Origin of the sequence: Sphingomonas sp. BLCC-B65 (genome assembly GCF_028550675.1) — a bacterium.
Taxonomy (GTDB): Bacteria; Actinomycetota; Actinomycetes; order Actinomycetales; family Microbacteriaceae; genus Microbacterium.
Genome location: NZ_JAQQGL010000002.1, coordinates 172,719 through 228,452, shown reverse-complemented (window position 1 = coordinate 228,452; position 55,734 = coordinate 172,719). Strand labels below are relative to the sequence as shown.

Annotated in this window: 56 protein-coding genes and 1 tRNA gene (2 of these 57 running past the window's edge); 27 read left to right on the top strand and 30 right to left on the bottom strand. The window is 71.2% G+C overall.

The window, feature by feature from the left end; all coding sequences use genetic code 11:
- On the bottom strand, positions 1–342 hold the 5' portion of the coding sequence (locus tag PP359_RS14435; RefSeq protein WP_135950080.1) for a flavin-containing monooxygenase. The gene continues 1,050 nt to the left of window position 1, outside the view; 342 of the gene's 1,392 nt are visible here — the first part of the coding sequence; the start codon lies at positions 340–342; its stop codon lies beyond the left edge, outside the window.
- 161 nt (positions 343–503) lie between these two features.
- Complete coding sequence (locus PP359_RS14430; protein ID WP_499250915.1) at positions 504–1,547, bottom strand: AraC family transcriptional regulator ligand-binding domain-containing protein; 1,044 nt, start codon at positions 1,545–1,547, stop codon at positions 504–506.
- A 152-nt stretch (positions 1,548–1,699) separates the two neighbouring features.
- On the opposite strand from PP359_RS14430, the gene PP359_RS14425 reads away from it, so the two are divergent.
- From PP359_RS14425 to PP359_RS14415, 3 genes are all read left to right on the top strand, one after another.
- A complete protein-coding gene (locus tag PP359_RS14425) occupies positions 1,700–2,782 on the top strand; it encodes an alpha/beta hydrolase (RefSeq protein WP_499250914.1) in 1,083 nt (360 codons plus the stop codon).
- Positions 2,783–2,834: 52 nt separating this feature from the next.
- Positions 2,835–3,116 (top strand): hypothetical protein, encoded by a 282-nt coding sequence (locus PP359_RS14420; protein ID WP_295775834.1) that lies wholly within the window; start codon positions 2,835–2,837, stop codon positions 3,114–3,116.
- 81 nt (positions 3,117–3,197) lie between these two features.
- Positions 3,198–3,929: a YidC/Oxa1 family membrane protein insertase gene (locus tag PP359_RS14415; protein WP_499250913.1), complete on the top strand. Its 732-nt coding sequence runs from the start codon at positions 3,198–3,200 to the stop codon at positions 3,927–3,929.
- On the opposite strand, the gene PP359_RS14410 is transcribed toward PP359_RS14415, so the two are convergent.
- The 9 genes from PP359_RS14410 to PP359_RS14370 form a co-directional block, all read right to left on the bottom strand.
- Positions 3,924–5,465 (bottom strand): MFS transporter, encoded by a 1,542-nt coding sequence (locus PP359_RS14410; protein WP_499250912.1) that lies wholly within the window; start codon positions 5,463–5,465, stop codon positions 3,924–3,926. The two genes, PP359_RS14415 and PP359_RS14410, sit on opposite strands and share 6 nt — an antisense overlap.
- 38 nt (positions 5,466–5,503) lie before the next feature.
- The gene (locus PP359_RS14405; RefSeq protein WP_036318055.1) at positions 5,504–7,255 is read right to left on the bottom strand and encodes an amidohydrolase; all 1,752 of its coding nucleotides are present in this window, start codon (positions 7,253–7,255) and stop codon (positions 5,504–5,506) included.
- Positions 7,256–7,293: 38 nt separating this feature from the next.
- Positions 7,294–8,883: a carboxylesterase/lipase family protein gene (locus tag PP359_RS14400; RefSeq protein ID WP_499250911.1), complete on the bottom strand. Its 1,590-nt coding sequence runs from the start codon at positions 8,881–8,883 to the stop codon at positions 7,294–7,296.
- A gap of 46 nt (positions 8,884–8,929) precedes the next feature.
- The gene (locus PP359_RS14395; RefSeq protein WP_499250910.1) at positions 8,930–9,604 is read right to left on the bottom strand and encodes a GAP family protein; all 675 of its coding nucleotides are present in this window, start codon (positions 9,602–9,604) and stop codon (positions 8,930–8,932) included.
- A 57-nt stretch (positions 9,605–9,661) separates the two neighbouring features.
- On the bottom strand, positions 9,662–11,404 hold the full coding sequence (locus PP359_RS14390) for a sensor histidine kinase (RefSeq protein WP_499250909.1): 1,743 nt from the start codon (positions 11,402–11,404) through the stop codon (positions 9,662–9,664).
- Between the two features lie 10 nt (positions 11,405–11,414).
- Positions 11,415–12,065, bottom strand: a complete 651-nt coding sequence (locus tag PP359_RS14385; RefSeq protein WP_499250908.1) for a response regulator — start codon at positions 12,063–12,065, stop codon at positions 11,415–11,417.
- A 73-nt stretch (positions 12,066–12,138) separates the two neighbouring features.
- Positions 12,139–12,489, bottom strand: coding sequence for a histone-like nucleoid-structuring protein Lsr2 (locus PP359_RS14380; RefSeq protein WP_036318047.1), 351 nt, complete (start codon positions 12,487–12,489; stop codon positions 12,139–12,141).
- A 29-nt stretch (positions 12,490–12,518) separates the two neighbouring features.
- Positions 12,519–13,367, bottom strand: a complete 849-nt coding sequence (locus PP359_RS14375) for a LuxR C-terminal-related transcriptional regulator (protein WP_112931056.1) — start codon at positions 13,365–13,367, stop codon at positions 12,519–12,521.
- 123 nt (positions 13,368–13,490) lie between these two features.
- On the bottom strand, positions 13,491–14,039 hold the full coding sequence (locus PP359_RS14370; protein WP_112931057.1) for a methylated-DNA--[protein]-cysteine S-methyltransferase: 549 nt from the start codon (positions 14,037–14,039) through the stop codon (positions 13,491–13,493).
- Between the two features lie 209 nt (positions 14,040–14,248).
- Between PP359_RS14370 and PP359_RS14365 the strand changes: the two genes are divergently transcribed.
- Together PP359_RS14365 and PP359_RS14360 are read left to right on the top strand one after the other, a co-directional pair.
- Complete coding sequence (locus PP359_RS14365) at positions 14,249–17,941, top strand: hypothetical protein (protein ID WP_499250907.1); 3,693 nt, start codon at positions 14,249–14,251, stop codon at positions 17,939–17,941.
- 5 nt (positions 17,942–17,946) lie between these two features.
- Positions 17,947–18,138, top strand: coding sequence for a hypothetical protein (locus tag PP359_RS14360; RefSeq protein ID WP_112931059.1), 192 nt, complete (start codon positions 17,947–17,949; stop codon positions 18,136–18,138).
- A gap of 59 nt (positions 18,139–18,197) precedes the next feature.
- Here PP359_RS14360 and mscL read toward each other — a convergent pair whose 3' ends face one another.
- The 3 genes from mscL to PP359_RS14345 are packed head-to-tail and all read right to left on the bottom strand — an operon-like array spanning position 18,198 to position 19,529.
- Entirely contained in the window at positions 18,198–18,647 is a 450-nt protein-coding gene (gene mscL, locus PP359_RS14355) for a large conductance mechanosensitive channel protein MscL (RefSeq protein ID WP_499250906.1), read from the bottom strand.
- On the bottom strand, positions 18,644–18,913 hold the full coding sequence (locus PP359_RS14350) for an FmdB family zinc ribbon protein (RefSeq protein WP_039412030.1): 270 nt from the start codon (positions 18,911–18,913) through the stop codon (positions 18,644–18,646). Before PP359_RS14350 ends, mscL begins: the two co-directional genes overlap by 4 nt.
- 19 nt (positions 18,914–18,932) lie before the next feature.
- The gene (locus PP359_RS14345) at positions 18,933–19,529 is read right to left on the bottom strand and encodes a 5-formyltetrahydrofolate cyclo-ligase (RefSeq protein ID WP_016464579.1); all 597 of its coding nucleotides are present in this window, start codon (positions 19,527–19,529) and stop codon (positions 18,933–18,935) included.
- Between the two features lie 81 nt (positions 19,530–19,610).
- Between PP359_RS14345 and galU the strand changes: the two genes are divergently transcribed.
- The 3 genes from galU (at position 19,611) to PP359_RS14330 (ending at position 22,182) form a co-directional block, all read left to right on the top strand.
- Positions 19,611–20,489 (top strand): UTP--glucose-1-phosphate uridylyltransferase GalU, encoded by an 879-nt coding sequence (gene galU / locus PP359_RS14340; protein WP_036316299.1) that lies wholly within the window; start codon positions 19,611–19,613, stop codon positions 20,487–20,489.
- Between the two features lie 34 nt (positions 20,490–20,523).
- Entirely contained in the window at positions 20,524–21,153 is a 630-nt protein-coding gene (locus tag PP359_RS14335) for a GNAT family N-acetyltransferase (protein WP_499250905.1), read from the top strand.
- A gap of 108 nt (positions 21,154–21,261) precedes the next feature.
- A complete protein-coding gene (locus PP359_RS14330) occupies positions 21,262–22,182 on the top strand; it encodes a hypothetical protein (protein ID WP_499250904.1) in 921 nt (306 codons plus the stop codon).
- Between the two features lie 28 nt (positions 22,183–22,210).
- On the opposite strand, the gene PP359_RS14325 is transcribed toward PP359_RS14330, so the two are convergent.
- Entirely contained in the window at positions 22,211–23,410 is a 1,200-nt protein-coding gene (locus PP359_RS14325) for an amidohydrolase family protein (protein ID WP_499250903.1), read from the bottom strand.
- A 60-nt stretch (positions 23,411–23,470) separates the two neighbouring features.
- Here PP359_RS14325 and PP359_RS14320 point away from each other — a divergent pair.
- Positions 23,471–23,546 (top strand) — tRNA-Ala (locus tag PP359_RS14320).
- A 59-nt stretch (positions 23,547–23,605) separates the two neighbouring features.
- Here PP359_RS14320 and PP359_RS14315 read toward each other — a convergent pair.
- A complete protein-coding gene (locus PP359_RS14315) occupies positions 23,606–23,749 on the bottom strand; it encodes a hypothetical protein (protein WP_499250902.1) in 144 nt (47 codons plus the stop codon).
- Positions 23,750–23,830: 81 nt separating this feature from the next.
- On the opposite strand from PP359_RS14315, the gene PP359_RS14310 reads away from it, so the two are divergent.
- The 8 genes from PP359_RS14310 (at position 23,831) to PP359_RS14275 (ending at position 30,816) form a co-directional block, all read left to right on the top strand.
- Positions 23,831–24,973 (top strand): ABC transporter substrate-binding protein, encoded by a 1,143-nt coding sequence (locus tag PP359_RS14310; protein WP_499250901.1) that lies wholly within the window; start codon positions 23,831–23,833, stop codon positions 24,971–24,973.
- Positions 24,974–25,064: 91 nt separating this feature from the next.
- Positions 25,065–25,895, top strand: a complete 831-nt coding sequence (locus tag PP359_RS14305; protein WP_499250900.1) for an ABC transporter permease — start codon at positions 25,065–25,067, stop codon at positions 25,893–25,895.
- Positions 25,892–26,722 (top strand): ABC transporter permease, encoded by an 831-nt coding sequence (locus PP359_RS14300; protein WP_499250899.1) that lies wholly within the window; start codon positions 25,892–25,894, stop codon positions 26,720–26,722. Before PP359_RS14305 ends, PP359_RS14300 begins: the two co-directional genes overlap by 4 nt.
- Positions 26,719–27,531, top strand: a complete 813-nt coding sequence (locus PP359_RS14295) for an ABC transporter ATP-binding protein (protein WP_499250898.1) — start codon at positions 26,719–26,721, stop codon at positions 27,529–27,531. The genes PP359_RS14300 and PP359_RS14295 overlap by 4 nt, the downstream gene beginning before the upstream one ends.
- A gap of 66 nt (positions 27,532–27,597) precedes the next feature.
- Entirely contained in the window at positions 27,598–28,200 is a 603-nt protein-coding gene (gene folE / locus PP359_RS14290; RefSeq protein ID WP_499250897.1) for a GTP cyclohydrolase I, read from the top strand.
- Positions 28,197–29,003: a creatininase family protein gene (locus PP359_RS14285; protein WP_499250896.1), complete on the top strand. Its 807-nt coding sequence runs from the start codon at positions 28,197–28,199 to the stop codon at positions 29,001–29,003. The genes folE and PP359_RS14285 overlap by 4 nt, the downstream gene beginning before the upstream one ends.
- A gap of 89 nt (positions 29,004–29,092) precedes the next feature.
- Positions 29,093–30,133: a LacI family DNA-binding transcriptional regulator gene (locus PP359_RS14280; RefSeq protein ID WP_162722393.1), complete on the top strand. Its 1,041-nt coding sequence runs from the start codon at positions 29,093–29,095 to the stop codon at positions 30,131–30,133.
- Positions 30,134–30,249: 116 nt separating this feature from the next.
- Positions 30,250–30,816 (top strand): NADPH-dependent FMN reductase, encoded by a 567-nt coding sequence (locus tag PP359_RS14275; protein ID WP_036321432.1) that lies wholly within the window; start codon positions 30,250–30,252, stop codon positions 30,814–30,816.
- Between the two features lie 78 nt (positions 30,817–30,894).
- On the opposite strand, the gene PP359_RS14270 is transcribed toward PP359_RS14275, so the two are convergent.
- Together PP359_RS14270 and PP359_RS14265 are read right to left on the bottom strand one after the other, a co-directional pair.
- Positions 30,895–31,251, bottom strand: coding sequence for a UBP-type zinc finger domain-containing protein (locus tag PP359_RS14270; protein ID WP_112931080.1), 357 nt, complete (start codon positions 31,249–31,251; stop codon positions 30,895–30,897).
- Between the two features lie 40 nt (positions 31,252–31,291).
- Positions 31,292–32,008 (bottom strand): alpha/beta fold hydrolase, encoded by a 717-nt coding sequence (locus PP359_RS14265; protein ID WP_295775890.1) that lies wholly within the window; start codon positions 32,006–32,008, stop codon positions 31,292–31,294.
- A gap of 199 nt (positions 32,009–32,207) precedes the next feature.
- Between PP359_RS14265 and PP359_RS14260 the strand changes: the two genes are divergently transcribed.
- On the top strand, positions 32,208–33,173 hold the full coding sequence (locus PP359_RS14260; RefSeq protein ID WP_036321465.1) for a GlxA family transcriptional regulator: 966 nt from the start codon (positions 32,208–32,210) through the stop codon (positions 33,171–33,173).
- A gap of 9 nt (positions 33,174–33,182) precedes the next feature.
- Here PP359_RS14260 and PP359_RS14255 read toward each other — a convergent pair whose 3' ends face one another.
- Positions 33,183–34,100 carry a helix-turn-helix domain-containing protein gene (locus tag PP359_RS14255; RefSeq protein ID WP_378792298.1) on the bottom strand — a complete coding sequence of 306 codons (918 nt, stop codon included), beginning with the start codon at positions 34,098–34,100 and terminating at the stop codon, positions 33,183–33,185.
- Between the two features lie 141 nt (positions 34,101–34,241).
- On the opposite strand from PP359_RS14255, the gene PP359_RS14250 reads away from it, so the two are divergent.
- From PP359_RS14250 to PP359_RS14235, 4 genes are all read left to right on the top strand, one after another.
- A complete protein-coding gene (locus PP359_RS14250) occupies positions 34,242–34,823 on the top strand; it encodes a TetR/AcrR family transcriptional regulator (protein WP_051039661.1) in 582 nt (193 codons plus the stop codon).
- Positions 34,824–34,889: 66 nt separating this feature from the next.
- Positions 34,890–35,483, top strand: coding sequence for a sulfite oxidase-like oxidoreductase (locus PP359_RS14245; protein WP_036321443.1), 594 nt, complete (start codon positions 34,890–34,892; stop codon positions 35,481–35,483).
- Positions 35,480–36,205, top strand: coding sequence for an FAD-binding oxidoreductase (locus PP359_RS14240; protein ID WP_112931084.1), 726 nt, complete (start codon positions 35,480–35,482; stop codon positions 36,203–36,205). The genes PP359_RS14245 and PP359_RS14240 overlap by 4 nt, the downstream gene beginning before the upstream one ends.
- Positions 36,202–36,510 carry a DUF6510 family protein gene (locus PP359_RS14235; RefSeq protein WP_036290207.1) on the top strand — a complete coding sequence of 103 codons (309 nt, stop codon included), beginning with the start codon at positions 36,202–36,204 and terminating at the stop codon, positions 36,508–36,510. Before PP359_RS14240 ends, PP359_RS14235 begins: the two co-directional genes overlap by 4 nt.
- On the opposite strand, the gene PP359_RS14230 is transcribed toward PP359_RS14235, so the two are convergent.
- The 4 genes from PP359_RS14230 to PP359_RS14215 all read right to left on the bottom strand — a co-directional run bounded on the left by PP359_RS14230 (position 36,507) and on the right by PP359_RS14215 (position 42,442).
- Positions 36,507–37,535, bottom strand: a complete 1,029-nt coding sequence (locus PP359_RS14230) for a helix-turn-helix domain-containing protein (RefSeq protein ID WP_378792301.1) — start codon at positions 37,533–37,535, stop codon at positions 36,507–36,509. The genes PP359_RS14235 and PP359_RS14230 overlap by 4 nt on opposite strands.
- Positions 37,536–37,640: 105 nt before the next feature.
- Positions 37,641–39,230 carry an AMP-binding protein gene (locus PP359_RS14225; protein WP_499250895.1) on the bottom strand — a complete coding sequence of 530 codons (1,590 nt, stop codon included), beginning with the start codon at positions 39,228–39,230 and terminating at the stop codon, positions 37,641–37,643.
- A 138-nt stretch (positions 39,231–39,368) separates the two neighbouring features.
- A complete protein-coding gene (locus PP359_RS14220) occupies positions 39,369–40,451 on the bottom strand; it encodes a Glu/Leu/Phe/Val dehydrogenase family protein (RefSeq protein WP_499250894.1) in 1,083 nt (360 codons plus the stop codon).
- Between the two features lie 68 nt (positions 40,452–40,519).
- Entirely contained in the window at positions 40,520–42,442 is a 1,923-nt protein-coding gene (locus tag PP359_RS14215) for a heavy metal translocating P-type ATPase (RefSeq protein WP_499250893.1), read from the bottom strand.
- Between the two features lie 105 nt (positions 42,443–42,547).
- Here PP359_RS14215 and PP359_RS14210 point away from each other — a divergent pair, with 105 nt between their 5' ends.
- The gene (locus PP359_RS14210) at positions 42,548–43,024 is read left to right on the top strand and encodes a YbaK/EbsC family protein (protein WP_005052264.1); all 477 of its coding nucleotides are present in this window, start codon (positions 42,548–42,550) and stop codon (positions 43,022–43,024) included.
- Positions 43,025–43,030: 6 nt separating this feature from the next.
- Here the strand turns inward: PP359_RS14210 and PP359_RS14205 are convergent, their stop codons facing one another.
- The 4 genes from PP359_RS14205 to PP359_RS14190 are packed head-to-tail and all read right to left on the bottom strand — an operon-like array spanning position 43,031 to position 48,244.
- Positions 43,031–44,929 (bottom strand): glycogen debranching N-terminal domain-containing protein, encoded by a 1,899-nt coding sequence (locus PP359_RS14205; protein WP_499250892.1) that lies wholly within the window; start codon positions 44,927–44,929, stop codon positions 43,031–43,033.
- A complete protein-coding gene (locus PP359_RS14200; protein ID WP_499250891.1) occupies positions 44,926–45,831 on the bottom strand; it encodes a carbohydrate ABC transporter permease in 906 nt (301 codons plus the stop codon). Before PP359_RS14200 ends, PP359_RS14205 begins: the two co-directional genes overlap by 4 nt.
- Positions 45,828–46,982: a carbohydrate ABC transporter permease gene (locus PP359_RS14195; protein WP_135949680.1), complete on the bottom strand. Its 1,155-nt coding sequence runs from the start codon at positions 46,980–46,982 to the stop codon at positions 45,828–45,830. Before PP359_RS14195 ends, PP359_RS14200 begins: the two co-directional genes overlap by 4 nt.
- A gap of 2 nt (positions 46,983–46,984) precedes the next feature.
- Positions 46,985–48,244, bottom strand: a complete 1,260-nt coding sequence (locus tag PP359_RS14190) for a sugar ABC transporter substrate-binding protein (RefSeq protein ID WP_005052274.1) — start codon at positions 48,242–48,244, stop codon at positions 46,985–46,987.
- Between the two features lie 117 nt (positions 48,245–48,361).
- On the opposite strand from PP359_RS14190, the gene PP359_RS14185 reads away from it, so the two are divergent.
- Positions 48,362–49,456 (top strand): LacI family DNA-binding transcriptional regulator, encoded by a 1,095-nt coding sequence (locus tag PP359_RS14185; protein ID WP_294942722.1) that lies wholly within the window; start codon positions 48,362–48,364, stop codon positions 49,454–49,456.
- Here PP359_RS14185 and PP359_RS14180 read toward each other — a convergent pair.
- Positions 49,447–50,238 (bottom strand): IclR family transcriptional regulator, encoded by a 792-nt coding sequence (locus tag PP359_RS14180; protein WP_499250890.1) that lies wholly within the window; start codon positions 50,236–50,238, stop codon positions 49,447–49,449. The genes PP359_RS14185 and PP359_RS14180 overlap by 10 nt on opposite strands.
- Positions 50,239–50,296: 58 nt before the next feature.
- Here PP359_RS14180 and hutH point away from each other — a divergent pair, with 58 nt between their 5' ends.
- The 3 genes from hutH to hutI are packed head-to-tail and all read left to right on the top strand — an operon-like array spanning position 50,297 to position 54,786.
- The gene (gene hutH, locus PP359_RS14175; RefSeq protein ID WP_499250889.1) at positions 50,297–51,868 is read left to right on the top strand and encodes a histidine ammonia-lyase; all 1,572 of its coding nucleotides are present in this window, start codon (positions 50,297–50,299) and stop codon (positions 51,866–51,868) included.
- 15 nt (positions 51,869–51,883) lie between these two features.
- Positions 51,884–53,608 (top strand): urocanate hydratase, encoded by a 1,725-nt coding sequence (gene hutU, locus PP359_RS14170; RefSeq protein WP_112931096.1) that lies wholly within the window; start codon positions 51,884–51,886, stop codon positions 53,606–53,608.
- Positions 53,605–54,786 (top strand): imidazolonepropionase, encoded by a 1,182-nt coding sequence (hutI, locus tag PP359_RS14165; protein ID WP_499250888.1) that lies wholly within the window; start codon positions 53,605–53,607, stop codon positions 54,784–54,786. The genes hutU and hutI overlap by 4 nt, the downstream gene beginning before the upstream one ends.
- 119 nt (positions 54,787–54,905) lie before the next feature.
- Here the strand turns inward: hutI and PP359_RS14160 are convergent, their stop codons facing one another.
- Positions 54,906–55,373, bottom strand: a complete 468-nt coding sequence (locus PP359_RS14160) for a SixA phosphatase family protein (protein ID WP_036318268.1) — start codon at positions 55,371–55,373, stop codon at positions 54,906–54,908.
- Positions 55,370–55,734, bottom strand: the 3' end of a protein-coding gene (locus PP359_RS14155; protein ID WP_499250887.1) for an arginase family protein. The gene runs 550 nt beyond the window's last position; 365 of the gene's 915 nt are visible here — the last part of the coding sequence; its start codon lies beyond the right edge, outside the window; it ends in the stop codon at positions 55,370–55,372. The genes PP359_RS14160 and PP359_RS14155 overlap by 4 nt, the downstream gene beginning before the upstream one ends.

Sequence of the window (55,734 nt, the reverse complement as noted above, 5' to 3'; positions counted from 1 at the left end):
GGCGTCGAAGCGGATGCGGGGCGTGAGCCCGTAGGCGTCGGCGAACGATCGCAGGTAGGCGAGGATCTGCGCGTGACCCGGGTAGTCGGGGTAGTCCTCGGGCATGGGGAAGCCGGAGAAGCCCGACACGGTGCGGCTGGAGATGAAGTGCGCCGACTCGTACATCGGGGTGCCCGGGTTCTCGATGTCCCACAGCCCTCCCGCCTGCGAGTGGCGTTCGAGGTGCGTGTAGTCGATGCCCTTCTCGCTGAGTGCGCGAGCGACGGCGAGTCCGGCGGGGCCGGCGCCGATGATGCAGACCGTGGAGTCGACGGGGCGGGCAGCGGTGGGCGACGTGTTCATCAGCGCTCCTTCGTGCGGGTGAGGTGATCACGGTACGGCGCAGCGCACGGCGGACAGCGGACGCGCGGCATCCAGGAATCGGACATGATCGGCCACACAAGGTGACCTGATCCATCCCCCCTGATCCGATCGCCGGATGATCCGGTCGACGGATGAGCCGGTCAGTAGGCGATCGGCGGGCGTCGCGCCTCGGCGTGCAGCGCCGCGGGGGAGGCGCCGAACCACCGCAGGGCGCTGCGCCGCAGCGAGCGGTCGTCGCCGTAGCCGAGCCGGAACGCGATCTCGGCCGTCGTCAGCGCGGGGGAGGCGAACAGCTCGGCGGCGAGGCGCTTTCGCACGTCGTCGAGCACGCCGGAGTAGCTCGCTCCCACCTCGATCAGCCGTCGCCGGAGCGTCCGCTCGCTGGTCGCGAGTGCACGCGCGTGCGCCGCGAGCGGGAGCACGTCGGGCAGGGCGTCTTCGATCTGCGTCGCGAGCACGGCGACGAGTTCTTGGCGCTCGATGATGCTCTCGGTCTGCGTCTCCAGCAGTGCGACCGTCTCGCGGTGCGTCCAGGCGTCGGCGCTCGGAAGCGCGGCGTGCGCCGCGGCCAGGGGGACATGCCAGGCGTTGCGAGCCGCGGCGAACCGCACGGCGCCGCCGAAGTAGTCGCGGTACACCGCCGGCTCGGCTTCGGCCGCGTGTGCCAGTTCGACCAGCTGAGGCGCCGCGAGACCGGCGACGTCGCGAGCCATCCTCGTGATGTTCGCAAACCCCTCTTCGACGAGGAACGTGCCCACCGTCGAGGCCTGTTCCTGCAGTGCGGCGGTCACCACCAGTCCGCCGGCCTCCTCCGCTGAACTCCAGCGCACCATCGAGCCCGCCAGGTTCTGGAACCGCAGTCCGACCCGCACGGCGTCGCGCAAGGTCGCGCTCGACATCATCGCGAGACCGAGCAGCCCCGAGGCGGTGATCGGCTGGCGGCGGCCCACCTCGAGCCCGAGCGCCGGCACGGGCAGCAGCAGGAGCGCCTGCTCGATGATCACGCGCCCCTGCCGGTACGACACCCGCAGAGCGGGAGAGTCGATCGCAGCCCGCGTGAGGGATGCCGCGCGCAGGGCGCGCTCGAGGGAGACGCCGCGCTCATCGGCCACCTGCAGCAGGTAGCGGATGATGTTCGGGGTGATGACCGCCGAAGACGGCGTCACGGCGCGTCGCTCGGACATGTGCGCCATTGTATTTGGCCGATGATGTCCGCGCGGTGGCGGAGACGGACCGTGACAAAGCCCCCGCGGTCGCTATCGTCGAGCGCATCCCGTCCCGACGGGTGCACCGCTCGCCCGCGAATCGTCGACGCCGCCGACCCCGAGGAGCCACCATGCCCGACACTCCTGCCCCCTCCGAACGCGTGATGCGTGCGGTCATCCGCACCCTCGGTGCGCTGCCCGAACCGATCCAACGGGTCATCGCCGGTCGGCCCGTCGTCGTGGACGGCCAGCGCCTGTACACCGAAGTGCAGATGGCGCTGCGGCTGCTCAACGCGCTGCCCGGCTCCGACTTCTCCGACCTGCCGTTGGATCGCGCGCGGGCCCAGATCGATGCCGAAGCCCGTATCTTCGGCGGCTCGCTTCCTGTCGCGAGCGTCGAGGACATCGAGATCCCCACGCGTGCGGGGGCCGTGCCGGCGCGCCGCTATCAGAACCTGCCTGAGGCCGACGGCACCGTCGTCTACTTCCACGGCGGTGGGTGGGTGGTCGGCAGCCTCGATTCGGCCGACTCGGTGTGCCGTTTCATCGCCGCCACCAGTGGCCTGGAGGTCATCTCGGTCGACTACCGCCTCGCGCCCGAGCACCCGTTCCCCGCCGGCGTCGAGGACGCCATCGACAGCTATCGCTGGGTGCGCGAGCACCGGCCCGGGCGCCGGATCGCGGTCGCGGGTGACAGCGCCGGCGGCAATCTGAGCGCGGTGGTGAGCCTTGCCACCGTGGGAGACGCGGCGGGCGCCCCCGACTTCCAGCTGCTGTTCTTTCCGGTCACGGATCTGTCCGGCAAGCACCGCTCCTACCGGCTGTTCTCCGACGGCTACTTCCTCACCGAGAAGCAGATGGATTGGTACCGCGGGCACTACCTGCCGACGCCCGCGCATGCGCTCGAGCCGTTCGCTTCGCCGCTGCGGGCCGAGGCGTCCGCGCTCACGAAGCTGCCGCCCGCGCACGTCGCCGTCTCGGGCTTCGACGTGCTGCGCGACGAGGGCATCGCCTACGCCGAAAGACTGAGGGATGCCGGGGTGCCGACGACGCTGCAGGTCGTCGAGGGGCACATCCACGCGTTCGTCAATGCCACCGGCGTGGGCCGGCTGAGCTCGCGCGCGCTCGCCGAGTCGATCGGCGTGCTCGTCCGCGGACTCGGCGGACGCGCCGGCGTCACCGACGCGGACGCGTCCGCACCGTCGGAGCGATGAGGTCCTTCCGCTAGCCTGGGGGTCCGACCGCGGCTGAGACGGAGGACCGCCGATGATCGACGCGTTCGTCCTCGTGCTGCGCGCGATCGGCGTCGTGCCTGCGGGAGCCTCACCGCTCACCTCGCTGGCGGTCGTCGCCGCGGGCATCGCGGCTGCTGCCGCTGTGGTCATGGTCATGGCCGCGGTGTCGGCGACCACGCGCGAGCGCGCTTCCTACGATCGCATCCGGCCGGCGCGCAGCGACATGCGGCGTGCCCCCGTGGCCCAGAGCGATCCCGACGCTCCCGGTCACATCCTCCGCAGAGGTCCGAGCGCGGCTCTCCCGGCCGCGTAGTCACCCCGTCCGGACGCCACTCACGGCATCCCTTCGCGGCCGAACAGCTCACCCTGATCGCCTCGTCGGAATGGACAACTCGTGGACCTCTTCACCCTGCCGCCCCTGGCGGCTCTGCTCGACCTCTCGGCACGCGGGCTCATGGCCCTCACCGCCCTTCTCGCCCCCGTCGCCGGCCCGGCGGCCGCCGCCGCGGCCGTCGTGCTCGTCACCCTCCTCGTGCGGACGGCGCTCGTCCCGGCCGGTGTCGCCCAGGCGAAAGCCGATCAGGCGCGCTCGCGCCTGGCGCCGCGGCTGCGCGCCCTGCAGCAGCGGTGGCGCGCGCACCCCGAGCGGCTGCAGCGCGAGACCCTCGCGCTCTACCGCGCCGAAGGCGTCTCGCCGGCGGCCGGGTGTCTTCCGCTTCTGATTCAGGCGCCGATCGTCGGGCTCGTGTACGCCGTCTTCCTGCACGGATCGATCGCCGGGCACGCGAACCCGCTGCTGGCCGAACACCTCTTCGGTGTGTCGCTGGGTCAGAGCGCCGTCGCCGCGGTGTCGAGCGGCGTCGGTCCGGCGGCCGCTGCGGTGTTCGGTGTCATCGTGCTGCTCATCGCGTTCGTCGGTGAACTCACGCGGCGTCTGCTGCGACCGACAGCCGCGGCGACGCTGCCGGCATGGCAGCGCACGCTGACCGCGTCGGCGCCGTTCCTCACTGCCGTCGCGGCCCTGTTCGTTCCCCTCGCGGCAGCGGTCTACCTGCTGACGACCGTCACCTGGACCCTCGGCCAGCGACTCGTGCTGCGACGGCTGTACCCGCCGCAGGCGTCATGACGGTTCGCCACCGCTACCGGAGGTCGGCACGGCCCGCGACGCGCGAGCGATCAGGACCGAGCCGACGATGCTCGCCGCCAGCGCGACGACAGCCATGCCGACCATCAGTGCGCCAAACCCGTCGCGGTAGGCGGCCACCGCGGCATCGAACACCTGCGCGTCGGGGCGCGTGCCGTCCTTCGCGTAGGTGCCCACGCCGACAAGAGCGGTGTGCACCGCGGCATCCGTCAGTCCCGCCGCCGACAGGCGGGCGGTGATCCCCGAGATCGTGAGCTGGGTGATCACGGCGGTCGACAGCGCGGTACCGAGCGAGGAGAAGAGCTGCCCGAAGGTCGTGCGCGAACTGGTCACCGGTCCGTAGAAGTCGGCCGGAGCCTCACTGAGCACGAGCGTGCCGTACGGAAGCGCCGCGGCGGTGATACCGAAGGCGATGAGGATGCCGGCGGGTACGAACGCCAGCGGCGTGGAGGCGTCTCGGGCGAGGAAGGCCGCCCCGAAGCCCGCGGCGGAGAGGATGCCGCCGACCAGCAGGGAGGTCTGCGGGCTCATGCCGCGGGTCATCAGGCGCCCCAGCACGATCGCCCCGACGATCGAGGCGAGCGACACCGGCAGCTGCCACACCGCGACGCTGCTGGGGGTCAGAGCCAGCACGTACTGCCACAGGTTCGACAGCTGCAAGAAGGCGACGGCGCCGCCGGCGTTGAAGACGAAGCCTGCGCAGAGCGCCGCGAGGAAAAGGGGTCGGCGAAAGAGCGCGACCGGGAAGAACGGGTTCGCGACCCGCGTCTGCGACCAGACGAACACGCCGAGAAGCACGACGCCGAGCGCCATGGCTCCCCACGTCAGCGGGCTGGTCAGCGACGAGGCGAGCTGCGAGACGCCGAACAGGAACACGACCATGCCGGTGATGAGCGCAACCTGTCCGCCCACGTCGCGCTTCTCGGTGACGGTGGGGGCGACCGACGGCAGAAGCAAGAGGACGGCGGGGATGCACAGTGCCGACAGCACGGGAACGAGCACGAACGCGAGGCGCCAGTCGACTCCGGCGAGCAGGCCCCCCGAGAAGGTGAACACCACTCCGGCCGCGCCCGAGCAGGCGGCGAACGTCGCGACGGCCGCAGGGAGCCGGCCCGGCGCGGCCAGCACCTGGATGTAGGCGAACGCGGCGGCGTACACCGCGCCCAGGCCGACGCCCGTCACCGCCTGGCCGAGGATGTAGACGAGCGCCATCGGCGCGGCGGCCACGATCAGCTGGCCGACGAGACCTGTCACGAGGGCGGCGACGAGCATGCGGCGGCGGCCGATCCGGTCGGCGAGCAGGCCTGTGGTGATGACCGAGGCGGCGATCGCGAGGGTTTGCATGGATGCCGCGAGCGCCTGATCGCCGCCGACCATGTCGAGGCCGCGGCTCGCGCCCACGAGTGCGGTGGCGGCGATGTTCGGGGCGGAGCCCTGAACTGCGGCGAGCACGCCGAGCAGGGGGATCGCGAGGGTGTGCGCGGAGCGCACGACGGACGTCGGTGGTGTCGTTGTCATGGGGGGCTTTCGAGTGAGAGAGACGTGCGGAGAATCGTTCAGGCGGTGAAGGCGGGGACGCCGTCGATGTAGGTGGCGTTCACGGCGATGCGATCCCAGCTCTCGGGATCGCTCGTCCACGGGTCGGCGTCGACGACCGCGAAGTCGGCGCGGCGTCCGGCCGTGAGCGTGCCGCGATCGTCGGCGTGGATCTGCCAGGCGGCATCCGCGGTGATCGCCGCCAGGGCCTCGGCCGCGCTGACGCGCTCGTCCGGCGCGAGCACCGTGCCGTCGGCCTCCAGACGGCGCAGCACCGCGGTGCGGGCGCTGCGCAACGGCTGCACCGTCGTCACGTTGTAGTCGGAGTGCAGACTGGGGCGCAGCCCCGCGCGGAGGGCCGACGCGACGCGGTCCAGTCGCGCGGCGCGCGCGGGGCCGAGGATCGTGTCGCGGAACGCCGCACCCCAGTAGTAGACGTGGTCCATCAGGAAGCTCGGCGACACTCCCACCGCGGCCATCCGCGCAAGCTGGTCGTCGGTGGTCACCGAGGCGTGCTCGAAGCGGTGCCGGAGAGCGTCGCGCCCCGGCAGCAGCTCTTCGGCGGCCTGGAGGGCGAACTCGACCGCCGCGTCGCCGTTCGTGTGGATCATCAGCTGCCAGCCGTCGTCGAGACCGGCGCGCATCACTTCGCGCAGACTCTCCGGTGTCCAGTTCGCGTGGCCCCCCGAGGTCTCGCCGAGATACGGCTGCAGGAAGTATCCGGAACGACCCTGGTTCGAGCCGTCCGCCACGATCTTCCACGCGTCGGCGCGCACCATCGCATCTCCGCTGAACGGCGTGACGCCGGCCGCCTTCCACGCCTGGGCTACCTCGGCGGGCGTCGCGCACCCCGCCAGGGAGGAGAACTGCGCCGTCGACACTCGCACCGGCAAGCGTTCGGACCCGTTGAGCTGGTGCAGCATCGCGATCTCGCTCACGCCGGCCAGCGTGCCGGTCATCGCTTCGCGCATCGAGGTCACGCCGGCACCGGCGAACTCGTTCAACACGTGACGGATGCCGCGGCCCACCTCCGCCGCTGTCGGACGCGGCAGGTGCGCGAGCAGCATCGTCACCGCGGGCGACTCGCCGACCACGCCGGTGAGTCTGCCGTCGCGCTTCTCCAGCGTGCCCCCGCTCGGCTGCGGTGTGGCGTCGGTGATGCCGGCGGCATCCAGGGCCGCGCTGTTGGCGTAGGCGAAGTGCATCGACGCATTCAGCACGACCACGGGACGGTCGGTCGCGACCCGGTCGAGGATGTCGCGGGTGAGGGCCGGCTCACCGGGGTACAGGCTCGGGTCGAACAGCTTCGCCAGCACGTACTGACCGGCGGGTGTCGCGTGCGCAGCCGTCTTCAGGACGGCGATGACGTCGTCGAAGCGCGGACAGGTGGCGTGCGAGACGTCGGCCCACTCGAGTGTGAGCAGCGACACCCAGATGTGCGCGTGCGGCTCGATGAGACCGGGGATCACCACGCCGTCGGGGGACAGGATCTTCGTCGCCGGGCCGGTCAGCCCGTCCAGCTCCGCCGCCGATCCCAGTGCGACGATGCGGCCGTCGCGCACCGCCATCGCCTCCGCGCTCGGAGCCGCGGGGTCGCCGGTCGCGATCCGGCCGACGACCAGGAGGTCCGCTGTGGCGGTCGGGGCGCTCCGCTCGCCCGATTCTGCGGGCGCGCCGTAGTGCGCGGGGCTGACGGTGGCGCCGGCCGCGGCGATGGCGGGCGCGAGGCGGTCGCGGCTGAGGTGAGTCGCGGCGCTGCAGGTGTCGGACATGAGGAGCTCCTTCGAAGGCGTGTGGCGGCCGCGCGGGTTCAGTGGAAGTCGAGGACCTGATCGCCCCACGCGGCGCGCAGAGCCGCATCCAGGTCATCGACGACGGTGTCGTGGCGCTCGATGACCAGCGTCGCGCGGCCGTCGGCGGGATCGTAGGCCGGCCAGTACGGAGCGCCGGCGACGCCGTCGGCGTCGGGTGTGCGCCCGTGGGCGAACGCGGCCCACCGCTCCTGCATGCGGGCGGAGATCACCTCGCCGGCGCGCTTGCCGCCGAGGCGGAACGTGGGGTCCTTGGGGCCGCTCGCGAAGACGCCCCAGAGGTAGGCCAGCTCGCTGCCGTGCGTCGCGCCGAGACCGATCAATCGCAGGAAAGGTGTCGCGTGATCGAAGCGGTACAGCCACACCGGGGCCGCCGCGGCGTGCCCCTCGGCGATCCACACGGTGGGCATGCGGAAGCCGATGTCGCGGGCGACCCCGAGCCCCACCGCGTTCTTGCGCACGTTCTCGTACGCCGTCTGCACCTGGGCGACCGAGGGCAGCTCGACGGTGGGGTTATCGGCGGCCATGTCGGAGAACATCGCCATGATGCGCTCCTCGGTGATCGGGATGAGCGGCGACTTCATGAACTTGAACAGCGACGCCTCATCCTTGTTGGTGCCGATCATGAGGGGAACCGGCAGTCCGCGACCCTCGTGCAGCACCGTGGCCGGTGCCTCCGGCAGCAGGTCGCCGTCGACGATCGGCGCGAACGCCAGCGTGCCGGGCGCCTCGTCGGGCACCTGGGCGTACACCGTCATCCCGGCCGTCACGAGCTCGTCGGCGGATGCCGCGCGCAGCGCCACGGCGGTCGATGCGGCATCCGTCTGGTCGATGCCGAGCTCGCGCACGAAGCGCTCCGCGACGTCGCGCGCCCGATCGATGCCGTACATGCTCGACGCGGGGGAGGACTGTGCGATCGCGCGGTGGAAGAGCCCCTCGGCCGACGGGGTCGCCAGCAGCGTCGTGACCAGGCCGCCGCCGGCGGACTCGCCGAACACGGTCACGCGGTCGGGGTCGCCGCCGAACGCGGCGATGTTCTCCTGCACCCAACGCAGGGCGAGCAGCACGTCCTTCAGCGCCAGGTTGCGATCGAAGCCGCCGTCGGGCAGAAGACCCGACAGATCGAGGAAGCCGAAAGCGGCCAGGCGATAGTTGATGGTCACCACGACCACGTCGCCCCGCGTGACCAGCGAGGTCGCATCGTACGTGCGCTGGCTGGACGCCCCGAAGGTGTACGCGCCGCCGTGCAGCCACACCATCACCGGTCGTGCGCCCGCCGCGGCGTCGGCGTCGGGTGCCCAGACGTTGAGCATCAGGCAGTCCTCGTCGAGCACGGCGTCGTCGCCCAGGGCGATGGCGGGCGTGCGCACCTGGGGACAGGCCGGCCCGAACGCGGTGGCGTCGACCTCTCCGGTCGCGGCGGCTGCCGGCACCGGGTCGCGCCAGCGGCGCTCGCCGACCGGGGCTTCGGCGTAGCGGATGCCGCGCCACGAACGGACGTCGTTGCGGACGGCGCCGCGGAAGGTGCCCGCCGGGGCGGTGACGATGCAGGGGGTCAGGGTGTCAGGGGTCTGGGTGGTGTTCGACATGTGAGGTCCTTTCGGAACGAGAGGCGGAGAAGGCGAAGTGGGGCGCTCAGGCGGCCAGGCGATGGATGACCTGTGCAAGCTCGTTCGCCGCGAGGATCGCGAACAGTACCGTCATCATGGCGGCGTTGTGCGTGATCAGCTGCGATTTCAGCGCCTGCAGGGCGGAGTGCACGCGGGCCGTGCCGGTCAGCTGGACGAGGGCCGGAATCACGAGCAGCAGTGAACCGGCCAGCGCGATGGCAACGCACAGCCCGACGGCGGCGAGCGGCGCGAGGTGCGCTTCGCCGATGAGCGCGCCGGCCTTGAGCTCGAGGGGGATGTTCTTGGTGTTGGTCGCCGCCATCACGAGTCCGAGGCCGGCTGCGGAGAGCGGGGTGACGCCGTCGATCGCCGCGAGCCACTTCGGTGCCGTCGCGGGCGTGCCGTCCTTCGGACGCGACATCCAGCTGACGACGGCGAACACCGTGAAGCCGAGGGCGAGGACGATCGCCAGGATCAGTGAGACCGTCTGCGCTGCGGGGCCGCTCGATGCCGACGCGCGCGCCGCGCCGAGCGCGCCCAGCCCCGTGGCGGCGAACGCGACGAGCGTGTAGACCGCGGTGTAGGCGGGAGCGCACGAGCGTCCACGCGGGGCGAGCACGATGGCCACGATCGCCACGATGGGCAGCGGGGACAGCAGCATGCCCACCGCGAGGGGAAAAAGGTTGTGCAGGTCGTTCACGTCGGTTCCGTTTCATCGCTGTCCCCGGGCCGGGTGTCCGGGGGTGCGATGACGACGTTATGACGGGGGTGCGGCCTGCTTTTCGGGATGTTCGGCTGACACGACAGCAGCGCCGGTCGGCAGCGCGAAGCTCGCCTCGAGCACCGTGTCGCGACCGTCCGCACGCAGCCGCGCGCCGAGGTCGCGCACGTGCGATGCCGGCCGCAACTCGGCATCCGGCGTCGTTCGTCCTCGCGATCGTACGCGTGCGCGCAGTCGGCTGCCCGCGCCCGTCGCGACGATATCGACGGCCACGTCCGCGCGCTTCTCGTCGCTGTGCTTGACGGCGTTCAGCAGCCCCTCGGCGATGACGTCGTACACATCGCGGGCGAGCCGGGGATGCGCATCGAGCGCGTCCAGCGCCCGCGGGTCGAGCGTCGTACGCAGCGCGATCACCCGCCCCCATGTCGCCAGCAGCGCCCGTAACGCCGCGGCATCGGCGCCGGGGTCGGCATCGGTATAGGTCGAAGCCAGACGATGTACGAGAGCGATCAAGTCGTCGCGCAGCGCGGCGGACTCGGCGGCGGACGGCTGCGGGTGGGTGAGTGCGAACTGCACGCACGCTCCCTGCCCGTCGCGGTGCAGCAGTTCGGCCGTGCGACGCAGGCCCTCCCTGACGGGGCCGATGCCCTCGCGGGACGCGCGCTGGGCGCGGGTGATCGTGCCCGAGAGTCGTCGCTGTTCTCGTCGCAGTCTCTGCACGGCGCCGGCGCACAGGCCGGCCGCGAGGGCGAAGGCGACGTAGTCGACGGCGGGCAGAAGCGTGATGAGACCGCGATGTCCGGAGATCGTCGTCAGCGCCGACAACGCCACTCCGCCGATCGCCGCGCCCAGGAGATAGACCGTGGCGGCGCGGCGGGCGCTGCGCGCGAACGCTCGGCGGCGCGCGACATGGTCGACAAGGCCGGTCACGGCGACGACGGCGACGAGGCCCGCGATCAGTGCGCCGGGGCCTGTCGTCCGCAGCGCGTAGGGAAGTGTGCAGGCGATGTAGACGATCGCGACCGCACCGCGTGGCGGGAGACGGAAGGGGGGCAGCGTCAGGGAGTGGCGGCGGGTCGGGATGTCAGCGGTGGTGGCAGTCCCCTGCGGCGCCGCGCTCGTCGGCGCATCATCGGCCATCCGCTGCAGGCGGTGGCTCCACGTGCGGAAGTCCTCCGCACCGAGCGCGCGCACGCCGCCCGGCCCCGCCGCGGGATCCCATCGTTCGATCGCTCGGCCGAGAGCGGATGCCGCGGCATCCACTTCGCGGCGCGCATACCGGTCGATGACGACGGCGCGGTCGGGTGCGGCGGCCAACTCTGCCGCCACCTCGCGCAGCAGCGCGTTGGTGCGACGGAGTGTGTGCACGGCGTTCTCGAGCACGGCGATCATCGCGAGGACGACCGGCCAGACGACGACATTCGTCGCGATACGAAACGGCAGTTGCGCCGCCGCAGGAACCGGCAGCGACCACAGCGCGGCCCATCCGTCCTGCACGAGCGGACGCAGTGCAGCGCACGCGACGACGCCGACGACCACCACCACGGCTCGCACGAGCGGGGCGGTCAGACGCCGCTCGAGCAGCGCGAGGGCCCCGAGTGCGAGGACGAAGCATGCCGTCGTGGCGAGCGTTGCCGGAACCAGCGCCGCGACATCCACGCCCGCGCCCACGGGCGCCATGATGGTCATCGACAGGGCGAACGTCGCCGCGAGCGACCACGGGCTCAGAAACCGGCCGTCGGCCACGACACGGCCGATCGACGCGGAGAACCGTCTCACGCGCGAACCCTCACCGGGCGGGGCCGAACGCGGCGAGGTACATCGCCGCAGCGGCGACACGGGGGCTGACGGTCGGGTCGCCCGTGAGGTCCAAACGGTCGAACAGGCGGCTGATCGAGCGTTCCACGGCGCGCACGCCGGACGCGGTCTCTTCCGCGATGCGCTCGTTCGACCAGCCGCGGGCGACCATCGCCAGGATCTCGAGCTGATGGCGCGTCAGGGCTCCGAGCCCGTCGCGTGCGCCGGGTGCGGGCGGCGTCGTCGCCGCCGGGGCCCGGCGCGTCGACAGTGCCTGCTCCAGCGCCGACACGAGGCCGTCCGCGGAGTCGAGGTCCTGCTTGGAGACGAAGACCGCGTGGGCGATGCCCATCGCCGTCGCGCCGGCCGCTGCGCGCGGATAACTGCTCAGGAAGACGATCGCCAGATGCGGGGCGAGCTCGGACAGCATGGCGGCCAGCTCGGCGCCGGAGGGGCGACTGCCGAGGTCGATGTCGGTGAGGAGCGCGTCGGGGTCGAACTCGGTGAACAGGCGCGTCGCCGTCGCCGCGTCCCCCGCGGCGGCCGTCTCGAACCCGTGACGCTCGAGCAGCTCGCACACGAGCATGCGCAGCGCGGCCTGGTCTTCGACCACCAGCACGCGACGGGTCCAGTCCGAGGCCACGAGATCACCCTAGCGCTCGCGCGGCTGGCGCCGTGATGGCGCCGACGAGCGTCGGCGTGGGTGCCGCGGGCCGTCAGTGCGCGGCGTCGTAGGCCTCGAGGACCGAGGCGGGGACGCGTCCGCGCTCCGACACCGTGAAACCGTTCTTGGCGGCCCACTCGCGGATGGGACCGTAATCGCGCTGCTGAGAGCGGCGCTGTCCGCGGGCGCCGGCGCGGCGCGGCGCGGCCGCGCGCGACGAGACGCTGCGCGCCGCGGCGACGTAGGGCGCCAGCGCGTCGCGAAGCGCGGCGGCGTTGTCGGTCGTGAGGTCGATCTCATACGCGGTGCCGTCCAGCGAGAACAGGACGGTCTCACCGTCACCGACTTCGAGAACGGTGCCGTCCAGGTCATCGACGAGCTGGTGAACGATTTTGCGGGCCATGGGCAGAGCCTACTGATACCGACGGCTGATCAGGGGAGCAATCCCGCGCGTCGCGCCCGTGTCACCGCGGCGTGGCGCGTGCCCGTGTCGAGTTTGGCCATCGCCGACTGCAGATACGACTTGACGGTGCCCTCCCGCAAGCCGAGTGCGACAGCGATCTCGGCGTTGGTCTGGCCCAGTGCCGCGCACGCGAGCACATCGATCTCACGCGGCGACAGCTTCACGTCGAGCGTCTCCGTGCTCGCACCGTCGTCGCGGGTCAGATCGGCGAGGCGCTGTTCGATCTCGGCGAGACGGCGCCGGATGGCGGCATCGGGAACGTCGGCGGCGATGCGACGCAACTGTGCGTACGTGTCGCGCAGGTGCTCGCGCAGCACGGGGTCGACACCGGGCGTGGATGCCGGGGCGACGGCGAGCCGGCGCTGCACCTCTTCTCTGACCCGCAACTCCGTCGCCAGATCGCTCGCGACCTGGAGCGCCATGCGCGCGGTGGCCTCCCCGAAAGGTGACGGCGACCAGGAACCGCAGTAGAGCACGCCGCGTGCGCGCCCGGCGACGAGCACGGGCACAGCGAACAGCGTCGAGATCCCCTCGCCGAGGATCGCGCGATCGTAATCGTGGGTGATGTTGCGCGAGGACCGGTAGTCGAGAGCGAGTCGCGGGCGCCGCTCGACGAGGGCGCGTCCGCCGAGCCCACGGCTGGCGTGCACGACCAGCCCCGACAGGTGGGGCGTGCGGTTTCCGACGATCGAGGTGACCTCGACCGCGTTCGCTCTCTCGAAACCGCCGAAGGCGACGGGAAGGCCTGTCCGCGTGGCCAGATCCTCGACGGCATGGGCCAGCAGATCACTGTCAGTGAGCGGGGTCGGCGTCGCCATCTCGCCTCCCTGACATCGAGGGCGACGACCGCGTCACCCGTGGGCTCGAGAATATCACCGGCCGCTGTCACCGGCTCCGTCGGGCTCCCACTCGGCGCTGTGGGAGCCCGCGCCGCGACCGGCCTACACGGCGGCGGACCGAGGGAAGCCGTCGCGGACGACGCGGGCTTCGAGATCGAGGAGAAACCGTTTGCGTTCGGGGTGTCCGCCGTACTCGCCGATGGACCCATCGGCGCGCACGACGCGATGCGCCGGGATCACGATCGAGATGGGGGTGCGGGCGCACGCCGATCCCGCCGCGCGGTGGGCTCCCGGGGAGCCGGCGAGGATGGCCAGCTCGCCGTACGACGCCGTCTCGCCGTAGGGGATCTCGTCCATCGCCTCGAGCGCGCGGCGCGCGAAACCATCGACTCCGCGCAGGTCGAGATCGAGAGTGAAGCGTCGACGCGTGCCCGCGAAGTATTCGTCGAGCTGGGCGGCCACGTCGGCGGTGGCCACGGCATCCGGCACGATGGCGCCGTTGCGGCGAGCGCTGATCGCTTCGAGGTGGCGGTCGGCCGCGGTCAGCGACACGTCCAGCACGTCGAGGGCGACGAGGCCCCCATCGGCGACGACGATGAGGGCCTCGCCGATCGGTGTCGGGTGCACCGAGTATGCGGCGGTCGAGGTCATGACTCCATGATGCTCGCGCCGGTCGACATCGTCGCCGCGCGATCCCGTTCTGTGGAGGGGAGAGGCTCCGCCCTGGGTGGGGAGGAGGCTCGACGCGATGTCTCACCCGTCACACCAGCCCCAAAACCGCGAAAACCCGCCGCGCTAAACGGGAACGCCGCGATCGGGACTTTAGGGTGTCGAGTGTGTGGAGAGCAGACGATGGCGCCGTGCGAGGCGTGGACGACGCCGACCACGGTCACGCGGTGAGCCCGGCGGACCTCGACCTGTCCGAGCCGGGTGTCGTCGTGACCCACGTCGCCGCCGGCGAGCGTGCGCGCCTGCGCGAGGAGTCGGGGTGGCTCGGCGGCAGGTCCACACTGCTGCACTACACCGACGCCGGCGACGCAGGCATCGACATCACGAAAGCCCACCCCGGCAGCCTGCCCCAGTTCATCACCGGGCGCTCGACGCTGCTGTCCAACCTCTTCCGCGACGAGGTCGCCCTGCGCACGGCACGGTTGGCGGCCGAGCGCATCGCCGCGAAGGACGTCGAGATGCGCACGACGCGCGGCCTCGACACGGTGCATCTGGCGGTCGGCATCGCCGGCTGGCGCATCGGCGGTGTCGCCTACGCCGCCCCGGTGCTGCTGCGCCCGCTCGCCATTCGCCGTCACCATTCCGATTTCGACCTCAAACTGCACGGCACCTTCACGATCAATCCCGAGCTCGTCGTCGCTGCCCGCACTCACTTCGGTCTCGTGATCGACGGACGCGCGCTCGCCGAGCTCGCCTACGACGGCGGCGTCTTCAAGCCGCAGCCGGTCATCGACCACCTGCGGGCGCTCACCGCGCACGTCGACACCTTCACGGTGCAGCCGCGACTGGTCGTGTCGACGTTCGCCGATGCCGCCTCGCCGATGAGCCGCGATGCGGAGAGCCTCGACCACCCGATCCTCAACGCTCTCGCTGGCCATGAATCCGACCGTGAGGACCTGTCGATCGTCCGGGCGGTGGCTGCGCCCGTCAGCTCCGACGAGCGCCCGCCCGCCGCCGACCGGCTTCTGCTCGATGCGGATGCCGAGCAGGAGGCGGTGCTCGCGCGCATCGCCGCCGGACAGTCCCTCGCCGTGCACACGCTGCCGGGCACCGGCGGCACGCAGACCGTGATCAACGCGGTCGGCGAGCTCGTGCGCGCCGGCAAGCGGGTCCTGGTCGTCAGCGCGCGCCGCTCCACCCTCGAAGGCGTCCGCCACCGCCTCGCCGGCATCGGACTGCCCGGACTCGCCGTCTCACCGCGCCACCTGCACCGCGATCTCATCCGCGCGATCACGCGCAACGAGAAGGCGGAGCAGCCCAAGGTGGCCGACGTCGACGACGCTCTGGTGCGCCTGCGCACCGTGCTGCGTGACTATCGCGATTCGCTCACCCAGCGGCATCCGCGCGTCGAGGTCTCCCCGCTCGAAGCGCTCCGCACGCTGGCCACGATCGCATCGATGACGCCGCAGCCGTCCGCGGCGACCCGATTCGACATCGCCACGCTGCAGTCACTCGGTACCCGCCGTGCCGAGGCGGCGCAGGCCCTGGCAACGGCGGCCCGGCTCGGTGAGTTCCGCTTCGGCCCCGACGATTCGCCGTGGTACGGCGTCGCCTTCGCCTCTACTCAAGAGGCCCGCGACACGCACGCGCTCGCCGGTCGGCTGCACCGCACCGAGGTGCCCGCGATGCTCGAGCGCGGTTACGAGCTCATCGCGCAGACGCGCATGCGTCCGTTCTCGACCCTCGCCGAACTCGGTGCCTACGTTCAGCTGCTGCAGGGCATTCGCGCCTCGCTCGACCGCTTCAGCACCACCGTCTTCGAGCGTCCGCTGGCAGAGCTGATCCAGGCGCACGCCCCGCGCCGTGACGCCCCCGCGATGACATCGCCGCAGCGCCGCCGCCTGAAGAACCTGTCGCGCGAATACGTGCGCCCGGGGATGCACATCACCGACATGCACGAGTCGCTGCTGCGGGTGCAGCAGCAGCGTGCGCAGTGGCAGCAGCTGGTCGATCCGGGCGTCATGCCCGAGATCCCCCTGGGCCTGGACGACGTCGCCACGGCGTGGCAGCGTGTGGCCGCCGACCTGGGGGCGCTCGACCGGGCACTGGGGCGAACCGAACCGCTCGCGTCCCTGCCGATTCCGTACCTGCTGCGCACTCTCGCCGGGTTGGCGGCGACCTCCGACGTCTTCGACAACCTGGTCGAACGTGCCACCCTGCGCGGCGAGCTGGCCGACATGGGACTGGAAGAGCTGCTCACCGAGCTGTCCGTCCGCCACGTCCCCGAAGAGCACGTCGCCGCTGAGTTCGAGTTCGCCTGGTGGCAGTCCGCTCTCGAAGCGATGCTGCGCTCGGACCGGGCGCTGCTGGGTGCGAACACTTCGGTCGTCGACCGGCTCGAACGCGATTACCGACTGGTCGACGAGGCGCACGCGGCCTCGGCGGGGCCGCTGCTGGCCGCGGAACTGGCGACGACGTGGAAGATCGCCGTCGTCGACGAGGCCGGCGAAGCTGCGACCCTGAAGCAGCTGCTGCGCAGCGGCGGAGCGTCTGCGACGGAGCTGGTCGCGGCCGCGCCGAAGCTCGTGCGCACGCTGGCCCCCGTGTGGCTCGCGTCGCCCTATGAAGTGCCCTCGATTCCCGAGTCGCCGCTGTTCGACGTGGTCATCGTCGCGGATGCCGCGGCGCTGTGCCTTGCCGAGGCGGCGCCCGCGCTGCGACGTGCGCGACAGGTGGTCGCCTTCGGCGACCCGGTGACGCAGCGGCCCACGCCGTTCCGCGTGGGCGCCGGCCATGCGACGGCGGAGGACGAGCCCGATGTGCCCTTCGACGGTGTCAGCGTGTTCGAGCGGCTCACCGAACTCGTTCCGGTCGAGACGCTGACCCGCAGCTATCGCGCGGGCGGTGAGGACCTCGCCGAGCTCGTCAACGGCGCGTTCTACGAAGGTCGACTCGTCTCTTACCCCTGGGCCGGCTCTTACCTCGGGCGCGGGAGCCTCAGCGTCGACTACGTCGAAGGCGGCACCGGCGCACCCGATCCGATCACCGGCGCCGTCGAGAGTCCGGATGCCGAGGTCGCCCGCGTCGTCACTCTCGTGGTCGAGCACGCGGTCAACCGTCCCACCGAGACCCTCATGGTCGTCACGGCATCCGTGCGACACGCCGAGCGCGTGCGCGCCGCCGTCGCCGCCGCGTTCGCGGGCCGATCCGACGTCGCCGAGTTCGTCGGCCGCGACACGGCCGAGCCGTTCGCGGTGCTCGGACTCGAGGAATCGGTGGCGGAGAGTCGCGACCGGGTCGTCTTCTCCCTCGGATTCGGGCTGACCAAGCACGGCCGGGTGCTGAGCGACTTCGGCGATCTGTCGGGTCCCGACGGAGAACGCCTCCTCACGGTCGGCATGACCCGCGCACGTCGCTCGATGGTCATCGTCTCGTCGATCCGTCCCTCGGCCTTCGACGAGGGACGCCTGGAGTCCGGTGCGGCGACGCTCATGTCGATCCTCGGCGGCATCGCCGCCCGCGCCCGTGAGTCCCGGCTCGAAGACCTCGCCGATCCGCTCACGCTGGCCCTCGCCGGTCACCTGCGGGCACTCGGCATCGCCGTGGACGTCAACTACCGGGGCATCCTTCCCCTGGTCGCGCAGCACCGCGGCAAGGCGGTCGTCGTGGAGAGCGACGCCGACAGCATGGGGGAGACCCTGCGTGAGAGCCTGCGACTGCGCCCCCAGGTGCTGCGCCGTCTCGGATGGCACTACGTGCGCGTGCACGCCTTCGACCTGTACAGCGACCCGTCCGGGGTCGCGGGACGGATCGCGGCCATCCTCGGCGCCTCGCCCGAGACGCCACGCGCCGACACCGTGACCGAACCGCTCGATCTGCGCTGATCCCCGTGGCAGACGAGAGCCGCCAGCGCGTCGAGCGCGTGCGCGGATCGCGCCGCGCGCGACTGACTCCCGCGCCGGGCACCGACCCCGCGCCCGAGGTCCCCGTCATCCGTGACGATGCCCCGCCCCTCACCGGGGACGGGGCATCGGGGCCGAACGATGACCGCCTGCGGCGGGACGTGCCGCCGCACTACTAGGGGCGTTTCGACTCGCTGCGCTCGCTCAACGACCGGAAGAGCGACGACGCGAAACGCGCTCAGCGCGGGGCGGAGTTCTTCTCCAGCAGGTCGCGGATCTGGATGAGCAGCTCCTGCTCGGTCGGCAGCTTCTCCTCTTTGTCTTCGGGGACGCCGGCCTTGGCGGCCTGACGCTCCTTCCACGCGTTCATCGGGAACACGAACACGAAGTAGACCACGATCGCCACCGCGAGGAAGCTGATGAGCGCGCTGACCAGGTCGCCGATCGGGAAGGTGACCGTTCCGCCCCAGACCGCGGGAACCGGGATGCCGGGAACACCGTTGTCGCCCGGCTTCCAGAACACCTCGATGAGCGGGGTGATGATGGACGCCACGATCGCGTTCACGACGGCGGTGAACGCGGCACCGATCACGACAGCGACCGCGAGGTCGATGACGTTGCCGCGCATGATGAAGTCTTTGAAGCCCTTGATCACGGTTCCTCCGATTCTCCGGCGTGCGCCGGTCACGACCCCGACGAAGCGGGCGAGGACTTCGCCTCGGACTTCGATGATGTCGAAGTCGATGCGCCGGCGCCAGCGCCCCCGCCGGAGGTGGACGAACGCGAGTCGGTGCGGTAGAAGCCGGAACCGTTGAAGGTGACCCCGACGGATCCGTACTGTTTGCGCAGCGCACCGCCGCACTCGGGACACTGCGTCAATGCGGCATCCGAGAAGGACTGCACGGCATCGAAGCGGTGTCCGCACTGCGTGCAGGCATAGGCGTAGGTGGGCATGGTCTCCTCCGGGAAGGGCTCAGCGTTGCGGCGACGCGAGGTCGACGGTGCGGGTGGGGGTCACGACACCGGTGACCGGCTGGTCGTGGAGGTCGCGGGGAACCTCGTCCAGCAGTTCGGTGTCGAAGACGACGGCATAGACGGGCGGGCAGTGCTGCATCGAACCGAGGGTCTTGTCGAAGTAGCCCCGTCCCCATCCCAGGCGCATGCCGGAACGGTCGACGGCAGCGGCGGGGATCACGAGCAGATCGACATCGTTGACGGCCAGCGGACTCAGCACCTCGCCGACCGGTTCGGGCATGCCGAACAGGCCCTCCGCAATGTCGGCGCCGGGCTCGGCGACCACCCAGTCCAGCAGTCCGTCGGCGCGGGTGATCGGCAGCAGCACCCGGATGCCGCGCGCGACGGCGTCGGCGACGAACTCGTGCGTGCCCGGCTCGGTCGGAGCAGAGAGGAAGCAGGAGATCGAGCGTGCGCCGGTGCGGGCGATCAGCGCGTCGAGCTGAGTCTTGACGCCGGCGGCGTCGGCGGAGCGCATCGCTTCGGAACGCTGCTGACGGCGCTCGCGGAGGTCGGCGCGCAGTGCGCGTTTCGCATCGTCGATGCCGTCGGTCATGGTCCGATTGTAGGCGGCGCACCGACATGCACGACCGCGACGGTCACGGGCGCGGTGGTGCGCGCCGGTAGGGTGTGGGTCATGTCAGCTCCTGCGATCAAGGCCGTCATTCCCGCTGCGGGTCTCGGCACGAGGTTCCTTCCCGCCACCAAGGCGATGCCGAAGGAGATGCTGCCCGTCGTCGACAAGCCGGCCATCCAGTACGTCGTCGAAGAGGCGGTGGCGGCCGGTATCGATGACGTGCTGATCATCCTGGGCCGCAACAAGAACAACATCTCGAACCACTTCGACTCCGTGCCCGAGCTCGAGTCGAACCTGCTCACCAAGGGTGCGCACGACAAGCTTCTCAGTGTGCAGCGCTCGACGGAGCTCGCCGATATCCACTTCGTCCGCCAGGGCGAGCCGAAGGGTCTCGGCCACGCCGTGCTGCGCGCCCGTCACCACGTCGGAGACGCGACCTTCGCGGTCATGCTCGGCGATGACCTGATCGACGAGCGCGACGAGCTGCTGTCGAAGATGCTGGCGGAGAACGCGGCGTCCGGCCTCACGGTCATCGCCCTCATGGAGGTCGACCCCGACCACATCCACCTGTACGGGGCCGCCGCCGTCGAGCCCACCGACGATCCCGATGTGGTCCGCGTCACGGGCCTCGTCGAGAAGCCGAAGAAGGAGGATGCCCCCTCCAACTACGCCGTCATCGGTCGGTACGTCCTCACACCGGGCGTGTTCGACATCCTCGAGCGCACCGAGCCGGGCAAGGGCGGCGAGATCCAGCTCACCGACGCCCTCCAGGAGCTGGCCGTCACCGACGGCGTGTTGGGCGTCGTGTTCCGCGGTCGCCGCTACGACACCGGCGATAGGGTGGACTACATCAAGGCCATCGTGCAGCTGGCCGCCGACCGCGACGATCTCGGTCCGGAGCTGCGGCCCTGGTTGAAGGACTTTGCGGAGAAGCTCTGACGCTGATCCTGAGCGGCCGAGGTGAGGGGTGCCGATGGAGTTGACGGCTCCCCGTGAGCACGGTCCGATCGCGATCCGACTCATCAAGCAGCGCGATGCGCGCGTGCTGCAGTCGGAGTTGATGAGCAACCGTTCGTGGCTGCGGCCGTGGGAGGCGACCAGCCCCGACGGTCCCGTCTCGTTCGATATGCGCCTCGGCATCCGTCGCCTGCTGCAGCAGTACCGCGACGGTGGCGGCATGCCTTTCGTGATGGAGTACGACGGCGAGCTCGCCGGACAGCTGAACGTCTGGGGAATCGCCCGCGGGTCGCTGTCGTCGGCGACGATCGGGTACTGGGTGAGCGAGCGGTTCGCCGGCCGGGGCATCACGCCGACCGCGGTCGGCCTGGCGACCGACGTGTGCTTCCGTGAGCTCGGGCTGCACCGCATGGAGATCTGCATCCGTCCGGAGAATCGGGCGAGTCTGCGGGTCGTCGAGAAGCTGGGCTTCCGTTACGAGGGGCTGCGGCGGCGATTCATCCATATCGCGGGCGATTGGCGCGACCACTACGCGTTCGCGCTGGTGCGCGAGGAGGTTCCCGAAGGCGTGCTGCAGCGGTGGTTGCAGGGTCGCGCGCCCGAGAGCGCGGCGACCGTGCCGCTCACCGACCGCCCCGCCGGCTGACCCGTCGCAGCGCGGCAGGAGGCCGCGAAACCTTCAGGTTCGACATGAAGGTCAGACACGCGGTCGGATGTCGCCCGATCGCGTCGCCTCGGCCCTACCGTGGGGGACATGGGTGGACAGGTTCTCGGCGGCGGCGTGGTCGTCCTCGTTGCCGTGGCGCTGTGGATGATCTACCTTCTGCCGTCGTGGCACGGCCGACACCAGTTCAATGCCGCTGAGCGCAACGCGGTGCGGTTGAATCAGGCGCTGCGTGTACTCGCCGAGACCAGTGAGACCCCGCAGGAAGTGCGGCTCGAGCTCAACGCGCGCACGGCGATGGCCCAGCAGCGACTGGCCCGTCAGGCCCAGACAGAGCGCGAGCAGGCCGAGCTCGCCCGCGTACGCGCCGAGCTCGAAGTCACCAAACTGCAGGCGCGCGCCGAGGCCGCGGCCGCCCGCGAGGCCGCCGCGCGTGCGGCCGCTCGCGAGCGCGCGCGTCCCGAGATCCGTCGTGCCCAGGCTCGTCGGCGGGCACGCCTCGTCGTCACTCTCGTCGCCGTCGCCGCTCTCGCGCTGGGCGCGTGGGGCGGCGTCCAGCTGGCCACGACCGGCGCGCAGCTGATGCTCTGGCTGGCCGGGGTGCTGTTCGTGAGCTGCGCCCTGCTGCTGCAGCGGATGTCGCGCGTGCAGCGTCGCGTGGTCGTCCGCGAGGCGGTCGCGCCGATCGAACGCGTCGCAGCCGACGTGCAGGACGTGGCTCTGGAAGCCGAGCGCAGCTCGTGGGTGCCGCGAGCGCTTCCGCGGCCGCTCACCGTGTCGGCCGGCTCACGTGCCGCCGCGGTGCTCGACGAGGCGGACGCCCGCGAAGCGCTGCGTCGCGGCGCCGTCGAGGAAGCGATGCGCGCGCGTGCCGAGCGTCAGCGTCCCGTCACGCTGCAGCCGCGGCCTGCGGCCCACGACGACGAGCTCGTCGGCGGAGCGGCCGCGGGCGACGCCGCCATCGAGGCTCATGTGCGCCGCCTGCTGGAACGCCGCGCCTCCGGTCAGTAGCACCGGCTGATGACACCGACCGGTCGGCTCAGCCGACCAGGAGGCGTCCGCGGCCGATGACGACCTCGCGTCGCGGCGTGCGAACGAGGGCGTCCATGGCGTTCTCGGCATCCACGAGCACGATGTCGGCGCGGTCTCCTGCCTGCAGTCGATTCGTCGCCAGGCCGGCGAAGCGGGCGGAGGCGCCCGTCGCGATCTCGACGACACGGAGGAGGTCGTCGTCGCGCACGATGCTCGATGCGCGCGCGTACTGCCAGGCGATACCGAGCAGGTCTCCGGTGCCGTAGGGGCTCCACAGGTCGCGGATGCCGTCGGTGCCGAACCCGAAGGCGACACCGGCCGCATCGAGCTCGTGCAACGGGAGCTGGGGGAGTCGGAGCGGCGCGACGGTGGTCATCGTGACGCCGAGTGCGGCCATCCGCGCGAGGAGGTCGCGGCGTCGGATGCCGTCGAGCTGAGCGACCGCGAAGCCGTGTGCCACGTTGACGCGGCCGTGCAGACCCAACCGCTCGACGCGCTCGAGGATGAGCTCGATCTGAAAAGCCCCCAGCTCGGCGGGGTCGTGCAGGTGGATGTCGACGCCGACGCTATGGTCGGCCGACAGTGCGAGCAGGGCGTCGATCTGCCCGACGGGATCGCGATCGATCGTGGCGGGGTCGAGCCCGCCGATGTGCTCGACGCCTTCGCGCGCGGCGCGGTCGAGGAGGGCGAGCACGCCGGGGCGGCGCAGCACACCGTCTTGCGGGAAGGCCACGATCTCGACGGCCAGGGCACCGTCGTAGCCGGCGACGGCCTCACGCACGGCCTCGATGCCGCGCAGTTCGAGCCCCAGATCGACGTCGACGTGCGTGCGGATCGCGGTGGTGCCGTGGGTCACGAACTGCTCGAGGACGTTGCCGGTGATCTCTGCCGACGGTATCCCGATCTCGTCGCGGTGGGCCCGCTCGTGACGGATGCGGCCCTCGGTCGTCCCCTCACCGCCGTAGGACTGCCATGGCAGTCCCCACCACGACTTGTCGATATGCGCGTGCGCGTTGACGAGACCGGGCAGGGCGAGCAGTCCGCGTCCATTGACGACGTTCCCGGCGGTGTCCACGGCGGTGTCGTCGGACGTCGGCGTGACCGCGCCGATCATCCCGCCGGCGATACGGAGATCGACCGCGTCGCTCGGGTGCGACCACAGCCGGACGTTGCGAACGACATCGATGTCAGCAGGGGTGGGGCTCATGCCTCCATCCTGCCGGTGCAAGCGGGGTCCGAGACGCGTGATAATGTTGAGGACATACAAGGGCCTATGGCGCAGTTGGTAGCGCGCCTCGTTCGCATCGAGGAGGTCAGGAGTTCGAATCTCCTTAGGTCCACCACAGACGGCGTCTCTCCTGCAGGAGAGGCGCCGTTCCTCGTTGGCGGTCGCGTGCGGCTCTCAGAAGTCGAACCCCGCCGCGCCGGTGGTCAGGATCCGGATGCCCTCGCCGATGACGCGGATCAGAATGAAGATTCCGGTGCCGGCGGCGATGAGGCCGACTGCTCCCACCCACCTGGGGCCGGACTGGCTGAACAGTAACACCCGTGAAACACCTCGACGCGATTCACGAAATGTAAAAGCTTTACGTTTGGGGTGTCCCGCGAACGAGATGGAGGTCTCACAGTGACGCACCCGACTCCGCGCGCCGCATCCGATACGGCGCACAGCTCCTCCCGCTCCACACGCTCCGCCCGCTTCACCCGTCGTACTCGCCTCACCACCGCCCTGGCAGCCGCGGTCACCGCAGCCGCCCTGCTCTCCGGCTGCGCGAGCACGCCGGCGGCATCCACCAGCTCCGCCGGAACCGCCGACTTCGGCACCGGCGGGGTCGCCCTCAGCTGGATCAAGAACTACGAGTTCGCCGGCTACTACTACGCCGACAAGAACGGCGACTACACCAAGAACGGCTTCTCGTCGGTCGACATCATCGCCGGCGGCGGCACCACGAACCCGTGGGACACCGTGCTGGCCGGCAACGCCACCATCGGGCTCGCCTCCGACCTCACCGGCATCACCGGCGCCATCCAGGGGGGTGCGCCGCTGAAGATCATCGGCGCCCAGTTCGTGAAGAGCCCGGTCGGTTTCGTGTCGCTCAAAGCCAACCCCATCGCCTCGGTCGCCGACCTCAAGGGCAAGAAGATCGGCGTCGACGCGGGTGGCAAGCTCGCGGTCGAGGCGGTGCTGGCGGCCAACAAGCTGCCCGCCGACACGGTGACCTTCGTCTCGGTTCCCAACGGCATCGATCCGCTCATGAAGGGGGATGTCGACGCCCTCGTCGGCTTCCTGACGAACTACCCGATCGCGGTGAAGCAGGCCGGCGGCGACGTCGTCACCCTCAGCTTCAGCGACGCCGGCTACGCCCAGTTCGGCGACGCCATCGTCGTGAGCGATGACATGCTCACCAACCACCGCGACGAGGTCAAGGCGATGATGAAGTCCGTCATCGAAGGCTGGAATGCCGCCCTCGCCGCCGGTCCTCAGGGCATCGCCGACATCGCGATGGAGTACGGCGGAAAGGACAACGACCTCGACGCCACACTCCAGCTGTCCAGTGCGACCGTGCTGCCGAGCTTCATGCTGACCAGCGACACCGTCAAGAACGGCATCTTCACGCTGACACCCGATCTGGTGACGCAGGCCGTCACCTCTCTCGGCGCCGCCGGCATCACCGCCGACGCGTCGCAGTTCGACACGTCGCTGCTGAGCGAGCTGTACGCCGAGAACCCGGATCTCATCCCGGGCTTCAGCGTTCCTGCCGCCCCGTAGCGGTGACACCGACGGATGCCGGGGCGACCCGAACGCGCCCCGGCATCCGTCACTCAGTCCTTCCCCTTCCCTTCTCGCGACAGGAGATGACATGACCGCTCCGTCCCTCCGACTCGCGCGGCCCTCCCGCCCCGCCGCGACGGCCGCACTCACCGTTGTCGTCGCGATCGTCGTGGTCGTCGCGGCCTGGCAACTCGTCGCGGTCGCGTTCTTCACGCGCGAGAACGGCACGCCTGGCGCGATCCCGCCACCGGGCGCCGTACTGGCACGCGTCGCGCAGAACCTCACGGATGCCGGGTACTGGTCGGGCTTGGCCGCGACCGCCGGCGCCGCTCTGAGCGGATACGCGATCGCCGTCGTCATCGCGCTGGTGCTCGGCGCGGCCGTCATCCTCGTTCCCGCCCTCGAGGCCTTCGCGACCCAGCTCGGCATCATCGCGGCATGCATCCCCGTCGCCGCCGTGAGCCCGATCGTCGTGATCATGTCGCCGTCGGGGTCCCGAGCCGTCAGCATCGTACTGGCGGTGCTCGCCGTGATCTTCCCCATGATCATCGGCGTGCTGCTCGGTCTTCGCGCCGCCAGCCCCGCCCAGCTCGACCTCGTCCACGTCTACGGAGGCACCGAGCTCACGGCGATACGGCGGGTACGACTGATCAGCGCGCTGCCGGCGCTGCTGACCGCGCTGAAGATCGGCGCGCCGGCCGCCTTCCTGGGGGCGATGACCGGTGAGTTCTTCGCCGTCGGCGTCGACGCCGGCATGGGGCGCCTGCTGATCTCCCAGCAGTACGTCGGCGACTACGCCGGGATGTGGGCCATCGCCGTCCTCGCGGCCTGCGTGTCGGCCCTCGGGTACGCCCTGCTCGCCGCCGTCGCCGCGGTGATCGCGCCGTGGACCCGCCACCTCGGGGGAGGAGCACGATGACCCGCCTGCGCCCGGTGGCGGCATCCGTGCTCACCACCCTCGCCACGCTCGTCGTCCTGCTCGTCGCGTGGCAGCTCACCGTGTCGCTCAGCCATGTCAGCCCGTATCTGACCAAGACGCCCCTCGACGTCGTGGACTACCTTTTCGTCGACGGTCGCTTCAAGCCCGTCGAGGCCGCTGATCGTCGCGCCGCACTCGTCCCGATGATCGGCGTGACGCTGATGCACGCGGGCGTCGGTCTTGTCTGCGGCGTCACGCTCGCCCTCGCCGGCTCGATCGCGATGTCGCTCTCGCGCGGCCTTCGCACCACGTTCCTGCCGATCGCGCTCGTGCTGCAGACCGTGCCGCTCATCGCCATGGCCCCGGTCATCTACGCCGTCTTCGGGGCGGGAATCGTCACGGCGGCGGTCATCGCCGCCATCGTCACCTTCTTCCCGCTGCTGATGAACGTCACGACCGGCCTCGCGTCGGCCTCGCCCGAGACGGTCGATCTCGTGCGCGCCTACGGCGGCGGCCGGCTCACCCTGCTGTGGCGGGTGCAGGTGCCGAGCGCGCTGCCCTTCCTGTTCGCCGGGCTCAAGATCGCCGCGCCGGCGACGATCTCGGCCGCGACCCTCTACGAGTTCCTGTTCTCGTTCGAGGGACTCGGCGCGAACCTCCTCACCAGCAAGTCCTACTCCGACTACGGACTGCTCTGGACCCTCGTCGTCGTGACGATCGCCCTCGCGCTCGCCGCCTACGCCCTCGTCGCCCTCGCGGAGCGGCTCGTGCTGTCGGGCCGCTTCCCCCCGCCGTCCGCCGTCATTCGTCGAGGAGCACCGTCATGATCAGAACGTCGTCCGTACGTCCCGCTCCGGCCGGACCCGCCGAAACGCTGCCCGCCGACTCCGGCGTGCACCTGCGAGGACTGACCCGCGAGTTCACCACCCGGACGGGAGTGGTCGCCGCCGTCTCCGACGTCGACCTCGACACGGCCCGCGGCTCGTTCCTGTCGTTGCTCGGCCCGAGCGGCTGCGGCAAGTCGACCATCCTGCGCATCCTCGCCGACCTCGACACCCCCACCGCCGGCGCGGCGCACATCAACGGGATGACGCCGGCCGCGCTGCGCCAGGCGAAGCAGGTGGGAATCGCTTTCCAAGATCACGCTCTGCTGCCCTGGCGCAGTGTCGAGACCAACGTGCGCTTTCCCTTCGACGTCGCCGGCGTCGACGTCGATCGCGCCTGGATCGCGGAGCTGCTCGCGATGGTCGGTCTCACGGAGTTCGCCCGAGCCAAGCCGTGGCAGCTCTCCGGCGGCATGCGCCAGCGCGTCGCCATCGCCCGGGCCCTCGCCCTCCGCCCCAGCGTGCTCTTCCTCGACGAACCCTTCGGCGCCCTCGACGACATGACCCGTCAGCGCCTCAACCTCGAGCTCCAGCGCCTGTGGAGCGAGCAGGGCGCCACGGCGGTCATGGTGACCCACGGCATCCATGAGGCCGTGCTGCTCTCCGACTACATCGCCGTCATGAGTCCTCGCCCCGGAACGATCAAGGAGGTCATCCACGTGGACCTTCCGCGTCCGCGCACGATCGACATGATGGCGACCCCCGAGTTCCACCACTACGTCGACCGGGCCACCGCCCTTCTGTTCCACTGACCGGTGTTGCACTGATCGGTGCCCGCCGCATCCACCCTCCCCGCCGCAGCGAAAGTAGGCAGTTCCATGGCTCTCACCCCCGTCGCCGCCACCGGCGCCCCCGCCGATCTCGACGCCGCCGAGCGCGCGTATCGCGCGTTCATGATCGCCCTCGGCCTCGACGCCGATCATCCCACCATCGTCGACACGCCGCGCCGTGTGGCGCAGGCCGGTCTCGATCTGTTCAGCGGTCTGCACGGCGACCCGATCCGCGCCCTCGGTGGTGGGGAGCCGATCGAAGGCGTCTACCCGGGGCCGGTCGTCGTGCGCGACATCCCGTACTCGTCGGTGTGCGAACACCACATGCTCCCGTTCAAGGGCGTCGTGTCGGTCGCCTACCTGCCGGACCGGATGCTCGCGGGCATCGGCGACTTCGACGCCATGATCCGCGTGCTGGCGGCGCGCCCGCAGATGCAGGAGAGGCTGGCGGACCAGATCGCGCAGACCGTCGTCGACACGATCGGTGCGCGCGGCGTGCTGGTCGTGCTGTCGGCCGAGCAGGCGTGCATGTGGGCACGAGGCGAGCGGACGGTGGGCTCCGAGGCCTACTCGGTGTCGAGTCGCGGCGTCTACGACGACGACGCGGTGCAGCGGGCCGAGGCTCGCAGCCTGATCGGCCTGCACGGATGAGCAGCCCGACCTGGGTCGACGTCGCCGCCCTCGCCGCGGCGGGCGGCATCGCCGTGCAGCCCATCGGCGCGACCGAGCAGCACGGGCCGCACCTGCCGCTGAGCACCGACGCCGTCATCGCGACGGCGCTCGCCGACACCGCCCGGGACGTGCTCGCGGCGCGCGCCGCGGCGGGGATCGCCGGCGTACCGCCTCTGTGGATGCTGCCGCCGCTGGCGTACGGCACGTCTCCCGAGCACGCCTCGTTCGCGGGCACCGTGAGCCTGTCGTCCACGACCCTGCGCGCGATCTGCCTCGACGTGGCGCGGTCGGTCGCGGCGGCGGGGGTGCGCACGCTCGTGTTCGTCAACGCGCACGGCGGAAACCCGGAACTGCTCCACGTCGTCGCGCGCGAGATCCGCGACCAGACCGGCGTCCTGGTCGTCGTCGTGCACGGGCCGGCGCTGCCGTTGCCGCCGGAGCTGACGGGGGCCGTGCCCCGCCCCGACGTCGACGTGCACGCCGGCTTCTACGAGACCAGCGTGCTGCTCGCCGTCGATCCCGCGTCCGTGCGCCTGCCGCTGGCCGCGCCCGACGGGGTGCCCCGCACCGACGAGCTCGCTGCGGGCGCCCTGACGCCGCTGGTCGGTCCGTTCGCGGCGATCTCGCTGCCCTGGCGCACGGAGGACGTCTCGGCATCCGGCACCATCGGCGACCCGACGGGAGCCAACGCCGAGTGGGGACGGGCCGCCCTCCGGGCGCAGGCCGACGCGCTCGCCGATGTGCTGAGGGAGATCGGCCGGCTGCGGTCGGAATTCTCATGACGGGGCGAGACAGGACCGACTCCGGCCTCCTCTACACTCGTGACGGGTCGCGCGCCGACGCGGCCGACGCACGCGCGGGAGGTCGGGCGATGGAACGCAGCACGCCGACGGACGGCCCTGCGCGCACGCCGACCCTCCAAGAGGTGGCCACGGCGGCCGGCGTCTCGCTCGCGACAGCATCCAACGCCCTCAGCGGACGCCGCGGCGTCAGTGTCGCGCTGCGCGAGCGTGTGCTCGAAGCCGCCGCCGGACTCGGCTACTCCCGCGGCGGAGGTGCCCGCTCGCGCCCCCGCACCGATCGGGTCACCGTCGGCATCGTGCTGCCGGACGTGCGCAATCCCGCCTACGCCGAGCTGGCCCACGCGTTCGAGCAGGAGGGTACCGCGCGCGACTGGTCGATCGTGCTGGCCTCGTCGGGGTACGAGCCCGACCAGGAACTGGACGTCCTCGAAACGCTCGTGCAGACCGCCGACGGCATCATCGTCTCGCCCTCGCGTCCGCCGCGGTCGGGACTGCACCGCCTCGCCGCCTCGCCCGTGCCGATCGTCACCTGCGACGAGCCGGCCGACTCGCTGCTGATCGCCGGCTCGGTGCGCTCCGACAACTTCGGCGGCGGTCGTGCGGCGGCGCACCACCTCGTGGATGCCGGGGGCACACGCTTCGGCCTCGTGGGCGGCCACGGCTACCTGCCCTCGACGCAGGAGCGCCGCGACGGCTTCCTCGCCGGGCTCGCAGATCGCGGGGTTCCCGCATCCGCCGTGACGATCGCGGGGTCGCTCTACGGCATGGACGGGGGACAAGCGGGTATGGCCGAGCTCCTGGAGGAGGCACCGGACGTCGACGCCGTCTTCGCCCTGAGCGACATGCAGGCGATCGGTGCGCTCTTCGAGGCGCAGCAGGCGGGCCGCTCGATCCCCGGCGATCTGCTGCTGTGCGGATACGACGGCATCGGGTGGACGCAGCGCCTGTCGCCCACCATCACCACCATCCGCCAGGACTGGCCGGGCATCGCGGCGCGCGCTCTGGAGCTGCTGGACGAAGCCATGAACGGCGCCGGCCCGGCCGGCTACGGGTCTGCGCGGGTTCTCGCGGTCAGCCTCGTCGAGGGCGAGTCGACGCGCCGATCCTGAGCGCGGCCGCCCTGCCGGTGATCGGCGCGGCCGCTCGATCGCGTCGAGCGTGCACCCGCGGCCGCCGGAGTGCGTAAGATGTATGCAACTGAATCCAACTTGGAGGCATCACCCGCATGACCACGTACAACGTCGGCATCATCATCGGCAGCATCTCGTCGACCTCGATCAACCGTCGCCTCGCGAACGCTCTGGTTCGCCTTGCGCCGCAGGCCGACCTCACCCTCACCGAGCTGCCCATCGCCGCTCTGCCGTTCTACTCCGCCGACAACGACGGTGCGATCCCCGCCGAGGCCGCCGCGTTCAAGTCCTCGATCGAGTCGTCGGACGCCGTCATCATCGTGACCCCCGAGTACAACCGCTCAGTGCCCGGCGTGCTGAAGAACGCGCTCGACACGGCGAGCCGTCCGTGGGGACAGAACAGCTTCGCCGGCAAGCCGTCGGCCGTCATCGGCGCCTCCATCGGCGCGATCGGCACCGCGGTCGCCCAGCAGCACCTGCGCTCGATCCTGTCGTTCCTCGCCTCGCCCGAGCTGTCGCAGCCCGAGGCGTACATCCACCTGCGCGACGGTCTCATCACCGATGACGGCGAGGTCACCGACGAGTCGACCGCCGAGTTCCTCGTCTCGTGGCTGAAGGCCGTGCACACCCACGTCGCGAAGTCGCTCAGCTCCGCCGAGTGATCATCGCCGCTCGCTGAAGGGGTGCCCGCCGTCCGGCGGGCACCCCTTCGTCTGCAACCGGCAACCAGAGGCGGCGCGTCAGGCACCGTCCCGCGTGCGCATGAGCTGCAGCTCCCAATCGGCGGGCAGGCGATCGGCGGGGCCGGGCACCGGCTGATCCAGCGGGTGGCTCGTCGGGGGCGCGAGCGAGGGACCGATCACCGCCGTCTGTGCGCCGTAATCCCACCACCAGCTCTCGCCCGGCTCGTAGCTCTGCACGTAGCGGTGGCCGGAGTCCGCCGCGTGCGCCGATGCGTGGCGATGCGGCGACGAGTCGCAGCAGCCCACGTGACCACACGCGGCGCAGCGGCGCAGATGCAGCCACCATCCGCCGACCGCCTCGCAGTCGGCGCAGCCGTCGCCGCTGGGTGCGGCACTCACATCGATCTGCGGCATCCGTCGACCCCCTCCACGCGGGCGAGCCCGACCACTCTTCTCAGCCGATCTCGGCGATCGCGTCGGTGATCACTCGCGCCACCTCGACGGGGTGGGTCTGCATCACGAGATGCGGTGCATCCAGTTCCACGACCTTCCGCAGTCCCGCGCGCTGGTATCCGAAGCGCTCGACGTCGGGGTTGATGGTGCGATCCGCCGCCGACACGATTCCCCAGGCCGGCTTCGTCTTCCATGCCGCCGCCGGCGCACCCTCGCCGAACGCCAGCGCCGCCAGGGGCCGCTGCGAGGCGGCGAGCACCTGTGCGTGCGCCAGGGCGACGCCGTGGGCGAACACCTCCGGGAAGGCATCCACCTCGACCGTCACGTCCGTGCCCGGCTCGCCGCCGTCGACGGGGAACGGCGTGTACACCAGGTGCTGGGCGAGGTCGGAGTCGGGAAAGCCGCCCTGCAGCTCTCCGAGGCTCTCACCCTCCGTGAGTGCGTATCCGGAGACGTAGACCAGTCCGACGACGTTCTCGGCCATGCCCGCGACCGTGATGACCGCCCCGCCATACGAATGACCGGCCAGCAGCACGGGGCCGTCGATCTGCTCGACGACGGAGCGGATGTAGGCGGAGTCGCCGATGAGACTGCGATTGGGGACGGCGGGAACGCGGACGCGCATTCCCTGATCGAGCAGGGCGCGGGTGACGGGGGCCCAGCTGGCCGCGTCGGCGAATGCGCCGTGGATGAGGACGATGGTCGGTGTCTCGGTCATGGCCGGCTCCCTCTCTGCGCGGGGCGTCGACCCGATGCCGATCCGCTCCCGCCCGGCCACCGTAGGCAGCCGTGGCCGCAGCGAGGCAGGGCCGACTGTCGAAAAGGCGGCTCGACATCTGTCGAGCGCCTGCGCGGGCGTGTCGGCGCCGGGCGGGGGACAATGGCACGTGCCGCGTCGCGGCGAGAAGGGAGACACCGTGCCCGCTGCACGTCGTCGCATCGGTTTCCTGCTCTTCGACGGCGTGAAGGCGCTCGATGTGATCGGTCCGGCGGAGGTGTTCGCCGAGGCCAATCTGACCGCCGACACGTACGATCTCGTCTTCCTCTCCGCGTCGGGCGCAGATGTCATGACGAGCATGGGTCTCGCCTTCGGCGTCCACGCTGCGGCATCCGACAGTGGTCCCCTCGACACGATCGTCGTCCCCGGGAGCGAGTGGGCGCCGGACGTCTTCGACGACGCCGAGCTGCGCGCCGCCATCGTCCTGCTGTCGCGTCGGGCGCGTCGCGTCGCGTCGATCTGCAGCGGCGCCTTCGGCCTCGCCGCCGTGGGTCTGCTCGACGGCGGCCCCGCGACCACGCACTGGAAGTTCGCGGACGAGCTGGCTCGTCGACACCCGGCCGTGCGCGTGGATGCCGAACATCTCTTCACGCGGCAGGGTGAGGTCTTCACGTCCGCCGGCGTCGCCGCCGGCATCGACCTCGCGCTGTGTCTCGTGGAAGACGACCTCGGCGCGGACGTCGCCCGCACGGTGGCGCAGGGCCTTCTGGTCTACATGCGCAGAGCCGGCGGTCAGGCGCAGTTCTCGGCACCGCTGCGCGCCCGCACGCCGCGCACGTCGCTGGGCGCCGCCATCGCGGCGTATGTCGCCGAGAACCCGACGCGCCCGCTGACGGTGGGCGAGCTGGCCGCGCACGTCAACGTCAGCACGCGACACGTGACCCGCGTCATCCGTGACGAGCTGGGCGCGACGGCCGCCTCCTACGTCGCCGCGGTGCGCCTGTCGATCGCCGTCGGACTGCTCGAGTCCGGGGCGGCGGTCACCGAAGCTGCGGCGTCGGCCGGGTTTCCCTCCGTCGTGGCGCTTCGGCGCGCCTTCGCGGCGCAGTACCGCATGACGCCCTCCGAGTATCAGCGCCGGTTCCGCCGCACCGCATCGGTCTAGACCGCTGGCTCAGGACGCGATCTCCTCGGCATCCGCATCATCGTCGACGCAGATCGGGTCGAGCTCCGCGGCCACCGCCACGGCCTGCGCTGGGTCACCGTCCGCGGGCGCCCTGTTCGCGTCGCGCACCAGATCCGCCAGCGCGGCGACACCGGGTGTCTGCGGCTCAGCGAAGAAGAGGGTCATCGTCCACCCCGCCGCCCCGGCGAGCGTGAGCGACTCGGCACGCAGCGTCACCCAACCGTGTGCGTCGATGTACACCATCGGCCACGCGTTGAACTGCGGCCCGACACCGCATGCGCCCCAGATGCGCCGAAACCGGTCGTCGGTGCGGCCGAGCGCTGCGACGATCTGGCGGAGCCTCGCATCGCGTGGATCCGCGTGGTATCTGAGCGATGCGACGAGGGCGCGCGCCGTGCGCTCCCAGTGCGCTTCGGAGTGCGGGTCGGGATAGTGGGCGAACACCGACATCACGAGGTTCATGCCGGGACGCAGCCCACCCGGTGCCAGGAGGAGACCGGGCCGGTTGACCGCGACGACGTCCATCGTCGCATTCGAGATGTAGGCGGGCGTATCACGGTGCAGGCGCAGCAGGTCGAGAGCACCCGACGGCATCTGGCCGGTCGCCGCCGGTTCGGCATGTCCGGCTGCCAGCGCGGCCATGCGCCGCAGATGCTCGTCTCCGTAGTGGTCGAGCCGCAGCGCGCGGCTGAGCGCGGAGAGCACCTGCTGGGACGGCTGGTGGCCGCGCCCCTGCTCCAAGCGCAGGTAGTAGTCCGCACTGATGCCGGCGAGATCGGCGACCTCCGTGCGTCGCAGGCCGGCCACCCGTCGCCCCCGCTCTGCGGCCAGACCGACGCTCTCGGGGCTCAGCGATTCGCGGCGGTCGCGCAGAAACTCGGCGAGAGGGTTGCGCGTGCCGTCCATCGTTCTCCTCGGGGTTTTGGAGAGGGCATTCCAATTGTGGATCCCGCGTCGCCCTCAGCGTGGGGCGCAAACGGACAGGAATGCGCCGGATCCGGACCGATCCGTGAGGTGTCCACCCGCCGACGGAGTACGTTCGACACCGTGGGTCGACCCCGGCGATATGACGAGAACGAGCTCCTGGATGCCGCGCAGGAGCTCTTCTGGACGCGCGGATATGATCGCACCTCCGTCGAGGACATCGCTGCGGCATCCGGTGTCGCCACCAGCAGCCTGTACGCGACGCACGGCTCCAAGCGCGACCTTTTCCTTCAGGTCTTCCGGCGGTACTGCGCAGGCCGCGTCGATGTCGTGGCGGATGCCGTGTCGGACAGCACCGATGACGGAGACGAACTGCTCGCGATATTCCTGCGCCGCGTGGTCGACGACTGCGTCTCCTACCCCGACCGCCGCGGATGCCTCATGCTCACCAGCCTCACCGAACTGCGTGAGCGCTTCCCCGAAGTGGTCGAGATCTCCACCGTCACGATCGCGGCGATGGAGGAGGCCGTTGCGACCGCGCTGGCCCACACCGCCCATCGCGCCGGGCGCCGGCTGCACGCGCGCGACGTCGCCGCCCGCGCCGAGCAGGCGGTGCTGGCCTCGCAGGCCGTCATCCACCTCAGCCGGCTTCCCCTGCCGCGGCCCCGTCTGCTCGCGATGGGCGAGGCCCTCTTGAGGTCCTGACAGAATCCGTCAGACGTCGAAAGCCTCCGCCGGGCCTTCGCGGTAGATTCGCACCAGGAGGCGAGCATGGCAGAGTTCAGCAGAGGCTTCGGATCCCGCCGCCGCGAGTCGGATGCGCAGCTTCCGCCGGGGCAGTACCTCACGGCGGACTTCCCCGTGCTGTCGGCGGGTCCGACGCCGCGGATCGCGACCGAGGAGTGGGAGTTCTCGGTGGTCACCGAGACCGGGCAGACGACATCGTGGTCGTGGGAGCAGCTGCAGGCGCTTCCGATCGAAGACATCCACACCGACATCCACTGCGTGACCCGGTGGTCCAAACTGGGCACCCGATGGCGCGGTGTGTCGCTCGACACGCTGCTGGAGGGGGTCGCGACGACGGCCGTCTCGGCGATGGCGCACTCCTATGGCGGCTACACGACCAACGTGCCGCTCGTCGATCTCCGCGGTGGACGGGCGTGGGTCGCCTTCGAGTTCGACGGCGCTCCTCTCGCACCCGAGCACGGCGGTCCCGCGCGACTGCTCGTGCCCCACCTCTACTTCTGGAAGAGCGCGAAGTGGGTGCGCGGGCTCGTCCTGCAGGAACGCGACGATCCCGGCTTCTGGGAGCAGAACGGCTACAACCTCCATGGGGATCCGTGGCGGGAGGAACGCTACTGGTGAGCGCCTCGGCCTGGCTTCCGGCCCACGTGGCCGCGGTTGCCGCCCTCACCGCACATGCCCGTCGGATCACCCTGGACGTGCCCGCCTGGCCGGGCAATCTGCCGGGCCAGCACCTCGACGTGCGTCTGACCGCTGAGGACGGATACCAGGCAGAACGGTCGTACTCGATCGCAAGCATCGGAGATGGTCCGCTCGTCGAGCTCGCGGTCGACGAGGTGCCTGACGGCGAGGTGTCGCCCTACCTCGTCCGCGACGTCCAGCCGGGTGACTTCCTCGAGGTCAAGGGACCCCTCGGCGAGTACTTCGTCTGGCGTGAGGACGATCCCGCGCCCGTGCAGTTGATCGCGGGGGGATCGGGGGTCGTGCCGCTGCTGGCCATGGCTCGCGCGCGTGCCGTCGCCGACGGTGCGGCTCCGTTCCGGCTGCTCTGCTCGACCCGTTCGCCAGACGACGCGATGTACGCCGACGAGATCTCCCGCCTTCCACCCGCCGCGTTCACGGTGTCGTGGGTCTACACACGCCAGCCGCCGCCCGGGTGGCCGCGAACGGCAGGCCGCGTCACCGATGCCGAGCTGGCGCAGCTGTGCTGGCCGCCCGCGGAGCGCCCCGCCGTCTTCGTGTGCGGGCCGACGTCGTTCGTGGAGGCGGTCGCCGACGCGCTCGTTCGCATCGGGCACGAGCCGGCGCGGATTCGCACGGAGAGATTCGGAGGGTCATCATGACGACGGATGCCGTGGCGCACCCGACGCCCGTCGGGCGCCGCGTCGCTCGAGTCGACGGCAACGCACTGGCGGGGATGCTCTCCGGCGTGTTCGCCGACGACCCGACCTCGATCGTCGTCGTGTGCGGGCATTGCGCGCGCTCGGGACCGTTGGCCGAGGCCGTCGTGGAGCGCGACGAGCATGCTGCGATCGTGCGCTGTCGCGGGTGCTCCCGCACGCTCATGACGGTCGTGGCGGCGCCGTCGGGTCCGGCGATCAGGATCGCCGCCCTCGCCGAGCTGATCAGCCCGACTGCCGCCCGCTAAGCCGACGCCAGCTCGGGTCGGGCCTCCCACAGTCTCGCGGTCTTCAGCGCGAGGTGCAGAGTGCTGCGCTGCAGGCCGTCGGCCAGCGCTTCGCGCACCGCCGAGGGCATGTGCTCGAGGCGGTAGTAGAGCGTCGTGCGGTGGATGTGCAGCCGGGCACAGGTATCGGGTGCCCGGCCCGCCTCGTCAAGATAGGCCTCGATGGTCTGACGCTGCACCTCGTCACCGGCGGTCAGCAGCGCGTGCGCGGCGGGGGAGACCAACTGAAGCAGGCGCGGCGAGGCGGGGACGGACTGCACCAGCATCCATCCACCGAGATCTTCCGCCCGCGGCGCGAGTGCCTGCGGCATCGTGGCACGCAGACGCGCGGCATCCAGGGCCTGGCGGATCGTCGGCAACGGATCGTCGCGATCGGGCGGGCAGTCGGCGGTCGCGAGAGCAGACGGGCGCGCCGCGTGCGCGCGCTTCTCGCGCTCGACGGCGGCGATGCAGGCCGCCATGTCGACCGTCGCGGGGGAGATCAGGACGACGGCGTCGTCGACGATGTCCACGAAGTCGGTCGGCGCGGGCAAGGCTGCGGCGAGGCGGCGCCCCAGCGCGATCTGTTCCACCTCGCCGGCGCCGTTCGCGAGCACGGCCCAGACGCGCAGCGGTTCATCGGGCGCGACGACCCATCGCCGGGAGCGGAGCTCCCACAGCGCGTCGGTGCGCGCGGTGGCATCACCGGCGAGCAGGGCGGCGCAGACGCGCTCGCGTCGGCCGCCGTCGCCGCCGTGTGCGCGTGCCAGCAGATGGACGGCGGCGTCGACCACACCCCAGGCACGCGAATCCAGGTCGCCCGCCGAGCGACCGATGACGCGCAGGGTCAGTGATCCGACACCGACGGCAACATCGACGAACCGCGCACCGGCGACGGGCTCCGATACCGCCGCCGCCGGCTGTCGGTCGCCCGACGCGCTGCCGGTCAGGCGCACCCGCGCCCCCAACGATCGCGCCACCTGGTCGATCACCTCGATCGTCTTCATGCCCGTCTCCTCGCGTCGCCCCGGTGAGGCCACGGTAGGACCGGCACGACCTCGCGAGCGTGGCCCTTTCATGGCCACCACCGTGCGCGAGCGGCGCGGATGCCGTCAGCCGGCGTGTTCGCGGGCGCGCAGATCCTTGCGCAGGATCTTTCCGGACGTCGACTTGGGGATCGACTCGATGAACTCGACGCGGCGGATCTTCTTGTGCGGCGCGACGTTGTCGGCGACGAAGCCCATCACCTCCTCCGCGGTGAGCCCGGAGTCGGGCGCGGGCACGATGAACGCCTTCGGGATCTCCTGCTTGTCGTCGTCCAGCACGCCGATGACCGCGGCATCCATCACCTTCGGATGACCCAGCAGCAGCGCCTCCAGCTCGGCCGGAGCGATCTGGTAGCCCTTGTACTTGATGAGCTCCTTCACGCGGTCGACGATCGAGAAGTAGCCGCCGTCGTGGTAGACGGCGATGTCGCCGGTGTGGAGGAAGCCGTCGGCATCCAGGGTCTCGGCCGTCGCCTCGGGCTTGTTGAGGTAGCCGAGCATGACGTTCGGGCCCTGCACCCACAGCTCGCCCGGCCGGGTGCGCCCGTCGTCTTCGATCTCGGTGATCTCCTCGCCGGTCTCGGTGTCGACGAGCTTGCACACGATGTTCGGCAGGATCGTGCCCACCGAGCTCACCGGGATGTCATCGCGCGTATACGGCATGGCGTGGGAGACGGGGCTCAGCTCGCTCATGCCGTAGCCCTGCATCATGCGCGCGTTGATGCGGCGCGCGGCGATCTCGGCCGTCTCGCCGTCGAGCGGCGCGGCGCCGGAGAACACGGTGTGCACCGTGGAGATGTCGAACTGATCGACGATCGGATGCTTGGCGAGAGCCACCGCGATGGGCGGAGCGATGTACAGGTACGTGCAGCCGTAGGTCTGGATGTTGGTGAGGAACTGCACGAGGTCGAACTTGGGCATGGTGACCAGGGTCGCCCGCTGCTTGAGCGCGAGATTGAGCAGCACCGTCATGCCGTAGATGTGGAAGAAGGGGAGCACCGCGAGCACGCGGTCGGTGTTCTTGAGATCGATGTTGATGCGACACTGCGCGACGTTCGCGACGAGGTTGCGGTGACTGAGCATGACGCCCTTGGGAATGCCGGTCGTCCCCGACGAGTAGGGCAGGACGGCCACGTGCGTCGCCGGGTCGAACGACACCTCCGGCGCGGCACGGCCCTCGCCGAGCAGGCTGCGCAGATCGGGATGCCCGTCGGCACCGTCGAGCACGACGAGTCGCTCGGTGGGGATGCCGACGGCCTCTGCCGCCTGCTGCGCGGCGCCCAACAGCGGGCTCACGGTGATGAGCCAGCTGGCCCCGGCGTCTCGCAGTTGCTTCTCGATCTCGCCGGCGGTGTACAGCGAGTTGATCGTCGTCACCGTCGCGCCGGCGCGAAGGATGCCGTGGAACACGGTGGCGAACGCCGGCACGTTCGGGCAGAGCAGACCGAGCACGGTGTCGGTGCCGACGCCGCGAGCAGCCAGCGCGCCGGCGAAGGCGTCGACCTGCGTCTTGAGCGCGCCGTAGGAGGTCTCGGCGCCCGTTGCCGGATCGATGAGGGCGATGCGCGCGGCGTCATCCGCGCTGAGATCGGCGAACAGGTCGTCGTAGATGCTGACGTCCGGGATCTCGACATCGGGGAAGGGGCTGGTGAACACGGCGGTCTCCTTCGACGGCGGGCGGCGAATGCCCGCGCGGACCGGCGACGCTGCCGGGTGCGTCCATCATGCCACCGTCGGACGCGTATGCGGCACGCGGTCTCTACATCTGCGAGACCGCGTGCCGCCACGCGGGCGTCAGACGAGCACGGCGCTCTCCCGAGCACGACGGCCGATCGCGAGGCGCTCGGCGGCGCGCTCTTCCGCGGCATCCAGCGGTGTGATGTCGCGCGCGGCCGCATCGGCGAAGAGAGCGCGCATCGTGTCGCCGATCGCGGCGACACGATCCATGATCTGGCTGCGCGTGCCCAGGTGCTTCGCCTCCAGGTCCAGGTACACGACGCCGCCCGCGTTGACGACGAAGTCGGGTGCGTAGAGGATGCCGCGCGCCGCGAGGCGATCGGCACCCGAGCGGTGGGCCAGCGGGTTGTTCGCCGGGCCGCAGACGGCGCGCGCGGCGAGCGCGTCGATGGTGTCGGCGTCGAGCACGCCGCCGATGCCCGCGGGCACGAAGACGTCGGCCTCGATGAGGTGCTCCGAGCCCGGCTCGACCCATCGTGCGCCGAGCTCGGCGGCGAGGGTGCGCTTCGCGGGGTTCACGTCGGTCACCGTCAGCACCGCGCCTTCTGCGCTGAGGCGGACCGCGAGTCGGCTGCCGACCTGACCGAGCCCGGAGATCGTGATCCGTCGCCCGACGACCTCGGGCGTGCCGGTCACCTGCTCGAGCGTGGCGCGCAGCGCCTCGTACACGCCGAGGCTCGTCGGGCCCGCGGGTTCGCCCGAACCGCCGACGGCGTCGGGCAGGCCGACCACGTGCGCGGTCCGTTCGCTGACGACGAGCATGTCCTCCGTCGTCGACCCGACATCCTCCGCGGTCCGGTAGCTGCCGCCGAAACGGTCGACGGCGTCGCCGAGGTCGAGGTACGCCGCACGCCGGCGATCGGCGTCGAGCGTCGTTCCCGGCGGCAGACAGATCACGGATTTGCCGCCGCCGGCGTCCAGCCCGGCCGCGGCGTTCTTGAGTGTCATCGCGGCCGACAGCCGCAGGGCGTCGCCGACGGCGTCGCTCCAGTGCGGGTAGGTCCACATCCGGGCGCCGCCGAGGGCGGGCCCGAGCGTCGAGGAGTGCAGGGCGACGGTGATGAGCAGTCCGCTGCGCGGGCCCGTCGTCACCTCCACGCGCTCGTGGGAGAAATCGGGCAGGGGCAGGGTGTGCGTCATCGCATCCTCTTTCGGCGGGCCTTGTGGGCGGTGCTCGGTGGATGCCGCGGCGTTGCGGCATCCACCCCCTATTGTGCCTCCACGGGCACCGATCGCGGGGGTGCGGCCGTGTGTGCGGCATCGGGCGCGACGTCGGTGCCGGGGTCGGAGAGATCGAACCGACGCCCGCGCAGTGCGCGCAGCGCGTACAGGATGGTCGCCAGATCGATCACTTCCTGTCCGAGCGCACCGATGACGGCGGGCACCAGCCCGGTCGTCGCGAGCAGCATCGCCGCGACGCTGAGGGCGATGCCGATCCAGATGGCGACGTAGGCCACGCGCAGTGTGTCGCGGCCGATCGCGACCGCCTCGGCCACCTTGGTCAGCGAATCCTTCAGCACGACGGCGTCCGCCGCGTCGCCGGCGGCGGTGGCTCCCCGTGCGCCCATCGCGATGCCGATGTCGGCGGCGGCGAGCACCGGCGCATCGTTGACGCCGTCGCCGACCATGAGCACGGGGCGCGGCGTCATCATCGCGGCCAGATGCACCTTCTCGGCGGGCAGCAGGTCGGCGTGCACCTCGTCGACCCCCACCGACCCCGCCACGGCGTCGGCGGTGGGCCGGGCGTCGCCGGTGAGCATCGTGACGCGTTCCACGCCGTGTCCGCGCAACCAGCGCACGACGGCACGCGACTCGGGCCGTGCGCCGTCGGCGAGGACGAGGGCTCCGGCGAAGCGGCCGTCGACGGCCACGTACGCGGCCGCCTGCCCCGCAGCCAGCGCGGTGAGCGTGGTGTCGGGTGCGAGCGACGCGACGTAGGCCGGCTTTCCGACCACCACGCGCCGTCCGCCGATCACGGCGGTCACCCCGTTGGTCGCTTCCTCGTGCGCGTCGTCGGCCGGCTCCACCACGATGCCGCGCGCAGACGCGGCGCGGCGGATGCCGTCGGCCAGCACATGGGCGGAGTACTGCTCGGCCGACGCCGCCCACGTCAGCAGCCGTTCGGGATCGATCCCGGGCGCGGGGCGCACATCGACCAGCACGGGCCGGCCCTGGGTCAGGGTTCCGGTCTTGTCGAAGGCGGCGGAGCGCGCGCGTGCCAGCTGCTCGATGACGGCGCCTCCCTTGACGATGATGCCGGCCTTCGCCGCGCGCGAGATGCCGCCGAGGAAGGCGACCGGAGCCGCGATCAGCAGCGGGCAGGGTGTGGCCAGCACGAGCACCTCCGCGAACCGGACGGAGTCGCCCGACAGTCCCCACGCCGCTCCGGCGATGGCGAGCGAGACCGCCGTGAAGGGGATCGCGAATCGGTCGGCCAGGCGCACCATCGGAGCGCGCGATTCCTGCGCGGCACGCACGAGAGCGATGATCTGCTGATATTGGCTGTCGGCGCTGCGCCGGAGAGCGCGCACGCGGATCGCCCGCGATCCGTTGACGGCACCCGAGAGCACGGTCTGGCCGGCGGTGCGTGTGACCGGCATGCTCTCGCCGGTCAGCGACGACTCGTCGAAGCTCGCCTCCTCCGACAGGAGGGTGCCGTCCACCGGAACGACCTCGGCCGGCCGCACGAGAAGCTCGTCGCCGACGGCGACCTCGTCGGCGGGAATGTCCCGCGTCTCGTCACCGGCGCCCGGACGGCGCACGTGCGCGATCTGCGGTGCGCGATCCAGCAGCGCCGTCAGCTCGCGCGTCGCGCGACGGCCCGCGTAGTCTTCGAGCGCCTCGCCCCCGGAGAGCATGAGCACGATGATCAGCGCCGCGATCGTCTCGCCGACAGCGAGGGTCGCGACCATCGCGACGACGGCGAGCACGTCGAGCCCGACATGACCACGCATCACGTCGCGGACCATGCCGATGATCGTCCAGACGACGATCGCCGATACGTAGGCGGTGGTGATCGCGGTCGCCCACCCGCCCTGCCCCGCGCCGACCAGTGCAGCGGCGACGATGCCCACGACGACGGTCGCGGTGATCACGGGATACCGCCCGAGGGCGGCGACGATGCGGCGCATGCCCCCAGCATTCTCCTCGTACCGCGGGCCCGCCAGTAAGGCTGGATTGCCTTGCCTGGACGATGTCGGCGACGTTCGCGGGGCGGTCCGCCCTAGGCTGGCGACATGACCGAGAACCTGTCGCCGCGCAGTCGCATCGTCCACGAGGCCCTTCGCTCCGCCGGAGTTTCGGGGGAGATCATCACGCTTCCGGATGCCGCATCGACGGCGGCGCTCGCCGCTGCCGCGCTCGGCGTCGAGGTCGGGGCCATCGCGAACAGCCTCGTCTTCATGTCCGACGGCGAGCCGCTGCTCGTGATGACGAGCGGGGCGCACCGCGTGGACACGGCGGCTCTCGCCCAGCGCCTCGGCCGGCGCAGCATCGTGCGGGCCTCGCCGGATGAGGTGCGCGCCGCGACCGGCCAGGCGATCGGCGGCGTGGCGCCCACCGGCCACCCCGCCCCGCTGGCCACGGTCGTCGACGAGGCGCTCGCCGGGTTCGACGAGATCTGGGCGGCCGGCGGCACTCCCCACACGGTGTTCCCTCTCACCTTCGACGAGCTCGTCCGGCTCACCGGCGGCACCGTGAGCGCCGTGGACTGAACCAGCTCAGTCGCCGCCCCGCAGCACCTCCCAGGCGGTGACGGCGGCGGCCGCCGTCCACGCCTGCGGGCGGCACGCGGCGGGGTAGGGAGCGGGCGCGCGCACCTCGTCGGCGCCGTCACCGGCGTACAGCTCCGGCACGCGGAAGTCGAAGGCCTCGGCTCCGGCGAGCATCTGCGCGACGATCCGTCGGGCATGCCCGAGCAGGCCGGCGCGCAGCATTCCGCGGGCGATGATCGCCGTGTCGTGGATCCAGACGCTGCCGCCGTGATAGCTGAGCGGCCAGTAGCCGCCTGCGTCGGTCGAGAGGGTGCGGATGCCGAAGCCGGACGCCATCCGCGGCTCGATCAGCAGGTCGGCGACGCTCGCCTCCTCCGCGGGGTCGAGGATGCCGGTACCCAGGAGGTGTCCGATGTTGGAGGTGAGCGTGTCGACCGCGCGGCCATCGCGGTCGAGGGCGATCGCCGGGAATCGTCCGGACGGCGTCGTCACCCAGAAGCGCTGCGCGAAACGCTGCTTGAGATCGCGCGCCCACGTGCGCAGCCGCTCGGCGCCGGGCCGGCCGAACCGCTCCAGCAGGTCGGCTCCGCCGATCGCCGCCTCGTACGCATAGCCCTGGACTTCGCAGAGCGCGATGGGGCCGGCGGCCAGGGAACCGTCATGCCATTGGATGGAGTCGCCCGAGTCCTTCCACCCCTGATTGGACAGGCCGTGGCCTGTCTCGTCCACGTACTCGAGGAAGCCTGTGCGCTCCGCCGAGGTGACGATCCACTCGAGCGCGGCTTCCATCGCGGGCAGCAGCGCGCTCACCTCGGCATGCGGCATCCGCTCGGCCGTCTCGGCGAGCACGCAGACCCACAGCGCTGTCGCGTCGACGGTGCCGTAGTACAGCGGCGGCAGCACGATGCCCTCACCCGGCATCGTCAACGTCGACGCACGCAGCTCGTGCATGATCTTGCCCGGCTGCTCGGCCGTCGCCGGGTCGTCTCGCGTGCCCTGCAGACGTGCGAGGACGCGCAGCGTGGATGCCGCGAGCCGTGCATCCAGCGGCAGCAGCAGTCGAGCCGCCCAGAGCGAGTCGCGTCCGAACAGGGTGAAGAACCAGGGTGCCCCGGCTGCGAAGAACTCGTCCTCCGGTGCGTCGGGAAGGGTCAGGCGCAGCGCGCCGAGATCGTCGAGGGCGCGGTCGAGCCAGCGCGGCAGACGTGGATCAGTCCCCGTGGGTGTCGACGGGCGCTCCCAGGGGATCGTCGCGGCCGCCCCGCGCACCACCAGGGCGGCGTCGGCCAGGATCGCCGTCCACGACACGCTCATCCGCCCTCGCGGCGGGCAGTCCAGGCGCCATTCCACGCTGATCTCGCCGTCGTCGTCGGCGGCGAGCGCGGCACCCGGTGCCGTCAGCTGAACGGATGCGTCGCCCCGACGGACGATGACCGTGCCGTCGGAGATCGTCAGCTCGCCGTGCGTCCGGCCGGACGCACCCGCCTTCACGTCCTGCAGGGCGCCGATGTCCACGCGCACGCGGGCCCGCAGCCGGAGGAGGACCGGTGCGTCGCGGGCGGAGCGCACGGTGAGCGACTCGGTGACGCGCCCCTCGACCACGGTGCGCTCCCGCTGCAGACGCACCTTCGGATCGGGCGTGTCGTCGTCCACGCCACGCAGGAGCGCGTCCATCCGCACGGCGCCGGCCGCGATCGGATCCGTCGCGATGTGTTCCGGGCGACGCCATGCGCCGTCGGCGCCGGCATAGTGCACGTCCAGACCCCGGACGAACCGGGTGTCTCCGTGGTAGATGCCGTCGATCGGGGCCGCCCCCATGTCGCCGTCACGCCCCGACCATGCCTGGGTGGGCGCGGCGAGCGCAACGATCCGGTCGGACAGGAATGGCTGCAAACCGGCCGTCATCCCTTCACTGCTCCTTCGCTGGTGTTCATGATCTTCCTCTGGAAGAGGAAGAAGAGGACGGCGACGGGGATCGTCATGATCGCCGCGGCCGCGAGCTTGAGAGGGTACTGCGTGCCCTGGCTGAGCTGGCCCGAGGCGAGCGACGCGACGCCCTTGGTGAGCGTCGTGAGCTCGGGCGACTGGGTCGACACGATGAAGTGGCTGAGTTCGTTCCACGAGCCCTGGAACGAGAGGATCACGATCGTGATCAGCGCGGGCCGGGCCATCGGCAGCACGATCGACCAGAACACCCGGAAGGTCCCGGCCCCGTCGATGCGGGCCTGCTCTTCGACGGAGTCGGGGATCGACTCGAAGAAGTTCTTCATGATGAACACGCCCGCGGCGTCCACCAGCAGCGGCAGGATCATGCCGGCGTACGAGTTGTAGAGGCCGAGCTGGTTCAGCACGAGGAACTTCGGGATCAGCAGCACGACCGTGGGCACGGCCATCACCGCCACGACCAGGGCGAACACGACGCCGCGCCCTCGGAAGCGGAGCCGCGCGAGCGCGTACCCGGCCAGGGAGACGAAGAACACGCGGCCGACCGTGACGCAGAGCGTCACGATGGTCGAGTTGGCGAACCACAGCGGGAAGTCGCTGTGCAGGAACAGACGTTCGTACGCGGCCGTCGAGAACGTCGCGGGGATCAGGGAGACCGGGTCCGCGGCGGCATCCGGTTCGGTCTTGAACGAGGTCGCCACCTGCACCAGGAAGGGGTAGATGTAGACGAGGGCGAGCAGCACCAGCATCCCGTACAGCAGCACCTGGCCGGTGAGGCTGCGGGGGGTGATGCGCCGGTGGCGCCGCGGCGGTCGCGTCGGCGGCGCGCTCTGCACCTCGACGGTGCCGAGGGCGGTGGTCATGCGTCGACCTCCTTCGAGGGCGAAGGGCTCGTGGATGCCGCCGCGCGCGGCTGATAGGCGCGGATGCGCCGCTTCGAGACCGGGCGGTCGCGGAGCACCCAGCGCTGCAGGAGCGTGAAGGCGATGATGATGACGAAGAGAATGAAGGCGATCGCCGCTCCCACACCCCAGTCCTGGTTCTGGAAGGCGGAGGTGTACGAGAGGTAGGCCGGTGTCATCGTCGTCTTGGCGGGACCGCCCTGCGTGCCGGTGTAGATCTGGTCGAACACCTGCCAGCAGCCGATGAGTCCGAGCGTGATCACCGTGAACAGCGTCGGCCGCAGCTGAGGGAGCGTGATGTGCCAGAAGCGCTGCCATCCGTTGGCGCCGTCCATCATGCCTGCCTCGCCGAGCTCAACGCCGATGTTCTGCAGCGCGGCGATGAACAGCAGCATGAAGGTGCCGCTCGTCGTGAACACCGCCATCAGCACGAACGCCGACATCGCGACCGACGGACCCGCCAGCCAGTCCCACCAGGAGACCCCGAGAAAACCCGCTCCGGTGAGTGCGTCCGGCCCGTTCGAGACGCCGACCGCCCCGAGTGCGACGTGCACGATGCCGCGGGGATCGTTGAACCAGTTGGGGGCGGCGACACCGATCGCCGACATGATCTGGTTGACGGGGCCGGCGAACGAGAACAGGAACAGCCACAGCACCGTGATCGCGACCGAACTGGTCACCGACGGGAAGTAGAAGGCGGTGCGGAAGAAGCCGCGCCCGCGGAGGATGCGGCGGCTGACCAGGACGGCGAGGAACAGCGACAGCACCGTCTGCAGCGGCACGACGAGCAGCACATACCACGCGTTGTTGCGCAGCGCCGTGCCGAAGTCGCGCTCGGCCAGCCCGCCACCGGTGGTGATCGCGGCGTAGTTGTCCAGGCCGACGAAGCCGACGGATCCGGAAAGGGGGCTCCCGCGCCCCGACCAGTCCGAGAAGCTCACCCAGAGCGCCATGAGCACGGGGATCAGCAGGAAGACGCCGAGGATGAGGATGACGGGCGAGACGAACAGCCAGCCCGCACCGGCCTCGCCACGGCGGATTCCGCGGGAGCGCGGATGCCGGGGCGAGACCGGGCGCGAGGGCGTCGCGGCCGGAGCGACGGGAGCGGACATGATCAGCCGACGACGGCCTCGAGGTTCGACTGCACCGAGTCGAGGATCTTCTTGGGGTCGCCCGTCTTCAGCGACTCCAGCTGCGCGTTGAAGTCCTTGATCACGTCTGCGGCGCCCTTGTTGGTGGGAACGCCCTGCGCATAGTCGGCGCCGTTGAGGAACGCCACGAGCGAGGGGTTGTCGTTCTTCCACGTCTGGGCGGCGGACTGCACCGACGGCATGGGGCCGAACGCCTTCGAGAACGCGAGCTGCTGGTCGGCGCTGGTGAGGTACTCGACGAGGTCGAGCGCGGCCTTCTGGTTGGGGCTGTCCGCGGCCATGCCCCAGCAGTTGGTGAACTGGAGGGTGCCCTTGCCGGCGCTGCCGGCGGGAAGCTCGACCACCTTGGCCTTCACGTCGGGGTAGTCGCCCAGGGCGCCGGTGATCCAGTTGCCCTCGATCGTCATGGCGCCCAGCTGCTTGCCGAACGCCTCGCCGCCCCAGCCGGCTCCGACGTCGGAGGCGTAGGCGAACGTGCCGTCCTGCAGGTGCTTCTGGACATAGGTGAGCGCCGTCACGTTGGCGTCGCTGTTGGCTTCGGCCGTCTTGCCGTCCTCGGAGACGAGGCGGCCGCCGGCCTGGGCCATGAAGGCGCCGAGACGGGCGTACTCGCCGCCGAAGACGAGCCCCTTCGTGGAGCCGTTCGTGAGCTTCGCGGCCACGGCGGCCAGCTGGTCCCAGGTGGTCGGGATGTCGGCGTCGGTCAGGCCCGCCTTCGTCCACAGGTTCTCGTTGATGACCAGCTGCAGCGTCGAGAAGTCCTTCGGCGCGCAGAAGAAGGTGTTGTCGTAGGTGAAGTTCTTCACGAGCGACGGGTAGAAGTCGTCCTTGTTGCTGAGCTGGTCGCCGTAGGCCTTCAGCGAGCCGTTGCTCGCGAAGCCCGCAAGCTGGTCGGTGCTGAGGTAGAAGAGGTCCGGCGGAGAGCCCGCCGCGAAGCCCTGCGACAGCTGCTGGGCGAGGTCGGTCGCGGCGACGACCGACGCCGACACACCCGATTTCGCGGACCAGGCGGCGACGGCATCCTGCACGGCCTTGGTCTCGGCGTCTCCGGACGAGCCGATCATGATCGTCAGCGGCTTGTCGGACGACGTCAGATCCCCGGCGCTGGCCGAGGGGTCAGAGCCCGACCCGCTGAATCCCTGTCCGCATCCGGTCAGCAGCAGGCTCGAGGCCACGGCCAGGCCTCCTGCCGCGAGCAGCGTCCGTGCTGTGTGTCGCTTCATCGCATCTCCTTCGATCGCGGGGCTCGCGCGTGGGCAGCGCGGCCCATGGTGCCATCCCGCGCGGATCGTCCGTGCGATCCGCCCTTGGATCGATCATTTGATCGTTCAAATTGTGGGATGCTTGAAAAGATAGACGACGAGGCCGAGACCGTCAAGGAGGACCGCGTGAACAGATCGGCGACGATCGAAGACGTGGCGCGGGCCGCGGGCGTCTCGCGTCAGACCGTCAGCAACGTGATCAACTCTCCTCAGATCGTGCGCGAGCAGACCCGCGCACGGGTGGCCGACGCGATCTCGCGCCTCAACTACGCGCCGCACGCCTCCGCCCGTCGACTGCGCACGCGACGCAGCTCGACCATCGGCATCCACCTCGACCCGTACGCCGGCGGGATCTCGGGCGTCGTGCTCGACCGCTTCGTTCACGCCCTCACCGAGCAGGCGGGCGAGCGGAGCCTGCGCGTCATGCTCTACGCGGCGCGCACCCCCGAGGAGGAGATCCGACGGATGGGGGATCTGCGTGAGGGCGGAGAGATCGACGCGGTCGTCATCACCGGAACCTTCCCGGGTGATCCTCGTGCGGAGTGGCTCCTGGAGCGCGGCGTGCCCTTCGTCTCGTTCGGCCGTCCCTGGGGCCGTGACGACGTGGGCGCCCCCAGCCATCACTGGGTCGACGTCGACGGGGCCGCCGGCACCGCCGAGGCGACACGGCATGCCCTGGCGACGGCGGGTCCGCGCGTCGCCTTCCTGGGCTGGCCCGCGGGTTCCGCAACGGGCGACGACCGCGAACGAGGCTGGCGTCGGGCGCTGGATGCCGGGGACGTGCGGGCGGCCGGATGGACGCCGATCCGTGTCGTGAGCGACGAGAACGTGGCGCGGGCGCGTGACGTCGCCGCCCACCTCGTCGCCTCCGACGAGATCGATGCCATCGTGTGCGTCAGCGACTCTCTGGCGGTCGGTGCGCACCTGGCCGCGGTGGCGGCCGGGCGCCCCGCCCTGCCGATCATCGGCTTCGACAACACCCCGGCCGCCGAAGCCTTGGGTCTGTCCAGCGTCGAGCAGCTGCCCGAGGAGGTCGCCGTCGGCGCCCTGGATCTGCTGCTCGGAGGCGCGGCCTCCATCGAGCACCGTGCCGCCGAACCCGGGAGTGCCCACGTCCTCGTCGAGCCGCGCCTCGTCGTGCGTGAGACGGCGCCGCCGAGCGTTCAGCCGTAGAGCCGGCGCTGCAGTTCGTCCGCCGCCGTCGTCACCGCCGGTGCGAGCGCCTCCGCGGTGTGACCGGCCTCGGCGGGCCACGTCACCGCGATCGCCGCGACCGGCCAGCCGGCGTGGTCGCGGACGGCGACCGCCACCGAACGGAAGCCGAGGGTCACCTCGCCGTCTTCACCCGCGAAGCCCGCGGCGCGTGTCTGACGCAGCAGCTCGCGAAGCTCGGTCGGGCGCCTCGGCCCGCGACCCGTGCGGTCGGCGAAGGCCGCGGCATCCGGGTAGAGCGCGCGCACCTGCTCGCGCGGCAGAGCGGCGAGCATCGCTCGTCCCGTCGCCGTGAGGTGAGCCGGCAGCCGCACACCCACGTCCGTGACGAGCGCAGGGCGCCGCGGAGCGCGCTCCTCGACGATGTACAGCACATCGCGGCCGGTCATCACCGCCACGTGCGTGCTCTCGCCGAGGCGGTCGGAGAGGGCGGCGACGAGGGGACGGCCCAGACGCGCAAGAGGCTGCTGACGGACGTAGCCGCCGGCCAGCTCGAACGCGGCCGTACCCAGCCCCCAGCGCCGGTCGTGCGGAAGATGCACCACGAAACCGTGCGTCGCCATCGCGGTCAGCAGGTGGTACACGCTCGAGCGGGGGATGGCGAGGCCTTCGGAGATCGTCCGGGCGGCGACCGGTCCGCGCTGGCGTGCGAGATAGGCGAGGATCCGCAGGGTCTGGTCCGCGGCCGGGACCTGCACCGCCTTCGGCGGCGCATCCGCATCGCCGAGATTGTCTGGTATCACAGACACACAATGCCACGCCCGTGTGGCTGCGCGGGCACAGCCGGGGTGGAATCGAGGCATGACCACCGTTGCCCCCTCGAGAATCGCCGATCACGTCCTCATCGGCGCGCGCCCCCTCACTCCCGCCGAGGTCGTCGCCGTGGCCCGCGACGGCGCGACGGTCGAGATCGCCGCCGACGCGTGGACGCGGATCGGCCAGGCGCGAGAGCTCATCGAACGGCTCGCCGACGACCCCGAGCCGCACTACGGCATCTCGACCGGCTTCGGGGCGCTCGCGACGACGTTCATCGCGCCCGAGCGGCGTCGCCAGCTGCAGGCGAGCCTCATCCGCTCCCACGCGGCCGGTACCGGTGCGGAGGTGGAACGCGACGTCGTGCGCGCGCTGCACCTGCTGCGCCTGCAGACCCTCGCGACCGGGCACACGGGGGTCCGCCCGGTCGTCGTCGAGACCTACGCGGCCATGCTGAACGCCGGGATCACCCCGATCGTTCGGGAGTACGGCTCGCTCGGGTGCTCGGGCGACCTCGCCCCGCTCTCGCACCTCGCGCTGGCGGCGCTCGGCGAGGGGGAGGTGCGCGATGCCGAGGGTCTGCTCGTCCCGGCATCCGACGCCCTCGCCGCCGCCGGCATCGCCCCGCTCGTACTCGAAGAGAAGGAGGGGCTCGCGCTCATCAACGGCACCGACGGCATGCTCGGCATGCTCGCTCTGGCCCTCTCGGACCTCGACAACCTGCTCACCGTCGCCGACATCACCGCCGCCCTCTCGATCGAGAGCCAGCTCGGCACCGACGCGGTGTTCGCCGCCGACCTGATGGCGCTGCGTCCGCAGAGCGGACAGGCCGCCTCGGCCGCGAACCTGCGCGCCCTGCTCGCCGATTCGCCCCTCGTCGCGAGTCACCGCGATCCGGCCGTGTGCACGCGCGTGCAGGACGCCTACTCACTGCGGTGCTCCCCGCAGGTGCACGGTGCCGCGCGCGACACCGTCGCGCACGCCCGCACGATCGCCGAGCGGGAGCTCGCCTCCGCCGTCGACAACCCGGTCGTCACCGGCGACGGGCGCGTCGAATCCAACGGCAACTTCCACGGCGCCCCCGTCGCGTACGTGCTCGACTTCCTCGCGATCGCCGTCGCCGACCTCGCCTCGATCGCCGAACGCCGCACCGACCGGGCACTCGATCGCACCCGCAGTCACGGCCTGCCGCCGTTCCTCGCCGACGAGGTCGGCGTCGATTCGGGCCTCATGATCGCGCAGTACGCGGCCGCGGGGATCGTCTCGGAGCTCAAGCGTCTGGCGGTTCCGGCATCCGTCGACTCCATCCCCTCGTCGGCGATGCAGGAAGACCACGTGTCGATGGGATGGGCCGCCGCACGCAAGCTGCGTCGCGCCGTCGACGGACTCGCTCGGGTGCTCGCGATCGAGCTCGTCACCGGATGCCGCGCCCTCGACCTGCGGGCACCGCTGCAACCGGGGCCCGCCACCGGCGCCGTGCGGGCCGCGGTGCGGGCCGCGGGCATCGCCGGTCCAGGACCCGACCGATTCGTCAGCCCCGACCTGGAAGCGGCCACCGCTCTCGTCCTGTCGGGCGCGGTCGCCGACGCTGCGTTCACTACTCCGGACAACCGTCCCTGATCGAAGGAGATCACGATGACATCACCCGTTGACGCCCAGAACTCCGGAGTTGTGAACCGGGCGGCGTCGAGCCGCGGCCCCGTCCGCGCCCCGCGTGGGGGCGAGCGCACCGCGAAGAGCTGGGGCGCCGAAGCCGCGAAGCGGATGCTGATGAACAACCTCGATCCCGAGGTCGCCGAACACCCCGAAGACCTCGTCGTCTACGGCGGCACGGGTCGGGCGGCGCGGTCGTGGGAGGCCTACGACGCCATCGTCCGCACTCTCGACGAGCTCGAGCCCGACGAGACACTGCTGGTGCAGTCCGGAAAGCCCGTCGGCGTCTTCCGCACGCACGAGTGGGCCCCGCGCGTGCTCATCGCGAACGCGAACCTGGTCGGTGACTGGGCGACGTGGCCCGAGTTCCGCCGGCTCGAGCAGCTGGGACTCACGATGTACGGACAGATGACCGCGGGATCGTGGATCTACATCGGCACGCAGGGCATCCTCCAGGGTACGTACGAGACGTTCGCCGCCGTCGCGCGCTCGCTCGGACGCGACTCGCTCGCCGGCACCCTCACCCTGACCGCCGGCGCCGGCGGCATGGGCGGTGCCCAGCCGCTCGCGGTCACCCTCAACGGGGGAGCGGTGCTGATCGTCGACGTCGATGCGTCGCGGCTGGAGCGCCGGGTCGCGCACGGCTACCTCGACGAGTACACCGACGACCTCGACGCGGCCCTGGCGCGCGTCGTCGCGGCCCGCACGGCCGCGGAGGCACTGTCGGTCGGTCTCGTCGGCAACGCGGCCGAGGTCTTCCCCGAACTGCTGCGCCGCCGGCACGCCGGGGCCGCCCCGATCGACATCGTCACCGACCAGACCAGCGCCCACGACCCCCTCGCCTACCTTCCGATCGGTGTGAGCGTGGCGGCCTGGAAGGATGCTGCGGCATCCGACCCCGAGGACTTCACCGCCCGTGCTCGGGCCTCCATGGCGGCGCACGTCGCGGCGATGGTCGGATTCCAGGATGCCGGGGCCGCCGTGTTCGACTACGGCAACTCGATCCGCCGTGAGGCCGAGCTCGGCGGCTACGACCGGGCGTTCGCGTTTCCGGGGTTCGTCCCCGCCTACATCCGGCCGCTGTTCGCCGAGGGGCGCGGCCCGTTCCGGTGGGTGGCGCTGTCGGGCGATCCGGACGACATCGCCAAGACCGACCGCGCGGTCGCGGAGCTGTTCCCCGATGACGCCGCGCTGCGGCGATGGCTGGACAGAGCGGGCGACACCGTCCGCTTCGAGGGGCTCCCCGCGCGCATCTGCTGGCTCGGCTACAAAGAACGCCACCTGGCGGGTCTGAAGTTCAACGAGATGGTCGCCTCGGGCGAGCTGGCCGGCCCGATCGTCATCGGTCGTGATCACCTCGACGCGGGATCCGTCGCCTCCCCGTACCGCGAGACCGAGGCGATGGCCGACGGCTCCGATGCGATCGCCGACTGGCCGTTGCTCAACGCCCTGTTGAACACGGCGTCGGGTGCGTCCTGGGTATCGATCCACCACGGCGGCGGGGTCGGCATCGGCCGCTCGATCCACGCCGGCCAGGTGACCGTCGCCGACGGTACGGCGCTCGCCGCCGAGAAGCTCGAACGGGTGCTGACGAACGATCCCGGCACGGGCGTGATGCGCCACGTGGATGCCGGGTACGAGCGGGCCCGCGAGGTCGCGCGTGAGCGGGGACTGGTCGTTCCGATGCTGCGGGACGACGCGCCGTGAGCACGCTGCTGCTGACGAACGTCGGTGAGCTCACGACGAACGTCGAGGGCCTGGGGGACGACCCCGCCGACCCGACGGGCCTCATCCGCGGCGCCGCCGTGGCGATCGTCGACGGTCGCATCGCCTGGGTCGGCCGCGCCGGCGAGAAGCCGCCCGTCGTCTCGACGGTGGTGGATGCCGAGGGGCGCGCGGTCATTCCGGGCTTCGTCGACAGCCACACGCACCTCGTCTTCGCCGGGGATCGCGCCGACGAGTTCGATGCCCGCATGGCCGGCCAGCCGTATGTCGCCGGCGGCATACGCCGCACCGTGGCGGCGACGCGCGCGGCATCCGACGACGAGCTGCGGGCACGGCTCGCCGCACTCGTCGAGGAGATGCACCGACAGGGCACCACCACCTTCGAGGTGAAGACCGGCTACGACCTCACCGTCGACGGCGAGGTCCGGCTGGCGCGCCTCGCGCGCGAGGTGACCGACGAGGTGACCTTCCTCGGTGCTCACGTCGTGCCCGACGAGTTCGTCGGCGACCGCGACGCGTACGTCGACCTCGTCTGCGGTCCGATGCTGGAGGCCGTGCTGCCCTTCACCCGGTGGATCGACGTCTTCTGCGAGCGGGGGGCGTTCACGCTCGCCGAGGGTCGCCGCATCCTGCGCGCCGGCATCGCCGCGGGACTTCTCCCGCGGCTGCACGCCAACCAGCTGGGTCACGGCGGTGGCGTGCGTCTCGCGACGGAGCTCGACGTGATCTCGGTCGATCACTGCACCTATCTCGATGCCGAGGACGTGCGCCTGCTGGCAGCGAGCGACGTGGTGGTCACACTGCTGCCCGGTGTGGAGTTCTCGACCCGGCAGCCCTATCCCGACGCGCGGCGGCTGATCGACGCCGGTGTGAGCGTCGCCCTCGCGAGCGACTGCAACCCGGGCACCAGCTTCACCAGTTCCCAGCCACTCATGGTCGCGCTCGCGGTGCGCGAGATGGGGATGACGGTCGCCGAGGCGGTCTGGGCAGCCACCGCCGGCGGCGCGCGAGCTCTCGGCCGCACGGACGTCGGCTCCTTCGCGCTCGGCGCACGCGCAGATCTGGTGCTGCTCGACGCGCCGTCGCGCACGCATCTGGCCTATCGGCCCGGGGTTCCCCTGGTGCACGCCGTCTACCGCGGCGGGGAGCTGATCGCGTAGGCGTTTCGACTCGGCGCTGCCCGCCTCGCTCAACGTCCGGGCCTCGCCCTGTCCAGTCCCGCCGCGGTCGTTGAGCGAGCGGCGTCGTCGCGCGTCGAAATGCCCCGCGCCACACGGCGTCAGGGGCGATCGAAGGCCCACTCGTCGGGGTCGACGGCCGTCGCGACGTCCCAGTCGGAACTCGCCCACACGAACGTCGCGACCGCGCAGGTGGGCATGTGCCCGATGCCGCCTCCCGACAGGCGCTCCGCCAGCGTCGTCATGCCCGGATCGTGCGCGACGACCATCACCGCGGGCACGGCGCGCGCCACCGCAGCGGCCAGCAGGGTGTCCGCGGGCGCACCGTAGAGATCCGGGTCGAGCTCGGGTTCCAGCCCGAATGCCGAGGCGAAGAACGATGCCGTGGTGCGGGCGCGCAGCGCGCTCGAGGAGAGGACGGCATCCAGCTGCAGCCCGGAGCTGGCCACCCGCTTCGCCAGCAGCGGCGCATCGCGCAGACCGCGTTCGTTGAGCGGACGGTCGTGATCGTCGAGACCGGGATCGCCCCAGTCGCTCTTCGCGTGGCGGACGAGCACGAGCGTCGTCATACGGTGACCTTTCGTCGGTACAGGCCGGTGAGCAGTTCCAGCACGCACAGGGCGGCCAGGCGCACGGTGCGCCCGTCGGCCGCGTCGGCCGCGGCATCCACTTCGACGATATCCGCGCTGCGCACGCCGGGGTCGGCGGACAAGCCGCGCACGAGCGTTCGCAGCTCCCACGCCTGCAGCCCGCCGGGCACCGACGCCGGGCAGCCGGGCGCGACCGCGCGGTCGCAGACGTCCACGTCGATATCGAGATGGATGCCGCCGCCACCGCGCCCCGCTACCTCGTGCGCCTCGGCGATCACATCGTCCGCACCGCGCCGACGAAGCTCGTCGAGCGTGATGACGCGGATGCCGAGATCGGCGG

What these genes read in the sequence shown, in the direction of transcription:
- PP359_RS14370 (WP_112931057.1), bottom strand. Translation starts at nt 14,039, where the DNA reads ATGACCTCGACCGCCGCATACTCGGTGCACCCGACACCGATCGGCGAG.
- hutU (WP_112931096.1), top strand. Translation starts at nt 51,884, where the DNA reads ATGACATCACCCGTTGACGCCCAGAACTCCGGAGTTGTGAACCGGGCG.
- PP359_RS14375 (WP_112931056.1), bottom strand. Translation starts at nt 13,367, where the DNA reads ATGGCGACGCCGACCCCGCTCACTGACAGTGATCTGCTGGCCCATGCC.
- PP359_RS14265 (WP_295775890.1), bottom strand. Translation starts at nt 32,008, where the DNA reads ATGACCGAGACACCGACCATCGTCCTCATCCACGGCGCATTCGCCGAC.
- PP359_RS14330 (WP_499250904.1), top strand. Translation starts at nt 21,262, where the DNA reads ATGGGTGGACAGGTTCTCGGCGGCGGCGTGGTCGTCCTCGTTGCCGTG.
- PP359_RS14200 (WP_499250891.1), bottom strand. Translation starts at nt 45,831, where the DNA reads ATGACCACCGCCCTCGGCACCGTCGAGGTGCAGAGCGCGCCGCCGACG.
- PP359_RS14230 (WP_378792301.1), bottom strand. Translation starts at nt 37,535, where the DNA reads ATGAAGACGATCGAGGTGATCGACCAGGTGGCGCGATCGTTGGGGGCG.
- PP359_RS14430 (WP_499250915.1), bottom strand. Translation starts at nt 1,547, where the DNA reads ATGTCCGAGCGACGCGCCGTGACGCCGTCTTCGGCGGTCATCACCCCG.
- PP359_RS14295 (WP_499250898.1), top strand. Translation starts at nt 26,719, where the DNA reads ATGATCAGAACGTCGTCCGTACGTCCCGCTCCGGCCGGACCCGCCGAA.
- PP359_RS14325 (WP_499250903.1), bottom strand. Translation starts at nt 23,410, where the DNA reads ATGAGCCCCACCCCTGCTGACATCGATGTCGTTCGCAACGTCCGGCTG.
- PP359_RS14335 (WP_499250905.1), top strand. Translation starts at nt 20,524, where the DNA reads ATGGAGTTGACGGCTCCCCGTGAGCACGGTCCGATCGCGATCCGACTC.
- PP359_RS14245 (WP_036321443.1), top strand. Translation starts at nt 34,890, where the DNA reads ATGGCAGAGTTCAGCAGAGGCTTCGGATCCCGCCGCCGCGAGTCGGAT.
- folE (WP_499250897.1), top strand. Translation starts at nt 27,598, where the DNA reads ATGGCTCTCACCCCCGTCGCCGCCACCGGCGCCCCCGCCGATCTCGAC.
- PP359_RS14420 (WP_295775834.1), top strand. Translation starts at nt 2,835, where the DNA reads ATGATCGACGCGTTCGTCCTCGTGCTGCGCGCGATCGGCGTCGTGCCT.
- PP359_RS14205 (WP_499250892.1), bottom strand. Translation starts at nt 44,929, where the DNA reads ATGACGGCCGGTTTGCAGCCATTCCTGTCCGACCGGATCGTTGCGCTC.
- PP359_RS14220 (WP_499250894.1), bottom strand. Translation starts at nt 40,451, where the DNA reads ATGACGCACACCCTGCCCCTGCCCGATTTCTCCCACGAGCGCGTGGAG.
- PP359_RS14210 (WP_005052264.1), top strand. Translation starts at nt 42,548, where the DNA reads ATGACCGAGAACCTGTCGCCGCGCAGTCGCATCGTCCACGAGGCCCTT.
- PP359_RS14300 (WP_499250899.1), top strand. Translation starts at nt 25,892, where the DNA reads ATGACCCGCCTGCGCCCGGTGGCGGCATCCGTGCTCACCACCCTCGCC.
- PP359_RS14215 (WP_499250893.1), bottom strand. Translation starts at nt 42,442, where the DNA reads ATGCGCCGCATCGTCGCCGCCCTCGGGCGGTATCCCGTGATCACCGCG.
- hutH (WP_499250889.1), top strand. Translation starts at nt 50,297, where the DNA reads ATGACCACCGTTGCCCCCTCGAGAATCGCCGATCACGTCCTCATCGGC.
- PP359_RS14350 (WP_039412030.1), bottom strand. Translation starts at nt 18,913, where the DNA reads ATGCCCACCTACGCCTATGCCTGCACGCAGTGCGGACACCGCTTCGAT.
- PP359_RS14195 (WP_135949680.1), bottom strand. Translation starts at nt 46,982, where the DNA reads ATGTCCGCTCCCGTCGCTCCGGCCGCGACGCCCTCGCGCCCGGTCTCG.
- PP359_RS14275 (WP_036321432.1), top strand. Translation starts at nt 30,250, where the DNA reads ATGACCACGTACAACGTCGGCATCATCATCGGCAGCATCTCGTCGACC.
- PP359_RS14345 (WP_016464579.1), bottom strand. Translation starts at nt 19,529, where the DNA reads ATGACCGACGGCATCGACGATGCGAAACGCGCACTGCGCGCCGACCTC.
- PP359_RS14410 (WP_499250912.1), bottom strand. Translation starts at nt 5,465, where the DNA reads ATGACAACGACACCACCGACGTCCGTCGTGCGCTCCGCGCACACCCTC.
- PP359_RS14255 (WP_378792298.1), bottom strand. Translation starts at nt 34,100, where the DNA reads ATGGACGGCACGCGCAACCCTCTCGCCGAGTTTCTGCGCGACCGCCGC.
- galU (WP_036316299.1), top strand. Translation starts at nt 19,611, where the DNA reads ATGTCAGCTCCTGCGATCAAGGCCGTCATTCCCGCTGCGGGTCTCGGC.
- PP359_RS14270 (WP_112931080.1), bottom strand. Translation starts at nt 31,251, where the DNA reads ATGCCGCAGATCGATGTGAGTGCCGCACCCAGCGGCGACGGCTGCGCC.
- PP359_RS14185 (WP_294942722.1), top strand. Translation starts at nt 48,362, where the DNA reads ATGCTTGAAAAGATAGACGACGAGGCCGAGACCGTCAAGGAGGACCGC.
- PP359_RS14305 (WP_499250900.1), top strand. Translation starts at nt 25,065, where the DNA reads ATGACCGCTCCGTCCCTCCGACTCGCGCGGCCCTCCCGCCCCGCCGCG.
- PP359_RS14190 (WP_005052274.1), bottom strand. Translation starts at nt 48,244, where the DNA reads ATGAAGCGACACACAGCACGGACGCTGCTCGCGGCAGGAGGCCTGGCC.
- PP359_RS14405 (WP_036318055.1), bottom strand. Translation starts at nt 7,255, where the DNA reads ATGTCCGACACCTGCAGCGCCGCGACTCACCTCAGCCGCGACCGCCTC.
- PP359_RS14280 (WP_162722393.1), top strand. Translation starts at nt 29,093, where the DNA reads ATGGAACGCAGCACGCCGACGGACGGCCCTGCGCGCACGCCGACCCTC.
- PP359_RS14400 (WP_499250911.1), bottom strand. Translation starts at nt 8,883, where the DNA reads ATGTCGAACACCACCCAGACCCCTGACACCCTGACCCCCTGCATCGTC.
- PP359_RS14380 (WP_036318047.1), bottom strand. Translation starts at nt 12,489, where the DNA reads ATGGCCCGCAAAATCGTTCACCAGCTCGTCGATGACCTGGACGGCACC.
- PP359_RS14425 (WP_499250914.1), top strand. Translation starts at nt 1,700, where the DNA reads ATGCCCGACACTCCTGCCCCCTCCGAACGCGTGATGCGTGCGGTCATC.
- PP359_RS14235 (WP_036290207.1), top strand. Translation starts at nt 36,202, where the DNA reads ATGACGACGGATGCCGTGGCGCACCCGACGCCCGTCGGGCGCCGCGTC.
- PP359_RS14160 (WP_036318268.1), bottom strand. Translation starts at nt 55,373, where the DNA reads ATGACGACGCTCGTGCTCGTCCGCCACGCGAAGAGCGACTGGGGCGAT.
- PP359_RS14285 (WP_499250896.1), top strand. Translation starts at nt 28,197, where the DNA reads ATGAGCAGCCCGACCTGGGTCGACGTCGCCGCCCTCGCCGCGGCGGGC.